We start from the raw sequence: 56,540 nt of genomic DNA on the forward strand, positions 1-56,540 counted from the left end.
GCCCTGCGCCGCGGCGCTGTGGGGGGGGGTGCCGCCCTTCTCGCTGGAGTGGTGCTGCCGGGGGCGGCCCGGTCCCCCCCCCCCCCCCCCCCCCCCCCGGACGGGGAGAGGACGCTCGGGGCGGCCCTCAGTGGTGGTGCTCGGGGGCCTTCTCGGTCTGCTCGGGGGCCTTCGCCGTCTGCTCGCCGCCCCCGTGGGCGTGCTCGTGCGGGTCGTACCCCGGGATGGTGCCGTCGGTCTTCTTCACCAGGAACAGCCCCACCATCCCCATGTCGGAGTGGCTCTGCACGTGGCAGTGGTACATCCACGCGCCGGCGCCCACCCCCTCCCCCGCGATGATCTGGAAGCCGAAGGAGTCCGCCGGGCCGGTGATCTTGTTGTCGATGACCTGGGTGGGGTCGTCGGGGCCGGTGAGCATGCCGGTGCGGTTGTCGGCCCAGCGGTGACCGTGCATGTGGAAGGTGTGGTAGTACTCGCCGTGCGTGATCATGACGATCTCGACGCGATCGCCCACGGTGGCCTCGAAGTCGGGGCCGGTGTGGGGCTTCTGGTTGTTGATGAGCATGTCGTTGAAGACGATGGTGTGCGTGGCGTCCGGCAGCACGTCGCCCTTGCGGCGCACGATCACCGGTCCGTAGAGGCCGTTGCGGATGCCGCCCGTGCCGTGCTCGGTGCCGACGACGTGGTCGTGGTAGTGCCAGTAGCCGGCGCTGCCCGAGCGCCAGGTGCCGTCCGCGCGGCGGCCCGGCTTGTGGGTGCGCCAGGTGTAGGTGCGGGTGCCGCCCGGCTCGACGTCGCTCTTGTTCATCGCGGTGCCGTCGCTGGAGATCTCGTAGTCCAGGCCGTGCACGTGGAGGCTGGCGCGGACGTCCATGGTGTTGGTGAACTCGATGTGCAGCGTGTCGCCCTCGTTCAGCTCGATCAGCGGTCCGGGGACGGACGCCTTGCCCTTCTCGAAGCCGTAGCCCATCTGACCGTCCGGCAGCTTCTCGGCGTACATCTTGATGTGTCTCACCTCGCCCCCGGCCGGCGCCGTCTTCGCGGCGACCGCCTTGGCCCGACCGGTGGCGCCCGCGGTCTCCGGGGCGATGGACAACGATGTCGCGACGGCCGCGCCGCCCAGCAGTACCCGTCGGTTGAAGCCTCGTCTGTCCATGCCGAACTCCCCACGCTGTTACGGAATTTGCGGAGCCGTAGTACTGATTGGCTGTGATGAGCCTGTGGGACCGTACCGGTTGACGCCGCGTTTATCCACACTCAGGACAAAGTTCGTTGGATCCCGGTCATACCTATTGGCGAACCACGCAAAGAGGTCTAGCTTCCTTGGCGCTGCTGCCGTGACCGAGGAGATGCCCATGCCCTTGAGAGGGTTGAGCGCGAGAAGAAGAGGATGGGCGGCGTTCGCCACCGCCGGCTTCGTCGCCGCGGGACTGCTGGCTGGCCCGACGGCCAGCGCACGTCCGGCGCCGGACCCGTCCCTGACAACGATGTCGATCAAGTCGCCCCCGGGTGGCTCCAACGTGCGTGTGCTGCTGTTCTACGGTTCCGCCGCGTCCGGCGACGAGTCGCCGGTCGTGAACGCGGGGATCGCGGCCATCGAGCGGATCGGGCAGTCCGGCCCGGCGAACGAGCGCTTCACGGTCGAGGCGACGGACAACGCCTCGGTCTTCACCAACGAGAAGAAGCTGGGCCGCTTCAACGCGATCGTGTTCCTGACCGGGGGCGGCGACGTCCTCGATCCGGCGCAGGAGGCGGGCCTGGAGGCGTACATGGAGGCCGGCGGCGGATTCGTCGGCGTCCACGACGCGGCCCGCGCGGAGCCGTACTCGGACTGGTTCACCGGTCTGGTCGGCGCCCGCCCGGCGGCCTCCAGCCCCACCAAGGTCCAGCGGGCCACCGTCGAGGTCGGCGACCGGCGTCATCCGGCCACCAAGGACCTGCCGGCGGAGTGGAAGCGGCCGGACGAGTGGCTCAACTGGCAGCAGAACCCGTCCGGTGACGTGCACACCGTCGCCCGGGTGCGCGAGTCGACGTACGCGCCCGGGGAGAGCGCCAACGGCTGGGACCACCCGGTCAGCTGGTGCCGGGACTACGACGGCGGCCGGTCCTTCTACACCGGCATGGGCGGCACGGTGTCGTCGTACGACGAGACGGAGTTCCGCGCGCACCTGCGCGGCGCCCTGCTGTGGACGTCGCGGCTGTCGCAGGCCGACTGCAAGGCCACCATCACCGGCAACTACAAGGCCGAGCGGCTGACCCAGCCCAACCAGCCGGGCCAGAACGACCAGATCGGCGAACCGCACGGCCTGGTCACCGCGCCCGACGGGCGGGTGTTCTACATCGGCCGCGGCGGTGCCGACTCCTCCCAGCCGGTGATCACCGACTGGAACAACCCCGACATCGGCAAGGGCAAGGGCGAGATCCACGTCTACGACCCGAAGACCAAGAAGGTCACCCTCGCCGGTGCCCTGACCGTCTTCGGCAACAAGGGCGGCGGCGACGAGCTGGTCAAGGTCGAGGAGGGCCTGCTCGGCATCGAGCTGGACCCCGCCTTCGCCGAGAACGGCTGGGTGTACCTGCACTACACGCCGCACTCCGAGATCAACCGCGACACCCACATGGCCGAGCGGCGCGTCTCGCGCTTCACCCTGGACCAGGCGACCAACAAGCTGGACCTGGGCAGCGAGAAGGTGCTGCTGAAGTGGCCGGTGCAGATCCACAGCTGCTGCCACGCGGGCGGCGGGATGGCCTGGGACTCCAAGGGGAACCTGTACATCGCCACCGGTGACAACAACTCCAGTGGCTTCAGCGACGGTTACTCCGGCAACAACCCGCAGCCCAACTTCAAGGGCGTCTCCTTCGCGGACGCGCGCCGCACCGCGGGCAACACCAACAACCTCAACGGCAAGATCCTGCGCATCCACCCGGAGCCGGACGGGACCTACACGCTCCCCGAGGGCAACCTGTTCACCGGCGAGGAGACCGCCGAGGGCGGCGGCAAGACGCGCGGCGAGATCTACGTGATGGGCGTCCGCAACCCGGCGCGCATCTCCGTCGACAAGGCCACCGACACCCTCTACGCCGGCTGGGTCGGCCCGGACGCCGGCGCCCCCTCGACGACGTGGGGCCCGGCGAAGTACGACACGTTCGCCACCATCACCAAGGCGAGCAACCGGGGCTGGCCGTACTGCATGGGCAACAAGCAGCCGTACCGGGACCGGAACCTGCCGGACCCGTCGAAGCCGCTGGGCTGGTACGACTGCGACGCCCCGAAGAACGAGTCGCCGAACAACGACGGCCTGGTCAACCTGCCGCCGGTGACCGGCAACAACATCTGGTACTCGCCGCAGGGCGGCGGCCCCGACTTCCCGCGCGACGAGAACGGCATCCCGTCGTACGAGCAGGACGAGGCCACCTACCGGCTGCCCTGGCTCAAGGGCGGCGGCCAGGCCGCGATGAACGGCCCGGTCTACCGCTACGACGCGGACAGCACCAGTGCCACCAAGTGGCCCGCGTACTGGGACGGCAAGTGGTTCGTCGGTGACTTCTACGACTCCGACCAGCCGCGCAACGCGGTGCTGATGGACCCGAAGACCCAGGGCGACGGCGGTCTGCCGGTGCACTCGGAGTCCCTGAAGAAGATCGTGCCGATCGGCAACGACGGCATCAAGAACCTGATGGGCTGGAAGTTCGGCCCCGACGGCGCGCTGTACGTCCTGGACTACGGGCGCGGCTTCTTCACCTCGGACGCCAAGTCGGCCCTGTGGCGCGTCACCTACGAGGGCGGCGGGCCGACGCCGGCCGCCGGACAACTGGCCAGGGGGACCGAGTGATACGCCAGCGAAGAATGTGGGCCGCGCTGCTGGCGGGCCTGCTGATGATGCTCGGACTGCAGACGGCGTCCGCCCAGGACGGGCGGCCGGCGCCGCGCGCCGAGGCGGCCGACCAGGTCCTGACCTGGACCGCCGGCAACGACATCGACAAGTACACGTCCGCGCCGGAGACGGCGGTGGCCGGACCGGCCACGATCGTCTTCGAGAACAGTGAGGCCACCGGCAACACCACCGGCATGCCGCACACGCTGACCTTCATCACCAGCGACCCGGAGTACAACAGCGACGTCCAGCTGAACATCCTCGCCAACCCGGGCGATGCCCAGGGCGGCAAGCACACGGCCGAGGTCACCCTGACCCCGGGCACGTACAAGTACCACTGCACGATCCCCGGGCACGGCCAGATGACGGGCGTGCTCACCGTGACCGAGGGAGGCGGTGGCGACGACACCACCGCGCCCGAGACCTCGGCCGAGGTGGGCGGCACGCAGAACGCCGACGGGGAGTACGTCGGTTCGGCGAGCGTGACCGTCGCCGCCACCGACGAGGCCGGCGGCTCGGGCGTCGACCGGGTCGAGTACGCGATCGGCGCCGACGGCGCCTGGCAGCCGTACACCACGCCGGTCGTGGTCGACCAGGTCGGCGACCACACGGTGCGCTACCGGGCGTTCGACAAGGCGGGCAACGCGGCCGCCGAGAAGAGCGTCGACTTCACGGTGGCCGCCCCCGACACCGACGACACGGCCCCGCCGGAGACCTCGGCGACGGTCAGCGGTGAGAAGAACCCCGACGGCGCCTACATCGACATGGCGACGGTGACCGTCACCGCCTCCGACACCGGTTCCGGCGTCAACACCATCGAGTACGCCGTCGGTGACGGCGCCTGGCAGGCGTACAGCGCGCCCGTCATGGTGCACGAGGCCGGCGAGCACACGGTCCGTTACCGGGCCACCGACAAGGCGGGCAACGTCGCCGCGGAGAAGAGCGTCGCCTTCACCGTGGTCGCCGCTCCCCCGCAGGACACCACCCCGCCGGTGACCGGCGCGACCGTGGACGGCACCAAGAACTCCGCCGGCGCGTACGTCGGCAGCGCGAAGGTGACCGTCAGCGCCACGGACGAGGGCGGCTCCGGCGTCGCCGGTGTCGAGTACTCGCTGGACGCCGGGCCCTACCTGGCGTACACCGACCCCGTGGTCGTCGACCGCGTCGGACGGCACACCGTGGCGTACCGGGCGAGCGACGAGGCCGGCAACACCTCCGAGCCGGTGACCGTGAGCTTCACGGTGGTGGCGGGCCAGGTTCCGGGGCCGCCCTGCCCGGAGTTCGACGAGCGCCAGACGGTGATCGTCGGCACGGTGGACACCGGGGTGCCGAACCGGGTCACCAACAACCGGTGCCGGATCAACGAGATGATCGAGGACGAGAGGGAGTGGTCGTCGCAGCAGCTCTTCCTCAAGCACGTGCGCGAGGTGCTGGACACCCTCCGGGACGAGGGGGTCGTCGACCGCCGCGAGGTCAAGGCGGTCAACAAGGCCGCGCGTCAGTCCGGGATCGGCAAGCCCGGCCAGACGGATGGCTACCGCACCATCCTCGACGGCACCCAGGCCTCCTTCGCCAAGTGGCAGCAGGTGGGCGGCGGTTCGTTCGGGCTGAACGCGGACGGGTCGATCACCTCCAGCACCACCACGCCCGGCATGGGCATGCTGTGGTTCCCCGAGCGCAAGTACGGTGACTTCTCGCTGAAGCTCCAGTGGCGGGACGACGCGGCGGGGACCGCCAACACCAACGGCGGCGTGTTCGTGCGCTTCCCGCAGGTGCACGACCACCCGGAGGAGTCCCGGCCGGAGTGGGTCGCCATCAAGTACGGCCACGAGGTGCAGGTCTTCGACGGCCCCACCGGCGACATGTACAAGACCGGCTCGCTCTACGGCTTCGACCGGGTGGGTCTGGCCGGCGCGGGGGTGACGGAGAAGGGCACCTGGAACGACTACGAGATCCGCGTGGTCGACCAGCACTACTCCGTCTTCCGCAACGGCGTGCTGATCAACGAGTTCGACAACACCGGCGGCCAGGACTTCACCCCGCCGCGCTCGGACGACCCGGGCACGGACGGACGGCGGTTCGCCTCCGGTTACGTCGGACTCCAGGTGCACGGCACGACGGACGTCGTCTCGTACCGGGACGTCCGGATCAAGGAGCTGTAGGCCCGTCCGGGCCGGGAGCGTGCTTCCTGGCCCGGCTCGGCTGTACCCGGCTGGGCTCCCCCGGCATCTTCGGATACTCGGGCGGGTACGGCAGGTCGCCGAGCCCGTGGTCGTGCTCGTCCTTCGTCGCCAGTTCCAGCAGGGCGTCGAGGGAGTACCGATGGTCGTCCATGCCCGCGTGCACGTCGCCGAGTTCGGCGAAGCGCGCGGGCATGGTCGTGATGTCGAAGTCCTGCGGGTGCGCGACGCCCACCTCGTCCCAGGTCAGCGGGGCGGAGACCGGGGCGTTCGGGCGGGGGCGCACCGAGTAGGCGGAGGCGATGGTGCGGTCGCGGGCGGTCTGGTTGTAGTCGATGAAGATACGCTCGCCGCGCTCCTCCTTCCACCACTTGATGGTCACCCGGTCCGGCATCCGCCTCTCCATCTCCCGGCCGACGGCGATGGCGGCGCGCCGCACCTGGGTGAAGGTCCAGCGCGGCTCGATCGGCACGAAGACGTGGATGCCGCGCCCGCCCGAGGTCTTGGGCCAGCCGCGCAGTCCGCCGAACTCCTCCAGTACCGCGCGCAGTTCGTGGGCGGCGCGGGCGGTGTCGTCGTAGTCGGTGCCGGGCTGCGGGTCGAGGTCGACGCGGAGTTCGTCGGGGTGGTCGACGTCGGCGCGCCGCACCGGCCAGGGGTGGAAGGTGAGGGTGCCGTACTGGGCGGCCCACAGGACCGCCGCCTCCTCGGTGGGGCACATCTCGTCGGCGCTGCGCCCGCTGGGGAAGGTGATGTGCGCGGTCGGGATCCAGTCGGGCATGCCCTTGGGCGCGCGCTTCTGGTAGAACCACTCGCCGCCGACCCCGTCCGGGTAGCGCTGCAGGGTCGTGGGGCGGTCGCGCAGGGCGCGCAGGATGCCGGGGGCCACCGCCTGGTAGTACCGGGCGACGTCGAGCTTGGTGTAGCCGCGTTCCGGGAAGAACACCTTGCCGGGGCTGGACAGCCGCACGGTCCGGCCACCCGCCTCCAGTTCCACCGCTTCCGCCATGCGAGCCACGGTAGGCGCAGGGGGTGCGCTTCGCATATCAGGCGGGGGCCGCGCGCCGCTCATAGAGTCGGAGCATGCATCTTCCCGTCATGCCTCCCGTGAAGCCGATGCTCGCCAAGTCCGTGGCGAAGATCCCGGCGGGGATGCACTACGAGGCCAAGTGGGACGGGTTCCGGGCGATCGTGTTCCGGGACGGGGACGAGGTGGAACTGGGGAGCCGTACCGGTAAGCCGTTGACCAGGTATTTCCCGGAGCTGGTGGCGGCGGTGCGGGAGCAATTGCCCCAGCGGTGCGTGGTGGACGGGGAGATCGTGATCGCGCGGGAGGGGCATCTGGACTTCGACGCGCTGACGGAGCGGATCCATCCGGCGGACTCGCGGGTGCGGACGCTGGCCGAGCGGACGCCCGCCTCCCTGGTCGCCTTCGACCTGCTGGCCCTGGACGACGAGTCACTGCTCGACGTGGGACTGGCCGACCGGCGGGCGCTGCTGGTCCGGGCGTTGGAGGGGGTCACGCCGCCCGTGCACGTGGCGCCGGCGACGGACGACATCGAGGTGGCCCGGCAGTGGTTCGAGCAGTACGAGGGCGCGGGGCTCGACGGGGTCGTCGCCAAGCCGCTGGACGGGCGCTACCGGCAGGACGAGCGGGCGATGTACAAGATCAAGCACGAGCGCACGGCGGACGTCGTCGTCGCCGGTTACCGGCTGCACAAGAGCGGACCCGTGGTCGGTTCGCTGCTCCTCGGTCTGTACGACGGCCGGGGTGTGCTCCAGCACGTCGGGGTGAGCGCGGCCTTCACCATGAAGCGCCGGGCCGAGCTGGTGGAGGAGCTGGAGCCGCTGCGCATGGACGACGCACAGGGCCATCCGTGGGCCGCCTGGGCCGAGGAGTCGGCGCACGAGGGGGCCCGGCTGCCGGGCGCACCGAGCCGGTGGTCGGGCAAGAAGGACCTGTCCTGGGTGCCGCTCAGGCCGGAGCGGGTCGTCGAGGTGGCGTACGACCACATGGAGAACGGGGCGCGCTTCCGGCACACGGCCCGCTTCCGCCGCTGGCGCCCGGACCGGACGCCCGAGAGCTGCACCTACACCCAGCTGGAGGAGCCGGTCCGCTACGACCTCGCGGAGATCCTCGGCGGACCGTGAGGGCTCCTCCTTGGCGACCTGGGCTCACGGCTTCATGAGCACCTTGACCGCGCCGTCCTGCTTCTTCTGGAACATCTCGTACGCGTGCGGTGCGTCCGCCAGCGGCACCCGGTGGGTGGCGAAGTCGTCGACGCCGAGCGGGTCCTCGTCGGTGAGGTGGGGGATGATCTCGTCGCTCCAGCGGCGGACGTTGGCCTGTCCCATGCGCAGCTGGATCTGCTTGTCGAACATGGTCAGCAGGGGCATCGGGTCGGCCATGCCGCCGTACACGCCGGACAGCGAGATGGTGCCGCCGCGGCGGACCAGGTCGATCGCGGTGTACAGGGCGCTGAGCCGGTCGACGCTGAACCGCTCCGCGAGCGGGCCGCTGAGGGACCGGGGCATCACCGCGGCGGCCTGCTGGACCAGCTTGGCCACGGTCCCGCCGTGCGCCTCGGTGCCGACCGCGTCGATCACGGCGTCGGGACCGCGGCCGCCGGTCTCCTCGTGCACCGCGGCGACCAGCTCCTTCTCGCTGTCGAAGGCCTGCAGGTCGAAGGTCTCCACGCCCCGCTCGCGGGCGCGCCGCAGCCGCTCCGGCACGAGGTCCACGCCGAACACCCGGCCGGCGCCCTTGAGCAGCGCGATCCGGCAGGCCATGTCGCCGATCGGGCCGAGGCCGAGCACGGCAATGCTGCCGCCCTTGGGTATGTCTGCGTACGCGACCGCCTGCCAGGCGGTGGGCAGCACGTCGGAGAGGTAGACGAAGCGGTCGTCGGCCGGGCCTTCGGGCACCTTGATCGGCCCGAACTGGGCCTGCGGTACGCGCAGGTACTCGGCCTGGCCGCCGGGCACCGCCCCGTACAGCCGGGTGTAGCCGAACAGCGGGGCGCCCATGCCCTCGCCGGTGACCTGGGTGGTCTCGCACTGGGTCGGCAGGCCGCTGCCGCACATGTAGCAGTGCCCGCACGCGATCTGGAACGGCACCACGACCCGGTCGCCCGGCTTCAGGCCGGTCACCTCGGGGCCGACCTCCTCGACGATGCCCATCGGCTCGTGGCCGAGGATGTCGCCCGGTGTCATGAACGGCGTGAGTACTTCGTAGAGGTGCAGGTCGGAGCCGCACAGCCCCGAGGAGGTGACGCGGATGACCGCGTCGGTCGGTTCCTCGATCCGCGGGTCGGGCACCTCCTCGACCCGGACGTCCCGCTTGCCCTGCCATGTCAGTGCCTTCATCGCCCGGGCTCCCTCCGTGGCCGTGCACTCGCGCTTCTGCGTCCCGGCCGGGTACCCGGAGCCCTCGTCGCTGAACCGGCCGCGGTTTCGGCCGAACAGCGGATTATCTGCCTCGTTCCGTGTGCCCTGTCGGATTCGATCAGGTATGGCACTAAATGCTGCAAGAGGCGCACAATCAATGACACGGGATGGGCGGACGGATGGTCGGGATGCGACGAGGGACGCACGGACGGAGCCCGCGCGGACGGGGCACGCGCGAGGGGCGCACGCACGGGGCACGCGGTGCCGCGCTGGTGACCGTGGCGGCGGCCGTCGCGCTGGCCGCGGGCTGCACGGCCGGGCCGGGCGGCAAGGACAACGGACGGGCGCCGGAGCCGGAGCGGTCGCACACCTCGGCGCCGGCGAGCACCGGCCCGGTGCTCGCCGTGAAGGTCGACAACGCGCCCGAGGCCCGGCCCCAGACCGGCCTGGACGCCGCGGACGTCGTCTACGCGGAGCCGGTGGAGGGCGGGCTGAGCCGCCTGATGGCGCTCTACGCGACCCGGCTGCCCGAGGAGGTCGGGCCGGTGCGCAGCGCCCGGGAGTCCGACCTGGAGCTGCTGCGCCAGTTCGACCGGCCGACGCTGGCGTTCTCCGGCGCCCAGAGCAAGCTGCTGCCGCTCATCGGGAAGGCTCCGCTGCGCGCCGTCACACCGGGCGACGCACCCGGCGCCTACGTCCGCGACGACGGCCGGCAGGCCCCGCACAACCTCTACCTGCACCCCGGCGAGCTGCCGGCCGAGCCCGCGGGCGCCAAAGCCCTCACCACGGGGTTCACCTTCGGCGAGGCACCCGAGGGCGGCCGGACGGAGTCGTCCCGCACGGTGCGCTACCCGGCCACGAGCTTCACCTTCACCTGGTCGGAGAGCCGGGACCGGTGGCTGGTCTCCCTGGACGGCTCACCGGCCGACGGGGCCGACGGCGAGCGCCCGGCGCCGGCCACGGTCGTCGTGCAGCACGTGACGGTGCGCGACTCCGCCTTCCGCGACTTCCGCGGCAGCAACTCCCCCTACGTCGAGTCGGTGGGCTCGGGCCGCGCGGAGGTGCTGCGCGACGGCCGGACGTACGACGCCACCTGGACGCGCGGCTCGGCCGCCGACGGCACGACGTTCACCACCCGCGACGGCGCCGCGCTGAACTTCGCCGCGGGCCAGGTGTGGGTGGTCTTCGCGGGCGGCTCCTGAGCCGTCGGCCCCGCGTCAGCCCGGCACCCCGGACGGCTCCGGGTTGCGCAGTCCCTCGGCGGCGTCCGCGACCCGGCGGACCAGGTCGAAGAACGCGGTCCGCTCGTCGGGCGAGAGCGGGGCGAGGAACACCTGGTTCATCCGGGCGACCCGCACGCTCAGCCTGCGGTGGACGCGCAGCCCCTCGTCGGTCAGCCGGAGCAGGAAGCGGCGGCCGTCCTGCTGGTCGCGGACCTTGTCGAGCAGCCCGCGGCGGCCCAGCCGGCTGATCACCTCGGCGATGGTGGAGCGGTCCAGGCCCACCCGCTCCCCCACCGTGCGCTGGTCCAGGCCGGGCTCGGCGACGAGGGCGTTCAGGACGGCGAACTGCGGCGAGGTGGTCTCCTCGGAGACCATCGTGTTCCAGAGCAGGTAGTGCGCCTGCTGGAGCCGCCGGGCCAGGTGTCCGGGATGGGTGGTCAGGTCGACCGCTGCCATGCGCTCTCCCGTAGTCATTTCGTCGGTGTACTGACGATACCCCGGCCTGCCGCGAACCGCCGGACACCTCAGCAAGCGGTCTACCGGGCACTTTTCCAGCTCTTGACGCCTCGGCCGGTCGATGGCAGCGTGTTGAGCACCTCGCTGAAATACTCAGTGCCCTGATTAATTTGCGTCAGAGATGGGGCTTCTCGGATGGACAAGGTGGTGGCCACGGCCGGTGGGGCGGTGGCCGACGTGCCCGACGGCGCGTCGCTCGCGGTGGGCGGCTTCGGGCTGAGCGGTGTGCCGAACGTACTGATCCAGGCGCTGTACGAGCGCGGCACCGACGGCCTGTCGGTGGTCTCCAACAACTGCGGGGCGATGGAGTCCGGTCTCGCGGTGCTGCTGGCCGCCGGCCGGATCGCCCGTGTGACGGGGTCCTACATCGGCGCGAACAAGGAGTTCGCGCGCCAGTACCTCGGCGGGGAGCTGGAGGTGGAGATGATCCCGCAGGGCACGCTGGCCGAGCGGCTGCGGGCCGGCGGCGCCGGGATCCCCGCGTTCTACACCCCCGCCGGCGTCGGCACCCAGGTGGCCGACGGCGGTCTGCCCTGGCGCTACGACGGCGACGGCGGGGTCGCGCTGGCCTCCCCGCCCAAGGAGGTCCGCGAGTTCGACGGGACCGAGTACGTGCTGGAGCGCGGCATCCGTACCGACTTCGCGCTGGTGCGGGCGGCCAGGGGCGACCGGCACGGGAACCTGGTGTTCGCCAAGTCGTCCCGGAACTTCAACCCGCTGGCCGCGATGGCCGGACGGGTGACGATCGCGGAGGTGGAGGAGCTGGTGGAGCCCGGCGGGATCGACCCGGACGAAGTGCATCTGCCCGGCATCTTCGTGCAGCGCGTGGTGGCGCTGACGGCGGAGCAGGCGGCGGAGAAGAAGATCGAGCGGCGGACGGTGAGTTCCTGATGGCCTGGACGCGTGAGGAGATGGCCGCGCGGGCGGCGCGGGAGCTGAAGGACGGCCAGTACGTCAATCTCGGCATCGGCCTGCCGACACTGATCCCCAACCACCTCCCCGAGGGCGTCGAGGTCACCTTGGAGTCGGAGAACGGCATCCTCGGCACCGGCCGCTACCCGACCGAGGCCGAGGTGGACCCCGATCTGATCAACGCGGGCAAGGAGACGGTGACGGTGCTGCCGGGCGCCGCCTTCTTCGACTCCGCGCTGTCCTTCGGCATGATCCGGGGCGGGCACATCGACGTCGCCGTGCTGGGGGCCATGCAGGTGTCGGCGGGCGGGGACCTGGCCAACTGGGCCGTCCCGGGCAAGATGATCACCGGGATAGGCGGGGCGATGGACCTGGTCCACGGGGCCCGCACCGTGATCGTGGTGATGACCCACACCGCCAAGGACGGCTCGCCCAAGATCCTCCAGGAGTGCGCGCTGCCCCTCACCGGGAAGGCGTGCGTGGACCGGATCATCACCGACCTCGGCGTCCTCGACGTCACCCCCGACGGTCTGGTCCTGGCCGAGACCGCGCCGGGCGTGAGCGTCGAGGAGATCACCGCCCGGACCGATGCCGCGCTCGTCGTCGCGGAGGAGGCGAAGTGAAGGACGTCTACGTCGTCGACGCGGTCCGCACCCCGTTCGGCAAGTACAACGGCGGGCTGGCGGGCGTGCGCCCCGACGATCTGGCCGCGCACGCGATCCGCGGACTCCTCGCCCGCACCCCGGCCCTGGACCCGTCCCGGATCGAGGACGTCTACCTGGGCAACGCCAACGGCGCCGGCGAGGAGAACCGCAACGTCGCGCGGATGGCCGCCCTCCTGGCCGGCCTGCCCACCAGCGTCCCCGGCGTCACCGTGAACCGGCTGTGCGCCTCCGGGCTCGAAGCCGTCGTCCAGGCCGCGCGCGCCATCGCCGTCGGCGACGCCTCGATCGCCCTCGCGGGCGGGGTGGAGTCGATGACCCGGGCGCCGTACGTCCTGCCCAAGTCGGACCGGCCCTTCCCCGCCGGGCACACCGAGCTGTACTCGACCACCCTGGGCTGGCGCATGGTCAACCCGAGGATGGACCCGCAGTGGACGATCCCGCTCGGGGAGTCGGCGGAGCTGATCGCCGACAAGCACGGGATCACGCGCGAGCGGCAGGACGCGTACGCGCTCGCCTCCCACCACAAGGCCGCCCGCGCCCAGGCGGACGGCCTGTTCGACGCCGAGCTCGCGCCCGTCCCGGTGGAGCGGCGCAAGGGCGGCCCCGTGGACTTCGCCGCCGACGAGTGCGTACGCCCGACCGCCTCGCTGGAGGCGATGGCCAAGCTCAAGCCGTCGTTCCGGAAGACCGACGGCAGGGTCACCGCGGGCAACGCCTCGCCGCTCAACGACGGCGCGGCGGCCCTGCTCCTCACCGACGCGGAGGGCCTGAGGGCCACCGGCCGCGAACCGCTCGCCCGGATCTCCGCCACCGGCGTCTCGGCGACCGACCCGCACTACTTCGGTCTCGCCCCCGTCGAAGCCGTGCACCGCGCCCTGGCCAAGGCCGGGCGCACCTTCGCCGACCTGGACGTCCTCGAACTCAACGAGGCCTTCGCCGCCCAGGTGCTCGGCTGCGCGGCCGAGTGGCCGGAGTTCGACCCCGCGATCCTCAACCCCCAGGGCGGAGCCATCGCGCTGGGCCACCCGCTGGGCGCCTCCGGTGCCCGCCTCGCCGGGACCGTCGCCCACCAGCTGGCCCGCAAGGGCGGCGGCACCGGCGTCGCCACCCTCTGCATCGGTGTCGGCCAGGGCCTGGCCCTCGTCCTCGACCGCTAAGCCCCTGTCACCCACGGGAATCCCCATGCCTCTCACCCAGCACGACATCGACGCGGAGATCGCGGCCGAACACGCCGCGTACGAGAAGCGGGTCGCCGACGGCGCGCCCGTCGAGCACCACCCGCGCCGCGACTACGCCCCGTACCGCTCCTCGGTGCTGCGCCACCCGAAGCAGCCGCCGATCGCGATCGACGTCCGCCAGGACCCGGAGCTGGTGGAGCTGTCCTCCCCGGCCTTCGGCCAGCGGGACCTCACCGGGATCGACAACGACCTGACCCGGCAGCACACCGGCGAGCCGGTCGGCGAGCGCATCACCGTCTCGGGCCGGCTCCTCGACCGCGACGGCAGGCCCGTGCGCGGCCAGCTCGTGGAGATCTGGCAGGCCAACTCGGCGGGACGGTACGCGCACCAGCGCGAGCAGCACGACGCGCCGCTGGACCCGAACTTCACCGGGGTGGGCCGCACCCTCTCCGACGACGACGGCCGCTACCGATTCACCACCGTGCAGCCCGGCCCCTACCCGTGGCGCAACCACGTCAACGCCTGGCGTCCGGCGCACATCCACTTCTCGGTGTTCGGGTCCGCGTTCACCCAGCGGCTCGTGACGCAGATGTACTTCCCGAACGACCCGCTGTTCCCGTACGACCCGATCCTCCAGTCCGTGACCGACGACGCCGCCCGGCAGCGGCTGATCGCGACGTACGACCACGACCTGTCCGTGCCCGAGTTCTCGCTCGGCTACCACTGGGACATCGTGCTCGACGGCCCGAACGCCACCTGGATCGAAGAAGGACGCTGACCCCCATGACGAAGATCGACACCAGCGAGCCGGGGCAGGTCCTGCCCACTCCGTCGCACACGGTCGGCCCGTTCTACGGGTACGCGCTGCCCTTCCCCGGCGGCGAGGACATCGCGCCGGCCGGCCATCCGGACACGATCACCGTGCACGGGTACGTGTACGACGGGGAGGGCGCCCCGCTGCCGGACGCGCTCGTGGAGCTGTGGGGTCCGGACACCGAGGGCAGGACACCGACCGCCGACGGCTCCATGCGGCGCGACCCCGCCTCCGGCGGCTTCCTGGGCCGCAACGGGGTGGAGTTCACCGGCTTCGGCCGGATCCAGACCGATGCGAACGGCCACTGGTACGCGCGGACACTGCGGCCCGGGGCACGCGGGCGGAGCGCGCCCTGCGTCAGCGTGTGCGTCTTCGCGCGCGGACTCCTCGTGCACCTGTACACCCGGATCTACCTGCCGGACGACCAGGCGCTGCTCGCCGCCGACCCGCTGCTGGCCCGGGTGCCGAAGGAGCGCCGCGACACGCTGGTCGCGGTGGACGAGGGCCGCGGGACGTACCGTTTCGACATCCGCCTTCAGGGCGAGGGCGAGACGGTCTTCCTGGAGTTCCAGTGACATCACCCGCGGATCCCGCAGACGTCGGCACGAGCCTGCTCGCCCCCGGCCGGGCGGGCTCGCCGGCCGGGGCGGCGACCGGCGACCACGCGTACCTGCGGGCCCTGCTGGACGCCGAGGCGGCCCTGACCCGCGCCCAGGCCGCGCTGGGCCTTGCACCCGCCGCGGCGGCGGCCGCGGTGACGGAGGCCGCCGGTGATCCGGCCCGGTTCGACGTGCGCTCCCTGGCCGAACGCGCCCGCGGCGGCGGAAACCCGGTCATCCCCCTGGTGGCCGACCTGACCGGGGCGGTCGGTGAGGAGTACGGGCCGTACGTCCACCGGGGTGCGACCAGCCAGGACATCATGGACACGGCGACGATGCTGGTCGCCGCCCGCACCCTGGACCTGCTGCTCCCGGACCTCACGCGTACGGAACGCGCGCTGGCCGTGCTGGCCGCCGAGCACCGGGACACGGCGATGCCGGGCCGGACGCTCACCCAGCACGCCGTACCGACGACCTTCGGGCTGAAGGCGGCCGGATGGCGCGCGTTGGTCCTGGACGCGCGCGACCGCGTCGCCGCCGTGCGCGACACCCTGCCCGCGCAGCTGGGCGGCGCGGCGGGCACCCTGGCCGCCTTCGGGGCGTACGGGGCGCCGGACCCGATGGCGCTCCCCGCCGCGTACGCCCGCGAACTGGGCCTGCGGGCACCGCTGCTGCCGTGGCACACGCTGCGCACCCCGGTCGCCGACCTGGCCGGTGCCCTCACCTTCACCGCGGGGGCCCTCGGAAAGATCGCCGCCGACGTGCTGACGCTCTCCCGCACCGAGATCGGCGAGGTCGCCGAGGGCGGGGGCGGCGGCTCCTCGGCGATGCCGCACAAGGCCAACCCCGTACGGTCCACGCTGATCACGGCGGCGGCCCGGCGCGCGCCGCAGCTCGCGGCGGTGCTGTACGGCTCGCTGACCGCCGGGGACGAGCGTCCGGCGGGCGCCTGGCACGCCGAGTGGGAGCCGCTGCGCGACCTGCTGCGGCTGGCGGGCGGCGCGGCCCGGGACACCGCCGAACTGGCCGAGGGGCTCCGGGTGCGGCCGGACGTGATGCGCGCGCACCTCGGCCTCACCCACGGGCTGATCGTGTCCGAGCGGCTCGCCGCCGAACTGACGCCGGTGCTCGGGCGGTCCCGCGCCAGGGCGCTGCTCACCGAGCTTGCGGCGCGCACGTATGCCGAGGACCGGACCCTGGGTGAACTGCTCGCCGAGGTGCCGGAGTTGCGGGACCTGGACCTCGACGCCCTCACCGATCCCGTCCGTTACACCGGCTCCGCGGGAGCCCTGACCGACCGTGCTCTGGAGCGACGTTGACCATGCTCGACCACCTGGCCGAAGGCCCTGCCTCCGCACCCCCGCTGCTGCTCGGGCCCTCGCTGGGCACCTCGTACGCCCTGTGGGACGCGGTGGCACCCGAGCTGTCCACGGGGCACCGGGTGATCCGCTGGGACCTGCCCGGGCACGGGGGTTCGGCGGCCGGCCTCATCGGGCCCGGCGCCACCGTCGGTGACCTCGCCGGGCTGGTGCTGGCCCTCGCCGACTCGCTCGGGGTGGAGCGGTTCGCCTACGCCGGGGTGTCGCTGGGCGGGGCGGTGGGCCTGCACCTGGCCGTGCACCATCCGGAGCGGGTGTCGTCGCTGGCGGTCGTCTGCTCGTCGGCGCACTTCAACGGTGCGAAGCCGTGGGAGGAGCGGGCCGCGCGGGTGCGCGCGGAGGGGCTGGCGCGGCTGGCGGACGGCGCGGACGCCCGGTGGTTCACCCCCGGGTTCACCGTGCCGCGACTGGTCCGGGACCACCGGGACGCCGACCCCGGTGCCTACGCCGCCTGCTGCGACGCGCTGGCCGCCTTCGACCTGCGGGACCGGCTCGGCGACATCACCGCGCCGACGCTGCTGATCGCCGGGCGCGAGGATCCGGCCACGCCGCCCGCGCATCTGCGGGAGATCGCCGACGCGGTGCCGGGCGCGACGCTGACGGAGATCCCCGGCGCCTCGCACCTGGCGCCCGCCGAACGTCCGGAGGCGGTGCTGACCGCCCTGCGGACGCACCTCGACGGCGACGCCCGGCGGGGCATGGCGGTACGGCGCGAGGTGCTGGGCGACGCGCACGTGGACCGGGCGCAGGCCCGCCAGTCCCCGTTCACCGCCCGCTTCCAGGACTTCATCTCGCGCTACGCGTGGGGCGAGATCTGGACCGACGAGACGCTGTCCCGGCGCGAGCGCAGCCTGGTCACGCTGACCGCGCTGGTCGCGCACGGCCACTACGAGGAGCTGGCCATGCACGTGCGGGCGGCCCGGCGCAACGGGCTGACGCCGGACGAGATCGGTGCGGTACTGCTCCAGACTGCGGTGTACTGCGGGGTGCCGGCGGCGAACTCGGCGTTCGCGACGGCCCAGCGGGTGCTGGCCGAGGAGGACGGCACCCCGGGCTGAGGCCCCCCGGCGGGGCGGGCCGTCAGCCCGCGTGCACCACCGCCAGCGCCTCGCGGGCCCGGGCCACCAGCCCGTCGGCGCCGCACGAGTCGGCCAGCGCCAGGCCCCGGTTCAGCTCGGCCGCCGAACGGGCCGCGATGCCGTACTCCACGCGGGCGGCGGCGTGTTCGTACTGGCAGGGCGAGGCCTCCAGGTAGGTGACGGCCTGGGCGGCGAGCCGGACCGCGCGCTGACCGGTCTCCAGCGCGGCGGCGCAGCGCAGGGCCTCTCCTATGGCAGTGTCCGTGCCGAAGCGCTCGGCCTGGCGGCGCGCGTCACTGGCCAGCCGGGCGGCGCGGCCGGGGTCCTCGGTGGCGAGGGCGCGGGCCAGTTCGGTCGCCCAGGGCACCACCACGGGGTTGTGCCGGCCGCGGGCGGCGGCGGCCTTCTCGGCGGCCTCCAGCTCTCCCACGCCCTCCTCGGTGCGGCCGGTCGCCAGCAGCAGCCGGCCGCGCACGGAGCGGGGGTCGGGCAGCACGATCGTCGACGGGTAGGGCGGGGCGAAGTCGTACTGGTCGGCGAGGGTGCGGGCCTCGGCGACATGGCCGCGGGCGAGCAGAGTGTCGATCAGGTTGCAGATCGCCGACCAGTACAACGGCAGTCCGCGGCCGACGCGTTCGGCGATGCGCAGGGATGCGCGCAGCGACGTCTCGGCCTCCCTGAGGCGTCCTCGCCTGCGGTGGCCGAGGCCGACGTAGGCGTGCGCGAGGGAGAGGTGACCGCCGCTCCAGCCCGCCGTCTCGTAGGCGCGCAGGGCCTCGGTGAACAGCGCCTCGGCGCGGTCGAGCCGGTCGGCGTATGCGTAGGAGCTGGCCAGCATCATGGGCAGTTCCAGGCCCCACTCGGTGTCGGTCCAGCCGAGCCCGGGTGCGAGGCGGCCGTTGACCAGGGCCCGGTCGCAGAGTTCGACGACCTCCTCGGCGCTCTCGCCGTGCGTCATGGCGTCGAAGCCGCGCAGGATGAGCAGGGCGCGTTCGGCGTTGTCGCGGCCGGTGCAGGTGGCGGCGAGTTCGGCCAGGCGGGCGGAGCGGCGGGGCGAGGACGTCTCGCCCGCGTGGATGCCCTCCCACATGTACTGGACGGCCTGGAGCCGCAGCCGCGCGGAGGGGTCCGGGTTGCGTGCGGCCTCCGCCTCGACGGTGCGGACGGCCTCCTCCAGCTGGTCGTTGTGGAGCAGCGCCTGGGAGAGCCGGAAGACGGCGTCGACGCGCTGCTCACCGTCGAGTCCCGGCATGGCGAGCGCGGTGCGCAGGTGGCCGATGGTGGTGGCGGGCGCGGTGAGGAGGGTGGCGCAGCCCAGCTCGAAGAGCACGCGCGCGTGGGTGTCGGGCAACGGCGGTTCCTGCAGCGCGCGTTCCAGGCAGCGGCGGGCCGCGTCCGGGGCGCCGACGGCCAGGTGTTCCCGGGCGGCTTCGCGCAGTTGCCCGACGACTTCCTGGTCGTCGTCGGGATAGACCTGGAGCAGGTGGCGGGAGGCGGCCGCGGCGCCGAGACCGGAGTCGGTGACCAGTTGGGCCGCTATGCCGTGCATCGCCGTGCGCAGCGCGTCGGGGATGGAGTTGTAGACGGCGGTGGCGATCAGCGGATGGACGAACTCCAGGTCCCCGTCGCCCGGTTGGCCGGGTGCGGGGTCGGCCGCGGCGAGGATGCGGGCGTCGGACAGCAGCTCGGCGCAGCGGGCGGCGTCGGCGCGGTCGAGGGTGGCGAGGCGGGCCACCATGTCGACGGTGATACCGCCGCCGAGGATGGCCGCGGCCCAGGCGAACCGGGTGGAGTCGACGCCGAGTTGTTCCAGGCGGGCGACGAGTCCGCCGCCCCGCGCGGAGCGGTTCAGGGCGCGCAGCTCGGCGGCCTCCGCCTCGACCGGCTGCAGCTCGCTGTCCTGGACCTTGGCGAGGAGTTCGACGGTCTCGTAGGGGTTGCCGCCGGTGACGGCCCACACCTCGCGGCAGAACGCGGCGTCGGCGTGGGCTCCCAGCGTGGCGCGGGTCAGTCCGGCCGTCGCGTCGGGGGTGAGGGCGTTCAGCGGGGCGAGGGGCCGGCCCACCGCGGCGGCCTCGTCGAGGTGGCGGGCGCTGTCGCCGCTCACGTCGCCGGGGCGGCGGGCGAGGACGATCAGCACCGAGGTCTCGTCGAGCCGGCCGGCGAGCGCGGCGAGCCAGCGCAGGGTCTCCTGGTCGGCCCAGTGGGCGTCGTCGATCAGCAGCACCAGCGGCCACTCCCGGCGGGCGAGGCGGCGCACCGCGGCGACCAGGCCGTCGCACACGCCCTGCGGGTCGGCCTGCCGCTCGCCGGGGTCCGCTATGCCGAGGGCGGGGCCCGCGATGTCGTACCAGTCGCCGAGGTACTCGCGGGCCTCCTCGGGCAGCATCGACACCAGCGCGGGCTGGAGGAGTTGGCGTACGACGTTGAAGGGGACGGACCTGAGGGTCTCGCCGCCGCGCGCCGACCAGACGGTGCAGCCGAGCCCCTCGGCGATGCGGCGGGTCTCGGCGAGCAGCGCGCTCTTGCCCACTCCGGCCTCGCCGCGCGCCTCCAGCAGCAGGCCGGGGGACGAGCGGTCGGCGCGCAGGGTGTGGACCGCCCGCGTGATGGTGGCGACTTCCTCGTCGCGCTCCCAGAGGGAGGCCGAGGCGGCGACCGCCCGCCGTACCTCCGTCATCCCGCTACCTCCCCAAGTCGCCCGAATGACGTACGAGCACTGAGCCTAGCCCTACGGCCGGGCACGTGGTGCGTGGTCCGGCGAGCAGTTGCCGTGACGGGTGACTTGGGGTAAAGCCCGGACGACGTGCCGGGCCCGTCATCTGCGGCGGCACCCGGCGGGCGGCGTCAACTCGTCGCCGCCGCGGGGCGGTGACGGGTCGGCGGACGGCCGGCGGCGGACCTCTCCGCCGGGCCTCTCATCCGGCTTTCACCGACGCCTCATACGGTGGGCACATGACGCAGGTGACTCCTCCCGGGTGGTACCCGGACCCCGGACAGAAGCAGGACGGTCCCGCCACCGAACGCTGGTGGGACGGCAAGGCGTGGACGGACCAGGTCCGCCCCGCCGGGCAGGAGGCCGCGTGGGCCCCTCCCGCGCAGCCGCCGGCGCCGGGCGCGGCGCCGTACCCCGTGCACCAGGGTTATCCGGGCATGCCCGTGCGGTCCCCCTCCGCGCGGCGGCGCCGGATGACCACCGGCATAGCCGTCGCGGCGGCGGTGGCGGTGCTGGCCGGTATCGGGTTCGGTGTGTACGCGCTGGCCGGTGACGGCTCGGAAAGCGACAGCGCGGGATCCTCGCAGCAGGACCGGCGCGGCCCCGGCGGCGAGGACGCCCCCTTCGGCGACCCGCGCGGGGGCGACGGCGGAGGTGACGGCGGGGGCGGCGAGTCGCCCGCGCCGGACTCGCCGGGCGGGTCGGAGCCGCCGACGATCGACAGCGGGTCGGTGCCGGACCGGCTGAGCGGCATCACCCTGCCCATCCCGGACGGCTGGTCCGGGCAGCAGCTGGAGGTCGGCGCGTCGGTGACGTCCGACGACAGCTACAAGTGCCCCGGCGACTCCTCCGCGACCTGCACCAAGGGCGGCGCCTACTCGGCCCCGGCGCTGGTGCTGCGCACCGAGGGCGACACCGCGGAGGAGGTCGCGAAGGCCGACATCGAGGCGAACGCCGAGCAATCCTACGGCAAGGCCTACGGCGGGATCACCTCGCACAAGGAACTGGCGTCCAAGGCGGTCACCGTCGCCGGACAGAAGGGCTACCTGGTCCGTTGGCAGGCGGTCACGGCCAAGGGCGCCGACGGGTACGTCCAGTCGCTCGCCTTCCCCTCGCCGGCCGATCCCGAGCGCCTCGTCGTCGTCCGCTTCGGTGTCGACGTCGGGGAGAAGCAGGCGGTACTCGACGAGATCACCAAGGGCATCGAGGCGGGCGCCGCCGGGGGCGGCAACGGGCAGGACGTCTGACCGGCCCCGCCGGCACGGTGATCGGCCGGGCGGGGCGCCCCTCCGCTCAGAGGGCGCCCCGGCCCGGCCGGGGGTGCGCGCCGCCCCCGTCCCCACGGTGCGGCGCGGGCAGACCACCGTCCAGTCATCCCGTGGACGGCGGCCTGGGTCTCAGGGGAGGCCGAGCGCCGGGAGCACGACGGCCTCCACGAACCGGACGAGGTACTCCGCGTCGGCGTACTCGCCCTCGACGACGGGCCGCATCCGCAGCACGCCGAACATCTGCGCCGGCACGTACTCCAGGGCCGGATGGTCCGCGTCGACCTCGCCGCGCTCGACCCCGCGCCGCAGGATCTCCCGGAGCGCGGCGATCTCGGGTTCCACCAGCGCCTCGCGCAGCGCGCGCTGGAGCTCCGGGTCCTGCATGACCGCGTGCCCGAGCGCCTGGAGCAGGGTGTCCTTGCCGGACCACTCCCCCGCGATGCGGGCCGCCTGGCGCAGGTCCTCGGCGAGCGATCCGCTGTCGATGCCGGCGAAGCGCACCCGCCGGTGGGAGCGCAGGGCGGCGGCCACGAACTGGGGCTTGGTCTTCCACTGCCGGTAGAGCGTGGACTTGCTGCACCTGGTGCTGGCGGCGATGCCCTCCATGGTGACGGCGTCGTACCCGCAGGCCCGGATCTGTTCGAGCACGGCGTCGAAGAACTCCTGCTCACGCTCGGGCGTGATCTTGGAGCGGCGCGAGACGCCGACCGGTTCCGGTCGGTGCGCGGCCTGCGACGTCATGGTCCCTGCTCCTCGTCCGGTGCGTCTCGAGTGCGCCTCGAGTGTCTATCGATACGCCAGTGTACCGGTACACGAGCGTATCGGTACACTGTCGTATCGGAACGAGGTCGTATCGATGAGAGGCCGGGGATGAACGCCCGCAGCGAGCCCGCCGGAGCGGAGCCTCCACAGGCGGGGCCGGGCACGCCCGCGCGCCCGCCGCTCGTCCGTGAGCTGCTGCTCGTGGCCGGGCTCTTCCTCGTGTACAAGTTCGGCCGGCAGCTGGCGACGGGGCACACGGCGGACGCCTTCCGCAACGCCCGCCGGGTGTGGGACGGGGAACGCGCGCTGCGGCTGCCCGACGAGGGCGTGGTGCAGTCCCTGCTCCTGCACGGCGACGCGCTGGTCCACTCGGCGAACACCTACTACGCCGCCGTGCACTTCCCGGCCACCGTGGCCTTCCTGGTCTGGCTCTACCTGCGACGGCCCGCGCACTACGTGTGGGCGCGCCGGGTGCTGGCCGCCGTGACCGGCGCGGCGCTGGTGCTGCACCTGCTCTTCCCGCTCGCGCCCCCGCGCATGCTGGGCGCCGCCGGAATGATCGACACGGCCCGGGTGTACGGCCCCTCGGTGTACGGGCCGCCCGCCACGGACGAGTTGTCGAACCAGTTCGCGGCGATGCCGTCGCTGCATTTCGGCTGGGCGCTGATGGTGGCGGTCGGCCTGGCCGTCGCGACCCGGTCCCGGCTGCGGTGGCTGTGGCTGCTGCATCCGCTGCTGACCCTGCTGGTGATCGTGGGCACCGCGAACCACTACTGGCTGGACGTGGTCGCCGCCACGGCGCTGCTCGGTCTGGCGCTCGCGGTACTGCGCCCGCCGCACCGGCGGCGGTGCGCGCCGCCGCCGCGCCGGGCGCTGTCGCGGCGCCGGGCGGCGGCCGGGCCCGAGCTGGTCGGGGCGGCCCGGTGAACGCCGCTCTCGTCGCCGTCCTGCTGTCCCTGGTCTCCGCGTGCGCCTACGCCGCCGCGGCCGTCGCCCAGGAACGGCTGGCCAAGCGCGGTGCCGGGGCGGGGGCGCTGCGGCTGCTGGCGTCCGGTGCCTGGTGGTGGTCGGTCGCGCTCAACGCGTCGGCCGCCCTGCTGCACGTCGTGGCCCTGCGGTACGGGCCACTGACCGTGGTGCAACCGCTCGGGGCGCTCACCCTGGTCGCGGCGGTGCCCCTCGGGGCGCGGCTGGCGGGCCGGCGGGTGAGCGCCGTCGAGTGGCGGGGCACCGGGCTGACCCTGCTGGGGCTGGGCGCGCTGCTGCTCACCGCGTCGGGGCCCGCGCCGGACGACTCCCTGAGCGTGGCCGAGGCGCTGGCGGTGTCCGGCGCGACGGCCGCGCTGATCGGCGTACTGGCCTGGCCCGGCACCCGGCCGGGGCTGCGGCACGCGACGGCGTCCGGCGTCGCCTCCGGGGTCGCCTCGGCGCTCACCCAGACGGTCACGGTCGCCGTCACGGACCGCTCGGACCCACTGCTCAGCGCGCAGGTCATCGGGGTGGCGGTGCTGGTGGCGGCCTTCGCGGCGGGCGGCCTGCTGCTGTCGCAGACCGCCTACCGGGGCGGCCTGGGCGCCCCCCTCGCCGTGGTGACGCTGGCCAATCCCGTGGCCGCCGCGGTGATCGGACTCTCCCTGCTCGGCGAGCGGCTGCGCGGCGGCCCGGGCGGCGTACTCCTCGCCCTGACCGGTGCGGCGCTGGCCGCCCGGGGTGTGATCCACCTGAGCCGCGCGACCCCGCACCCGCCCGACACCCCTGCCGCACCCCCCGTACCGGACGCGGCGGCGACACTGGTGCCCCGGCAGCCGGGGCCGGGGCACCTCACGCGGCTCTGAGGCCGAGTCAGGTCAGTCGGCGACGGGCGCCGGACTGCCCACGGGCACCCGTGGCATCTCCCGCCCCCACCCCCGCCATCCGCCGAGCCGGACGCGGGATGGACGCCAGGGCCCCGGCACCGGGGCCGGGGCACCTCGGCCGGCTCTGAGGCCGGTCGTCGTCAGTCCGTGACGAGGGCCGGGTCGCTCACGCCGGGCCGGCCGTTCTCCACGTGGCCGCAGAAGCGGCGCAGGTACGCCGGGTCGGAGTCGGAGGTGACGGTCAGGTCGTACCAGCGCCCGCTCCGCTCCAGGTCGACGGTGTGGCGCACGGTGGTGCCGGGACGCACGGTGAGGGTCTTGCTCCGGCCGCCGTACGCGTTCTCCACCTTCAGCCGGACCACCGAGGTCCCGCCGTTGGTGAGGGTCAGCCGGACGTCGTCGCCGGTGTGCCGGGCGGTGACCTCGGGTCCCGCGCTCTTGTTGGGGCCCTTGAAGACGCGCAGGAAGCCGTTGGGGCCGTGCACGGTCAGGTCGTACGAGCCCTTCGAGTACGCCGAGTTCCAGGTGTCCGCGACGGACTTGCCGGCCTCGGTGGTGTACGTCCAGGGGCCGTCGGTGCGATTGCCGGAGGTGATGAGGAAGGCGGCGCCGGCCGCCGCTCCGGAGGCGAAGGTGAGCGTGAACTTGCCGGCCGCGGCGTCCACGGCGCCGTCCACGTGCGGGGCGTAGCGCAGCGGCCGGGTGGGGCGCCGGCCGCGCTCCTGCCGGGGCATGTCCGGGTCCGCGGGCGGCGTCGGGCGGTAGTCGGGGTGGCGTTCGCGGTCCGGCGGCTCGTAGGCGTCGGTGTCCGGCAGGGCGGCCGGGCGGCTGTCCTTGCGGGAGAAGTCGAAGGCGCTGGTCAGGTCGCCGCAGATGGCGCGCCGCCACGGCGAGATCTGGGGTTCGCGCACACCGAAGCGGCGTTCCATGAACCGGATGACCGAGGTGTGGTCGAAGGTCTCGGAGCAGACATATCCGCCCTTGCTCCAGGGCGAGACGACCAGCATGGGCACGCGCGGGCCGAGCCCGTAGAAGCCCTCGCGGTGACTGGCGCTGCCCTGGAAGACGTCGAGGGAGACGTCGACGGTGGACCGGCCCTGCGCGGCGGACTTCGGCGGCAGCGGCGGCACCAGGTGATCGAAGAAGCCGTCGTTCTCGTCGTACGTGATGAACAGCGCGGTCTTCGCCCAGACCGCCGGGTTGGCGGTGAGCGCGTCCAGGACCTGGGAGATGTACCAGGCGCCGTAGTTCGACGGCCAGTTGGAGTGCTCGGAGAACGCCTCGGGCGCGGCGATCCAGGAGACCTTCGGCAGCCGGTCCGCCTTGACGTCGGCGCGGAGTTGGTCGAAGTACCCCTCGCCGCTCTTCGCGTCGGTGCCGGTGCGCGCCTTGTCGTACAGGGGGTCGCCGGGCTTCGCGTTGCGGTACGTGTTGAAGTACAGCAGCGAGTTGTCGCCGTAGTTGCCGCGGTAGGCGTCGTCGATCCAGCCCCAGTGGCCGGCGGCGTCCAGGCCGTCGCCGATGTCCTGGTAGATCTTCCAGGAGATCCCGGCCGCCTCCAGCCGCTCGGGGTACGTGGTCCAGTCGTAGCCCAGTTCGTCGTTGCCGAGGACCGGCCCGCCGCCGGTGCCGTCGTTGCCCGTGTGACCCGACCACAGGTAGTAGCGGTTGGGGTCGGTGGAGCCGATGAAGGAGCAGTGGTAGGCGTCGCAGACGGTGAAGGTGTCGGCGAGCGCGTAGTGGAAGGGGATGTCCTCGCGGGTCAGGTACGCCATGGTGGTGGTGCCCTTGGCCGGCAGCCACCGGTCGTACTTCGCGTCGTGGTAGGCGTCCTGGCCGTCGGACCAGCCGTGCGGGAGCCCTTCGAGGAACTGCATGCCGAGGTCGTCGGCCTCGGGGTGGAAGGGCAGCACCTCCTTGCCGTCGCTGCCCGGCTGGTGCCACACCGACCGGCCGCTGCCCAGCGTCACCGGGTGCGGGTCGCCGAAGCCGCGCACACCGCGCAGCTTGCCGAAGTAGTGGTCGAAGGAACGGTTCTCCTGCATCAGGACGACGATGTGCTCGACATCCTCGATCGTCCCCGAACGGTGGTTCGCCGGGAGCGCCGCGGCCCGCTCGATGCTCGCGGACAGCGCGCTGAACGCGGAGGTGGCGCCGGCGAGTTGGAGGAACCTGCGGCGGTTGACGTCTGGCATGGGGGTGGGAGACCTCTCGCCTCGGGGGGTTCAACCGGCCGGGACGGTGCCGGATGATGACGGATTGCGCGCGAAAGGAGTGTTCCAGGAGCAGCAAACGTCAGGGAAGGGTCCGGTGGCGCTGGTGTGAAAGTCGCCGGTACGCCAGGTGTGCCGGGCCGGTCGCCCGGGGATGGTCGCGATCATGACAGGCATGCACACGGAAGCACCCCCGGCCCGACGACCCGTCCGCCAGCTCCTCGCCGCCTCGGTGGGCAACGCCGTGGAGTGGTACGACTGGTACGCGTACACCTTCCTGGCCACCTACATCGCCGACCAGGTCTTCCCCGAGAGCGCGGACAACTCGCTGGTACCGCTGCTGTCGACGTTCGCGGTGTTCGCCGTGGGCTTCTTCATGCGGCCCGTGGGCGGGCTGCTGATGGGCGCGATCGCCGACCGGCGCGGACGGCGCGCCGCGCTGACGGTCACCATCCTGCTGATGGGCGGCAGCAGCCTGCTGGTCGGCCTGACCCCGACCTACGCGGCGGCCGGGGTGCTCGCCCCGGTGGTGCTGGTGGCCGCACGGCTGCTCCAGGGGCTCTCGGTGGGCGGCGAGTTCGCGGCCTCGACCACCTTCCTGGTGGAGTCGGCGGGGCCGGGGCGACGCGGCCTGTTCTCCAGCTTCCAGTACGTCTCGACGACGGCCGGGCAGCTCGTCGCCTCCGGTGTCGCGACGGTGCTGGTGAACACGCTGAGCGAGGAGCGGATGAACGGCTGGGGCTGGCGCGTCCCCTTCGTCCTCGGGGCGGTGCTCAGCCTGGTCGGCTTCTGGATCCGGCAGGGCGCGCAGGAGACCCGCAGCGAGGAGCAGCGGCAGGCCCCACGACCCGGACTGTTCGAGGCGCTGCGCCGCCATCCGCGCGAGTCGCTGCTGATCTGCGGCATCACGGCGGGCGGCACCATCGCCTACTACACCTGGACGTCGTACCTGCCGACCTACGCCGAACTCAACACGGGCCTCGCCAAGTCGGACGCGCTGCTCGCGGGCACCCTCTCGCTGGCCTTCTTCGCGCTGCTCCAGCCGGTGGGCGGCATGCTCTCCGACCGCTTCGGGCGCCGCCCCCCGCTGCTCTTCTTCGGCGTGGGTTTCGCCCTGCTGAGCGTGCCGCTGCTGCACTCCCTGCGGGACTCCTTCGCCGTCCTGCTGCTGGTGCAGTGCGCCGGGATGATCCTGCTGACCGGCTTCACCTCCATCAGCGCCGCGGTCAACGCCGAGATCTTCCCGCCCCGGGTGCGGGCGGCCGGGATCGGCTTCCCCTACTCGCTCACGGTCGCCCTCTTCGGCGGGACGGCGCCCTACGTGGGCACGCTCTTCAAGGACCTGGGCCATTCCGGGCTGTTCCCCTGGTACGTCGCCGTCCTGTGCCTGCTGTCCTCGCTGGTGTACCTGCGGCTGCCGGAGACGGCGCACAAGGAGCTGGAGCGCTGACGCCGGTGGGCGGCAGCGCCCCGCCAGGGCGCACCTCAGCGCCGGCGCCCGCGCGGTCGCGGCACCTCCATGTCCTCCGGCCGCGGCCCCTCACCCGCCACGACCCGCCGCCACGCCTCGCGGTACACGTCGGCCACGGGCCGGGCGGGGACGACGACGCCGAGGACGGGCGACTCGCCGTCGAGCAGACCGTAGAGCGGCAGCTTCCACCGCTCCAGCGGGAGGTGCGGGTTCGCGAGCCTGGTCCACCCACCGGGCAGGAACAGCGAGCGTCCGGCCTTGGCCCGGCTGCCCTCCAGTACGAGGCCGGTGGCCGCGAGTTCGGCTCGGGCGGCCCGCAGCCGGGCGGTGCCGCCGCGCTGTTCCCCCCAGCCGGTCCAGCGCGCGGTGTTGCGGTCGGTGGGGTCCGGCATGGCGAGCAGCATCAGGTAGAGAGCGGCGGCGTCCTCGCCGATGCCGTGCCGTGCGGCCACCTCGGCGACCAGGCCGGGCACGGACCGGGCCGGGTCCTGCGGCCACCAGAGGCCGTCCTGGTCGCGCTCGCCGGCCACCGGGTTCCCGGGGCCGGCGAGCAGCTCGGCGAAGGGGCCGTCGTGGACCAGACGCAGGGCGGTCCGCTGCGCGTTCGGCCGCTGCCCGGCGAACAGCGCCGCCAGGTACGGGTCGTGACCGGCCGCGTCCAGCAGGACCGGACGGACGGCGGGGACGGGGTCGGACTCCGACCGCTCGGTGCCCAGCACGACCGCGCCGTAGCGGACGAAATCGTCACCGGTCTCGGTCGGTTCGCCCGCGGCCTGCCGGAACGCCTCCCAGTCGGTCTTGCCGTCCAGGCCGATCAGCAGCCCGGGATGGGCCAGCCGGGCGCGCAGCGCGGTCAGTACGCCGGGCAGGACGGCACGGACCGGGTCGCCGGACGGGAGCCGGTGGGCGAGCCACGCGGCCATCGCCACCGCGCCCTTGAGGACGTGGCCGTCGAAGCCGGGCGTCCGCTCGGCGGACGTCAGGTAATAACGGCCGATGGTCCAGGTCAGGTCCTGGGTGAGGCGGGGCTCCGTGGCGAGGTCGACGAAGCCGCGCAGGGCGGCGGCCGGTGCCCAGCCCACGGGCTCCACGGTGCGGGCCGCGTCGTGCACCACCTCCTCGGGGACGGGGGTGCGCCGGCCCAGCCGCTCGTTCCAGACTCCGGCCGCGCGGGCGGCGTCGGGGCCGTGGGTCCACAGCCGGGACGGGTCGGCGGGCAGCAGCGCCGTCACGACGGCCTGCCGGGCGCCCGCGTCGAGGGCCCTCAGCTCGTCCTTGGCCACCCGGGCGTCGGCCGACTTCACGCCGATCGCCTTCAGTGTCGCGGAGGGTACGGCCTGCCGTACGTCGTCGATCAGGGGCAGGCCGGCGACCACCAGCCGGGCCATGGTCGGGGTGACGCCGGTGAGCCGGGCGAACTCCTCGGCGGCCGCCGGGTACCAGGGTGCGGGACCGCGTTCCGCGAGCGTGGCGCGGAAGGCGGCGGCCCAGCCGGGCGCCCGGGTCGGCTCCGGCACGAAGGGCTCCTGGGAGACCGGGGTGTACGGGGCCGGTGTCTCGAATCTGCCGGTCGGGTCGTGGTGGAGGGCGCCGTAGTGCCGGCCGGGGATCTCGTGCGCGCCGTGCTCCTGGACGAACTGGTACCAGCGGTCGGGGAAGACGAGGAACGCGCCGTCGGCCAGGTCGAGCACGGTGGCCCTGGTGTAGCCCTTCACGGCGTCGGGCCCGGTGAACAGGCCGCCGTCGAGGCACAGGCGGACGCGGCGCCAGTGGTCCGGGGCCAGTTCCGTGAGGTGCCGCGCGTCCAGTTCCGCGAGGAACGCCTCCAGTGCCTGCCGGTGCTCCGGCACGATGACCTCGGTGCCGGCCCGCAGCGCGACGACGGCCGGGAGGTGGGGCAGGGCCAGGGCGTTGAGGCGCCCCAGCGACGGCTGCCCGGCCAGGTCGGCATGGACCCGGCCCTCGGGTGCCGGTTCGGCCTGGCCCCGCGCGGACGGGCTGAGCAGGCCCGGCAGTCCGAAAAGGTGGTGGTCGAAGTCGTAGTACCAGCGTCGCTCGCCGTCGGTGAGGCCGACGCCGTTCAACGCGGCGGCCAGCAGGAGGTCACCGACGGCGGCCGGCTCCTTCCGGGGGGCTTCGCCCGCCACGGCGGCGTCGAGCCGGGCGCGCGCGGCGTCGAGGACGCGCTGCAGCTCGGCGGCGTACCGCGTCACACCGGCGATGCCCGCGCGCAGCGCCTCGTGGCCGACCCGCGGCAGCAGGCCGCGAATCAGGCCGGGCAGCTCGTCCCGGCCGGCGGGTCCGTCCGCGGGCCCTTCCGCCACGGCCGCCGCGAGCAGGGCCGCCGCGGTCTCCTCGCCGACCTGGCGCAGTGCCGCGGAGCCCTCCGGGTCGCGGGGCCGGAGCAGGTGCCAGTGGCGCAGGGGCGGCAGCAGGGCGGTGCCCGCGCTGAACGGGCCGGCCGTGTGGCCGCGCGTGACCTCGGCGAGGACCTTGCCGTCGCCGTCGAGCAGCCGGATGTCGGTGCCCGACCACCGCAGCACGGTCACCGGCCGGTCGGTGCCGGGGAAGACCAGCGCGTGCTCCGGGTCCTTGCCCACGCCGGGCGGTACGACGACCGACCGCCCGGCGAGGTCGTCGCCCCGCCGCGAACCGTCGGGCAGCCTGATCACCCGCCAGCCGAGCACCCCGTCGACCGGCGCGCCCACCGGGCCGGGCACCGCGGCCGGGTCGGGCAGCAGCCAGGCGGTGCCGAGGGTGCTGCCCTCCGGCGCGGCACCCAGCCCCTCGCCGAACCAGTCCGGCACGGCGCGCTCACCCACCGCGCGGCCGTACGGGTCGTACGCGTGCCAGGCGCTGTTCGTCTCGTCGGACCAGTCCTTGATCCACACCCAGTACGAGGTGCCGTCGCCGATCACCAGCCGCCTGGACGGGACGTGGGTGTCGCCCCGCCGCAGGATGCCCTGGCCGGTGGTCCGGCCGCCCTCCGGGAGCGGGAGGGTGGCGGGCGGCATGCCGTTGCCCCCTCCGCTCCCGCCGCTCCCGTCGGCCTGGCACACGTGGGGGTAGCGCACGTCGCCGTCCACCGGCGTCGGTGCCGAGGGGTCGCCGTCGTGCCAGTAGCCGTGGGAGCTGGACGTGGAGAAGCTGTACCAGGTGACGAGCAGGGCGCCGTCCACGTGGCGGACGTCGGGACGCCAGCGGTCCGCCCCGTCCGGGAGGCGCAGTTCGTGGCTGAGTACCGTGCCCTCCGCGTCGATCACCCGGGCGTGGGTGCCCTTGAGGACGATCAGCTGGGGCCATGCCTCACCCACCTGTGTCTTGCGCACCTCCTCGGGGGATCCGTCGGAACCGACCGCCTCGTCCCAGGCGGGCCAGCCCAGTTCGTCCAGGATGCCGGTGCTCAGGGTGCGGGCCAGCGCCGGGGCCATGCCGGGGGCCAGCGCTTCGCGTACCGCCTGCCCGGCGGTGGCCAGGACCTCGCCGGGCAGCCACCTCAGTGTGGTGAGGGGCTCCAGGTATCCGGTGAAGCCGCCCAGTTCGGCGGTGAGATACCGGCGGCTCACCTGGGCCACCCACTCGGCGAGCAGGGGGCGCCCGCCGGGCGACTCGGCGAGGACCGTGACGGTTCGCCGGTCGTCGTCGCTGTACTCATGGGCGGGGCAGCCCTCCCGGAAGGCCGCGTGGAACCGCGGGTCCGCCGCCAGGGCGAGCAGGTCGCGCCGCTCGTCGCGGGCGGCCCATGCCTTCAGTCCGAGCCCGGGGCGGCTCTCGGGGTCCGCGACGGGTATCCGCAGGGCCAGGAGCTGGTCGAGGAGGTCGACGTCGCCCACCGGAGGCGGCAACGCGGCGCCGGATGACTTGAGTTCGGCGCGGAGTGGACCGGCCATGCGGTCCACGAGCGGGTACAGCTCCGCCGGGGCCAGGGACCGGCTGTCGGCGCCGCACAGTGCGAGGAACCTGCGCGCCCAGCCGGCCGTGCCGTCGGGGGAACGCTCCTCGGCGGGCCGTGCGGCGTCGCAGAGCCCGGCGGTGGCGCCGGACTTCTCCAGCAGCTCCAGCCACTGGGGCAGGTCCTCCTGCCCCCACTCCGCGGGCAGCAGTCCCAGCAGGGTGCCGCGGACGGCGGGCTCCCGCCCGGCCAGTTCGAGGAGCGCGGCCCGGTGGGCCTTCCACCAGCCGGGCGGTGCCTTGACGGTGCCGGGCAGCGACAGCATCTCGCGCAGGTAGGCGATCTCCTCCGCCCGCGCGTTCCGGCCCGCGGCGGCCTTCGCGAGCCGGCGCAGGTCGGCCGCGCCCGGGCTGGACGGCGGCAGTCCGTGCGCCGCGAGCCGGGTGAACAGACCGCGCAGGTGCCGGAACGCGGTCGCGGCCGGCACCCGGGAGGACAGACCCTTGGCGTATCCGGACAGGACTTTGGTCGGCACGGCGTCGGCCAGGGCGAACTCCAGGAACACCGCGTCCATGCGCGCCTCGTCGAACGGCAGCGCGTGCGCCGTCTCGGCCTTGCGAGCGTTGACGAACATCTGGGCGGCGTACGACCGCTCTCCGGCGGCCAGGAACACCCGGCCGGCCTCCTCGTAGAAGGTCGGCAGGAAGTGCGGCACGGAACCGGCGAGGCGCTCGCCGATCGACTCGTACGTGGCGCGCGCCTTCTTGGCGCGGGAGCGCACCGTCCGCGCGACCTTGTTCATCTCCTCGACCAGGGACAGGGCCAGATGGCCGTCCGAGGGATGCCGGACCAGGACCCATTCGGGGAAGCCCATGGCCCGGTGCTGTCCGATGCCGACCTCCACCGGTCCGCCCTCGGGCCTGAGGCCGAGGAAGGGGGCGCCGGTGTCCCCGGAGGGGTCCTCGGCGATCAGCCGCACGACGGTCCGGCCGTCGAGGCCCGGGTGCCGGTAGGCCCGCGTGAACACGGGCACCGCCCGGTCGCCGCCCCCGGTGGTGCCCGGCGGCAGGACGGCGCCGGCCCGGAGCAGTTCCGCCATCTCCGCCGTCGTCCCGCCCTCAGTGGTGCCGTCGCTCATGCTCTCGGGCCTTTCGTCGAGGTGCGTACCGCCGTGCCGTTCACCGGGCGCCGTCCGTGGGCGCGGTGCGGCCGGCGTGCAGGGCGGCGGCCATGCGCATGCCTTCGGACCAGGCCACGGGGCCGATCTCGGCGAGGGGGAGGTGCCGTCGGCCGTCCTCGGCGCTCCAGGCCAGGCCGCCGGTCCAGGCCTTCTCCTCGGTGAAGGGGTCGCTCATGCCGACGGAGGCGGTGACGACCCGTCCGGCGTCCCGGATCCGGTCCACGACACTGCTGCCGGAGATCTGGTAGCCGAGGGAGGTGGCGCGGGAGGAGAGGTGGAACCAGGAGCGGTACTCGGCGCCGGCGAACTCGGTCACGGTGTGGGCCGTGGTACCGCTCCCGCCGGGCCTGCGCCAGGTGCGGCGGTGGATCTGCTCGACGCCCTGGACCACGCCCGACTCGGCCGCGAACCGGCGCAGTTCCTCCAGCCGGGGCAGGAGGACGGGGTGGGGCATGGTCACCGTGCGCGGTTTCAGGCGGACGGTCGCGCCGTCCGGGCCGACCAGCCGCAGTTCGCCCGACTCGGCCGCGTCGCGCAGGAAACCGGTCTCGTCGGGGTGGTCGCCGACGACAACGATGTCCTGAAGTGCCGCCCGCCACGCCTCGTCGGGCCAGACCCGTCCCAGCAGCCCCGTCGGTACCGGCAGCGAGGACACCATCCACCGGTCGACCTGGGCGGCGCACTCGGCGGCGTGCCGGTCGAGCCACTCGGCGAAACGCTGGAGTTCGAGCACCTCGGGCCGGTCCCGTATCTCCTCCGGCAGGGACCTCTCCCGCTTCCCCTCCCGCCCCTCCGGGGGCTCCGTCACCGCGGACCGGGCCACCACCCGGCCCTCCACCAGGGCGACTTCGTACGCGTCGCCCGCTGCCAGCCACCCCATGGGTCCTTCGCCTCTCCGCTGCCGGGAACACGGCACAGCGCGTCCGACGGCCCCGATCGGCGCGCCCCGCTGTGACGTTGGCGAAAGACTAGGGGCACCCACCGACAGTCCCCCGCGCGCACCGCCCCGTCCGATCGGTCAAGGGAACCGCCCGCGCGGGGCGGTGGATTTCGCGCCAGATTGAACGACGATGCTTTCCAGCCGATTCCCGGCCGAACGGACGTCCGTTCGACCCGGCCGGTTTCGCGGGCGGGGCGGCCCCGTGGGTGCGGTGTGCCACCGTGGCCAGGATGCGAGGCCCGACGGCGTGCGTACGAGGGCGGACGGCCGGATTCCCTACGGAGTGGGGCCGGGTGCGGATGGGTGTGTTCTCCGCCTTGTTCGCCCGGACGGAGGCCCTTGTTCCGCCCCTGACGGGCGGCCCACAACGGCGGATTGACTCGGGTGTGCTTCGCACGTGCGTACGCTCCGTGTTCCACCCGCACAGATCAGGGCAGATGGCCTCGTGGCGCGGGGACGAGTGACTATCGGCTGTCCGAACCGGACGGGCCGAGACAAGGGGTGGGGGAGATGGTCCGTACGGTCGTGGTGCACGACGAGGCACTACTGCGGTCGGCGTTGGCGCAACTGCTCAGATCCGACGACACGCTGGAGGTCTCGGCGCTGTGTCCGGACAACGAGGCACCGGACATCGAGGCGTTACCGGCGGACGTGTGCGTCGTGGACGGCGAGTGCCTCCAGGGACCGGACGAAGCCCGGGGAGAGCGCCTGCGGGGCCGGTACGGGGATCGGCTCGTCGTCCTGGCCACCGCCAAGCGGCCGGGGGTGCTGCGCCGGGCGTTCGAAGGGGGCGCGCTCGGGCTGGTGGACAAGAACGCCCCGGCGCACCGGCTGATCACGGCGGTGCACACGGTGGCCAAGGGGGAGCGCTTCCTGGACGAGACCCTCACCGTGGCCCTGCTGAAGGGCGCGGAGATGCCGCTGACCACCCGCGAACTGGGCGTGCTCTCCCTGGCCTCCCAGGGGGCGCCGATCGCCGAGATCGCCGCGCGGCTGCACCTGTCACGGGGAACGGTCCGCAACTACATGGCGACGGCGATCCGGAAGGTCGGCGCCCGCAACCGGGTCGACGCGATACGCATCGTCCAGAGCGCCGGCTGGACGTGACGCGTCCGCACCGTACGCCGACCCTGTCCCGCGCGGACGTCGGCGGTCACGGCCGCCGCAGCGGCTGTCCGTGCCAGTGGCCCGTCAGGTCGCGGTAGAGCGGCGACCGGTCCAGCACCTCCTCGTGGGTGCCGCAGACCGCGGCCACGCCGTCCAGCACCAGCACCCGGTCGGCCCGGACCGCCGACGACAGACGGTGCGCCACCACCACCAGCGTGCCCGGCCGCCGGGCCAGGGCCTCCTCCGCGAGGGCCTCCGCGGCCGGGTCGAGGTGGCAGGTGGCCTCGTCGAGCAGCAGCAGCGGGGCGGGCGAGAGGTACGCGCGGGCCAGCGCGACCAGTTGCCGCTCCGCGTGGGTCAGTTCGGCGGGCCGCACCGGACCGTCGAGCCCGCCCAGGCGCTCGACCAGCGGCCGCAGCCCGAGTTCCCGGACGGCGGCGTCGAGGTCCGCCCGGTCCGCGTCCGGGCGGAGATAGGCGAGGTTGTCGCCGACGGTGCCGGTGAAGACGTACGCCTCCTGCGGGACCAGCGTGCGCAGGGCGGCGAGTTCGGCGGCGGCGCGTCCGGTCACCGCGTGGCCGGCCACCCGGACCTCGCCGCCGCTCGGCGCGAGTGTTCCGGCGACGAGGCGGGTGAGGGTCGACTTGCCGATGCCGCTCGGTCCGACGACGGCGAGGTGTTCGCCCCGGGCGACGCGCAGGTCGAGCGAGTCGAGCACCGGCTCCGCGCCGACGCCGTAGGAGAGGGTGACGGACCGCAGTTCCACCGCCGGGGCCGGCCGGGCGCCGGGCGCCGAAGGCCCGCCGGGTGCGGGTGCGCGGGCGGCGGGCGCGGGTGCGGTCTCCGGCACCGGCGCGGGGCCGAGGATCCGGTCGAGGACGACGAGCAGCCGGGCGCCCGCCGCGCCCAGGGCGGTCATCAGCGTGTGCAGGGCGGGCAGCAGGGACTGCGCGAGATAGGTGAACGCGCCGAGCAGCGCTCCCGCCGTCACGCCCCGCCCGCGCAGCCACGGCACCGCCACGAGCAGCGCGAGCAGGGGCAGGTTGCCCGCGACGCCGAGCGCCGTCGTGCGCACCGCCGCCCAGCGGGCCAGGACCCGGGCCGTCGCGGCGGCCTCGGCGACCAGTTCCGCGCCGCGCCGCTCCGTCTCGGGCCCGGTCCCGCAGGCGGTGAGGTCCCGCAGGGCGGCACGTGAGCGGGTCGCGTGGTCGCCGAGCGCCTCGTCGGCGGCCAGGGCGCGGCGTTGGGCCGCCGCCATGGGCCGCAGGGTCGCCAGAAACAGCGCGAGGCCGGCCGCCAGCGGCGGCAGGACCACCACGAGCAGCGCCGGATGCAGGGACAGCAGGCCGATCAGGGCTCCGGCCGCGGTGAAGACGAACGAGCGCAGGGTGAGGACGAGACCGGCGAAGCTGTCCCGGGCGATCTCGACCTGGTTGGTCAGCCGGGAGACGGCCGCCCGGTCCGTCCCGCCGGGCCCGCCGAGGGCCGCCAGGGCCATGGACCGGTCGACCGCACGCCGCACCAGACCGTCCCGCAGCGGCTCCGTCAACCCGGCGAGCTGCGCGAACACCCCTCGTACGACCGGAGCGCCGGAGAGTACGGCGACCAGGGCGGCCGCGAGCCACAGCAGCGCCCGGCGCGTGTCACCGGCGAGAAAGCCCTCGTCGACGGCGTGGGCGACCGCGAACCCGACCAGGAACGCCTGTGCCGACTCCACCAGCGACCAGAGCCCGAGCCGGGCCAGCACGCCCTTGCGCCGGGCGAGGAAGCGACGCGCCGGCGGGACGACGCGGCGCAGCGCCCCCGACCCGTCGTCGGCCGGTGCGGGCGTGCGGGTGTCCCCGGCGGACGCGGACGTCACGGCCGTGCCTCCTCGGGCTCAGTGGCGGGCTCGGAGGCGAGTTCGGAGGCGCGTTCGCAGGTGGGCTCGGAGGCGAGTTCGGCGCCGAGTTCGGACCCGGGCTTCGACACGGGCTCCGACGCGTGCTCCGGCCCGGGTCGCCGGGCGGACCCCACGCGCGGCGCCGCGGCCGTGGTGCCGGTGGCGCCGAAGACGGCCCGGTAGTCCTCCGTCCGCCACAGGTCGTGGTGCGTCCCGACGGCCCGCACGCTCCCCTCCTCCAGCCACAGCACCAGATCGGCCCGGGCCGCCACCGACGGGCGGTGCGCGATCACGAGCCTGGTCCCGGGCCGCACCGAGCGGCGCAGGGCGAGGTTCACCTCGTGTTCCGTCGCGGTGTCCAGACTTGACGTCGCGTCGTCCATCACCAGAAGCCGTCCGGCCTGCGCGAACGCCCGTGCCAGGCCGAGCCGCTGGTGCTCGCCGCCGGAGAGCGGCGCCCTCGGCAGCGGGGTGTCGTAGCCGTGCGGCAGCCGGCGTACGAAGCCGTCGGCTCCCGCCGCCCGGGTCGCTCGCCGTACCTGCTCGGGGGAGGCCAGCCGCGCCCCGGAGGCGACCGCTTCGGCGACGGTGCCCTCCCCCAGCGCCGGGCGTTCGAAGGCGAACGCCACCTCGGTGCGCAGCGCCTCGCGCGCCAGCCGGTCGAGGCGGACACCGTCCAGCAGCACCTGACCCTCGTCGGGGTCGATCAGCCGCCCCGCCACGGCCGCCAGGACGGTCTTGCCCGCGCCGCTGCGGCCGACCACCGCGACCGTGGAGCCGCCCGGCACGCGCACGTGGTCGGCGCGCAGCACCTCCCTGCCGTCGCGCACCACGCGCACACCGCGCAGTTCGAGCTCGCCGGTGCCGGTCGGGGGCAGGTGCCCCGTCCCGTGGGACAGCGCGGGCAACCCTTCCAGCTCCAGGGTCCGTTTGCGTGCCTCGCGGCCCCGCACGATCGCGCCCAGCAGGGACGCGGCCGCGCCGACACCGGCCGTGAGCTGTGCGTACCGGCCGACGGCGAGCAGCTCCCCCACGCTCAGGTCCCCCGAGGCCAGGCGCACTCCGCCGACGCCCGTGGCCGCCAGGACCAGCAGCGGAACCAGGACACCGCTCCTGGCCAGTGCCCGTCCGTGCAGGGCCCACATGTCCCGGCCCTGGGCGGCGAGTTCCGTCAACGGCGCCAGTACCCGGGCGCGTTCGCGGTCGCCGGTCCCCGCGGCGCCGATCGTCGCCGTGCCCTCCAGGGCCTCGAGGAGCCGCGAGGCGATCGCGGACTGGGTGCGCTGGTAGGCGGCGACCGAGGCGCCGGTGTCGCGGGCGAAGGTCCGCAGCACCAGGGCCAGGGCGGGCAGACCCGCGCACACGCAGGCCGCCACCCACACGTCGACGAAGGCCAGCGCCACGAGGGCGCCCAGCGGGGTGACCAGCGAGGCCGCCAGCGCCGCCCGGGCCGCGGGGGCGCCGCCCGCGTCGGCGGCGTTGAGGGTCAGGCGGGTGCCGACGTCCCCGGGCGGAAAGGGGCGGACGCGGTCCGGTACGGCGCCCAGCAGGCCGGTGAGGGCCCGGGAGCGGACGGAGGCCGTCCATGCGGCGTTGCAGCCGCCGGTGAACAGCGCGGTCAGGCTGTCGAGGAGCAGTTCTCCCAGGAGGAGCCCGGCGCTCAGCGCGAGCCAGGGGCCGGCGTCGTCGGCGCCGTCGCGCAGCATCAAGTCGAGGGTGCGGCCGAGGACGACCGGCTGGGCCACCGCCGTCAGGGCAGCCGCCACCGAGCACAGCAGCACCAGTACCTCCGGCGCGCGCCCGGGACCCGCGGCGTCGGTCCCGTCCCGCGCCTCGGGCGCCCGCCGCGCCCGGGACCTGCTCGTTCGCACCAGCCAAGACCTTCCGTCCGTCCCACCGTGCCGGGACGCCGGTCGCGCACCCCGGGGGCCGTACGGCCGCGGGGTGCGCGGAGCAGGCGTCGGCGCCCCGGGAGAGACCCGGGGCGCCAGTGCCGGGCGACACGGCTCACCATGTCGCCGCGGCGGTCAACTCCGGCGTCAGTTGCAGGTCGTGACGCTCAGGCTGCTGTCGCCGCAGAGCAGCAGGCTGGCGCGGCTGCCGCCGGTCTCGACGTCGCCCATGGCCTCGTCCTTGGGGGTCTCCATCGACTGCAGGTCAAAAAGGTTCATGACATTTTCCCTTCGTACGGCAACGGGTGTGCTTTTTCACGACCCCGGGCGGGGCCGAGTCGGTGGGCCGCTGCTCGTGCGCAGCGGCGGCAGGAACGGCAGCCCGGCGGGCTCGTCGCCGAGGACGGAGGCGACGGCCAGCAGGCATCCGGCCGTTCCGGTGGAGAGGTCCATGGACAGCCGCATCATCTGCTCACCGGGGAAGGCGAGCCGGTCGCGGTAGGACATGGCGTGCCAGGACAGCGCGTCGAGCTGGCGCCGGAGGGCCTCGGGGCCGGTGCCGGGTGCCGGGGCCGTGGTGCGGCCGAGATACAGCACCATTCCGGCGACGCCCCGGTAGAGGCCCGGCTGGGCGTAGAACATGGCCTGTGCGGCGGCCACGATCTCGCCGCGCGCCCGCTCGAACTCCTCGTCCTCTCGGTGCGCCAGGTAGTCGTCGAGGACCATGCCGATGCCCACGCTGCCCGCGCCCAGGTAGGGCATGGTGCGCCAGCCCTCGTCGACCTGGAGCGCGCCGCCCGCGCCGCGGACGCATTGGGCCAGGTCCTGGCGCAGCGCGTCACGGGCCAGGTCGAGCAGGCCGCCGTCCCGGGTGCGTTCGTGGAGCCGCAGGAAGAGCAGGGCGCGTCCCGAGGCGCCGTACAGCAGCCCGGCGCGGGTCCGGCCGGACCTCTCCGCCGTGGTCCGCGTGCCGCCGGCGGCCAGGTCGGCGCAGCGCAGGGCGAGTGTGCGCAGCGCGGACTCCCCGGTGGCGGCGGCGAGCGAGTCCAGGGCCAGGCCCAGTCCGGCGGTGCCGCTGTGCAGGTCGGGGGCCAGGTCGTCGAGGGGCTGGTCGACGAGGAGTTCGGCGAGGTCGAGCGCGCGGTCGCGGTGACCGAGCCGGTCGAGGGTCCAGGCGATTCCGGCGAGCCCGTCGTGGAAGCCGAGCGGCATGCCCGAGGGCGGTTGCTTGGTCCGCTCCAGCAGCCACTGCTCCCCCTCCTCGTCCCTGCCCGCCCCGCTCTCCGCCAGGGCGTACAGCACCCCCGCCGCTCCGTGGCCGAAGGCGAGGCCGCCGCCGGCGGTGGCGAACTGCGCGATGTCGCCGGGGTAGAGGCGGTCCGTGCGGGACGGCGTCGCGGACGCGCGGACGGCCTCGGCCATCGAGTCCCGGCTGCGGGGCCAGTCGTCCGGGCGGACCGGTGCCACCGGCCCGGCCGGCCGTGGTGCGGCGGTGAGGCCGTCGGCGCCGGCCGTGATCTCGTCGACGGCCGCGTCCAGGAAGGCCCGGTCCACGGGAAACTGTTCGGCCACCACGTCGGCGAGGTGGGCCGCCTTGCGCCGGTCGAGCGCCAGCAGGCTGGTGAGCGGGAGGAACAGCGCGAGCCGCAGACACGCCAGCGCGTACCGGTCGACGGCCACGCCCCGCCGGTCGGCGGGGGCCACGAACCCCGGGTTCGCCACGATCTGGCGGCCCGGTTCACCGACGTGGTGGGCGGCCTCGAAGTCGAGCAGGGCGATGCTGTCGTCCTCGCGGATCATGATGTTGAACAGGTGCAGGTCGTTGAAGACCACGCCCCGGGCGTGCACGTCCTGGACGGCGCGTTCCACCCGCGCGTGGACGTCCAGGGCCCAGGCGGTGTACTCGGCCAGTCTTCGCTCGTCCGGGTCGGCCTCGATGAGCGGGTGGCGGCGGGCGAAGAACGTGTTGAGCGGCTTCCCGTCGAGGTACTCCAGGACGAGGAAGTGGTGTTCCCCGATCGTGAGGTGGTCGCGCACCTCGGGGGTGCAGCCGAGGCCCGACAGCATCTCCAGCGCCCGGCGTTCGCGGTGCAGGCGGGTCACCGCGTCCGCCCCGTCGGCCGCGAGACCGGCGTGCGGACGGGCCTCCTTGAGGACGACCTGCTCGCCGGTGCGGCTGTCCCGGGCGAGGTAGACACCGCCGCCGTTGGAGAAGTGCAGCGCCGACTCGACGGTGTAGGGCAGTTCGGCCAGGGTCACCGCGGAGCGGGCTTCGAGGTGCGGGGCCAGGAAGGCGGGCGGGGTGACCCAGTCCGGCACCCGGAAGACCGGGCCGCGCAGGTCGGGCACCAGGACGCCGTCGGGCCCTGTGACGGCCGGCCGCAGCTCGCCGTCCGCGTCGTAGCAGTTGCGACGGGTGAAGCCGCCGTACCGGACGTGCACGGGGCCGTCGCCGATCCGCAGGTCGCTGAGGATGTGCGGTCCGGGTTCGCCGGCCAGCAGGACGGACAGCTCCCCCACAAGCCGTTCGAAGTCCGCCTCGTTGGCCGGGTACACGGTGATGAACTTGCCGCTGCCCGCGCGGTCCGCGTACTTCGCGTTGCGCTGGTGCAGCAGGTAGCGGCTGGGCACGAACTTGAAGGCGGTGCCGCCGTCGACGCAGTGCCGCAGGACGCGCTCCAGCACGGACTCGGCGTTGTCGAGACAGGCGGAGACGTGGATCTTCCAGCCCTGGTCGGGCAGGTCGGTCTCGACGGGGCGCAGGGCGAGCCAGTCCCCGCTCTCGTTGCGCTGCCACCCGTCCGGCACGGGGGCCGAGGCCGCGGCGTACCGGGCGTGCCGGGTGCCGCCGCGCAGGGCCGTGCGGTGCGGAGCGTCGTAGAAGGACGGATCCGCGTCGCAGTAGACGGCATAGCCCTTGTTCACGCCTTCTCCCTCCGCCGGTCGCTGACGGGGACGACGCTGTCACGCGGCGTACCGCTCCGGACAGTTACCGCTGTCATCACTCCGACGTGCGGAACGCACGGGTAACTTCGCGGGGCGGGCGGTCCGGCGGAAGGTTTCCGCTGGACGGAAGGGCTCCTTGCCGGGGTGGGGGCGCGCCGCCATGGTGTGAGCCACACGACGTCGACGACGACGGGAGCGCCCATGCCGCACACGACCGCCTTCGCCAGGAACCAGTGGTACGTCGCCGCCTACCGCCACGAGGTGGGACGGGAGTTGCTGGGACGCACGGTCCTCGGTGAGCCGCTGGTCCTCTTCCGCACGCGGGACGGCGCGCCGGTCGCCCTGCACGACCGCTGTGTGCACCGCCGCTTTCCGCTCTCCGAGGCGCCGACACGGCTGGACGGGGACAGGATCGTGTGCGGGTACCACGGCTTCACCTACGACCCGACCGGCACCTGCGTGTACGTGCCGGGCCAGAAACGCGTCCCGCGCACGGCCCGTGTCGCCTCCTACCCGGTGGCCGAGCGGGACTCCCTGGTGTGGGTGTGGATCGGCGACCCCGCCGCCGCCGACCCGGAGGCGATACCGCGCGCCCGGCACCTCGACTCCCCCGGCTGGGTCACGGTCCGCGGCATGGAGCCGATCGACGCCGACTACGGCCTGCTGGTCGACAACCTGCTCGACCTCTCGCACGAGACGTATCTGCACGGCGGCTACATCGGTACGCCCGAGGTCGCCGAGACGCCGATCACCACGGAGGTCGACGAGGGCGCCGGGATCGTCCGGGTGAGCCGGCACATGGACGACGCCGAGTGCCCGCCGTTCTACGCGAAGTCCACGGGTGTCCGGGGCCGCATCGACCGCTGGCAGGACATCGAGTACCACGCGCCCTGCCTGTACCTGCTGCACAGCAGGGTCGCCCCGACCGGTGTGCCGCCCGCCCCCGACGGCGGCGACCCGGACGGCTTCCACACCGAGATCACCTACGCGATCACACCGTCCGCCGAGGGGAAGGTGTACGACTTCTGGGCGGTCTCCCGGGACTGGGCGACGGACGACGCCGAGGTCACCGAGTTCCTGCGGAAGAACAACCACACGGTCGTCATGCAGGACGTGGACGCGCTCAACCTGCTCCAGCGCTCGCTCGGCACCGAGCGCAGCGGCTACCAGGAGCTGAGCATCAACATCGACACCGGCGGCCTCGCCGCCCGCCGCATCCTGGCCCGGCTGGCCGACGAGGGCGGGCGGCCGGCGGAGCGGGCGGCCCGGTGAGCGCGCGCCCCGGCGAGGTCTACCGCGTCGACTGGCTGCCCGGCACCGACGTCCTGCACGGCACCTGTCACTGCGGCGCCGAGCACACGGCCGAGGATCCGGTCGCGATGTGGGAGTGGATGCTCGCGCACCCGCGCGGGCACCGGCCCACGGGCAGCGGCTCATGACCTCGCACGAGACCGAACTCGTCGTCGGGCAGCGGCAGGTGGCGGCGGAGGACGTGCTCGCCCTGACCCTGTGCCACCCCCGGGGCGAGGAGCTGCCCCACTGGCAGCCGGGCGCCCATGTCGACATCGCCCTCGGCCCGGGCCTGGAGCGGCAGTACTCGCTGTGCGGCGATCCGGCCGACCGGGCGGTGTGGCGGATCGCGGTACTGCGCGAGCGTGCCGGCCGGGGTGGATCGGCGTACGTGCACCAGGAATTGAAGCTGGGTGACCGGGTGCGGGTGCGCGGGCCGCGCAATCACTTCCGCCTGGAGGCCGCCCGCCGCTACCGCTTCGTCGCCGGAGGCATCGGCATCACCCCGATCCTGCCGATGCTGGCCGCCGCCGAGGAGGCGGGCGCCGAGTGGAGCCTGCTGTACGGCGGACGCACCCGGGCCGGCATGGCGTTCACCGGTGAGCTGGAGCGGTACGGCGACCGGGTCACGCTCGTTCCCGAGGACGAGTCGGGGCGGCTGGACCTCTCACCCGTGGTCGACGGCCTGACCGACGACACCCTCGTCTACTGCTGCGGGCCCGGTGCGCTGCTGGATGCGATCGGGGAGCGCTGCCCGGCGGAAAGGCTGCGCGTGGAGCGGTTCTCCCCCGCGCAGGCGCAACCGGCCGACCCCGGCCCGGGGTTCGAGGTGGTGCTCGCCCGCAGTGGCCGCACGGTCGCCGTGGAGCCGGACGTGTCGGTCCTGGACGCGGTGCGCTCAGCCGGCGTCGAGGTGCTGTTCTCCTGTACGGAGGGCACCTGCGGCACCTGTGAGACCGAGGTCGTGTCGGGCGAGCCCGAGCACCGGGACTCGGTGCTCACCGAGGAGGAGCGGGCGGCCGGGGAGACGATGCTCATCTGCGTGTCCCGCTGTCGTGGCCGGCGGCTCGTGCTGGACCTGTGATCCGCAGGTCGGCGTCGATCCGGGCGACGGCCGCCAGGAGGTGCGGCAGCAGGTCGCGGCGGACCGACTCCAGGGAGTTGCGGCCGGCGTGCACCGCGATGTTCACCCCGGCCAGCACCTCGCCGTCCCGGTCGCGCACCGGTGCGGCGACGGATCTGAGGCCGTCCTCCAGCTCCTGGTCGACCAGCGCGTAGCCCTGGCGGCGCACCCGGCGCAGTTCGGCGCGCAGGGCGTCCACGGAGGCGAGGGTGCGGGCGGTGTGCGGGCGCAGGTCGGCGCGGGCCAGCCGGGTCTCGATCTCGGCGTCCGGCAGATCGGCGAGCATCACCCGGCCCACGGAGGTCAGGTGCGCCGGGAAGCGGGTGCCCACCGTGATCGACGCGGTCATGATGCGGCTGGTCGGGACCCGCGCGACGTACACGACGTCGTCGCCGTCCAGGACGCACAGCGAGGACGACTCCCGTACCTGTGCCACCAGTTGTTCCAGGTACGGCTCGGCGAGCTGCGCCAGCGTGAAGCCCGCCAGATAGGAGTAGCCCAGCTCCAGCACCCGCGGGGTGAGGCGGAAGCGCCGGCCGTCGGTGTGGACGTAGCCGAGGTCGGCCAGGGTGAGCAGGAAGCGGCGGGCGGCGGCGCGGGTCAGGTCGCAGGCGCGGGCGACCTCGCTCAGGGTGAGGGCCGGATGGTCGGCGTCGAAGGCCCGGATGACGGCCAGGCCGCGTTCGAAGGACTTCACGAAGTGCGGGGCGCGGGGCGCGTCTTCGGACATCTGGCCTCCGGCGAAGGCCGCACGGCGAGCCGCGCGGCGGGACGGGCTGCACGAACGACCGTACGCGCTGCGCACGCTATGAGTGCGCCGCGCGCGGTGTCAACGAGCCACGGTTGAATCAGCAACGGCCCATCGTGCCAAGCCCATTGACCCGGACTCCCCGGCGGCCCTACGTTCCCGCTGAGCACGTTCGTGCTGTCTGCGCACAACCTGTCGGAGTACCCGGTCCGGTCCCACAGGAGGAGCCATGCGTCGTCTGTTCGTCGGCCTCACGGCCGTGTCCGTCCTAGCCGCCGCGACGGCGTGCGGATCGTCCGACGGCTCCGGGGGGCCGGACGGGGCCGGCTCGTCCGGCTCCACCACCTCGGTCGAGGTGGGCCTCATCCCGATCGTCGATGTCGCGCCCCTGTACCTGGGGCAGAAGAAGGGCTTCTTCGAGGAGCGGGGGCTGCAGCTGTCGTTCGCCAGTGCGCAGGGCGGCGCGGCGATCGTGCCCGGCGTGGTCAGCGGTCAGTTCCAGTTCGGCTTCAGCAACATGACGTCCCTGATGATCGCCCAGTCCAACGGCGTGCCCGTGAAGGCGGTGGCCAACGGCATCGCCTCCACCGGAGAGGTGGGCAAGGACTTCGAGGCGCTGACCGTCAAGGGCGACAGCCCGGTCAAGTCGCCGAAGGACCTGGAGGGCAAGAAGGTCGCCATCAACACGCTGAAGAACATCAACGAGACCGCGGTGCGGGCCTCGGTGCGCGAGGCGGGCGGCGACCCGGACGAGGTGGAGCTGGTGGAGCTGGCCTTCGACCAGATGCCCGCCGCGCTCGACGCCGGCCGGATCGACGCGGCGATGGTGGTGGAACCGGCGCTGGCCACCGTCAAGAGCCAGGGCGGCCGGGAGATCGCCTCCCCCATGATCGACATCGCTCCGAAGCTCACCGTCGCCATGTACTTCACCTCCACGCGGTACGCGCAGGAGAACCCGGAGGTGGTGAAGAGCTTCCAGGAGGCCACCGCCGAGTCCCTCGCCTACGCCGACGCCCACCCGGACGAGGTGCGCGAGATCGTCACCACCTACACCAAGATCCCGGCGGACGTGCTGGCGAAGGTGACCCTGCCGAAGTGGCCGGCCGAGCCGAACCGCGCCGCCATCGAGGAACTGGCGCGGCTCGGCGAGGCGGACGGCCTCTTCAAGGAGTCGCCCGACCTGGACGAGCTGCTGCCGTGAGGGGTGGCAACGCCGCACTCGGTGCGGCCGGGCTCACGGCCTTCCTCGCGCTGGGCGAGGCGGTGCCGAGGCTCGGCCTGGTGAAGGAGGAGTACTTCCCGCCCACCAGCCGGATCGCCGACGCGCTCGGCACCGAGGTCGCGGACGGCGCCTTCTGGACGGCGCTCGGCGACACCCTCACCGGCTGGGCGCTGGGCCTGGCGATCGCGGCCGTCGCCGGGAGCGTCACCGGCGTGGTCCTCTCCGTGGTGCCGTACCTGCGCGAGGCCACGGCGTCCACGATCGAGTTCCTGCGCCCGATCCCGTCGGTCGCGCTGATCCCGCTGGCGGTCCTGCTGTACGGCACCGGACTGCGGTCGGTGCTGCTCCTGGTCGTGTACGCGGCGTTCTGGCAGGTGCTGATCCAGGTCCTGTACGGCGTCCGGGACGTGGACCCGGTCGCCGAGGAGACGGCGCGGTCCTACGGTCTGGGCACCTGGGCGCGGATCCGGCACGTGCTGTGGCCGACCGCGCTGCCGTACGTGATGACCGGGGTGCGGCTGGCGGCCGCGGTCGCGCTGATCCTCGCCATCACCGCCGAACTCGTCATCGGCGCGCCGGGGCTCGGGGCCCGGATCGCCGTCGCGCAGACCTCGCAGGCGGTGCCCGAGATGTACGCGCTGATCGTCGTGGCCGGTCTGCTGGGGCTGCTGATCAACGTGGGGGCCCGCTCGGTGGAGCGGCGGGCGCTGGCCTGGCACCAGTCGGTGCGCGGGGAGGTGGCGGTGTGAGGCGGGTGCTGTCGCGGCTGGTCCTCGCGCTCGCGCTGCCGCTGGTGCTGGTGGCCGTCTGGTGGGTGTCGTCGGCCGGCAGCCAGGACGTGTACTGGCCGCCGCTGCGCACCATCCTGGAGTCCTTCCCCGAGGTGTGGACCGGCGAGCGCTGGCGCGGTGACGTACTGCCCAGCGTCCTCAGGCTCGCGGCGGGCTACGCGCTCGCGGCCGTCGCGGGCGTGGCGGCCGGCACCCTGGTCGGCTCCCACCGGCGGGTGCGGGCGGTGTGCGAGCCGGTGCTGGAGTTCCTGCGGGCGGTGCCGCCGCCCGTGCTGGTGCCGGTGATCATGCTGTTCGCGGGCATCGGCGACACCATGAAGATCGTCGTCATCGCGGCCGGCTGCGTCTGGCCGGTCCTGCTCAACACGGTGGAGGGCGTCCGGGCGGTCGACGCGGTGATGGCGGAGACGGCCCGGTGCTACGGCGTCACGGGCGTCGCGCGGTTGCGGCACGTGGTGCTGCGCGCGGCGAGTCCGCAGATCTTCGCGGGGCTGCGGCAGGCGCTGTCGATCGGCATCATCCTGATGGTGATCAGCGAGATGTTCGCGGCGAGCAACGGGCTCGGCTTCACCATCGTGCAGTTCCAGCGGTCCTTCGCGATCCCCGGCATGTGGACCGGCATCCTGCTGCTCGGTCTGCTCGGCTTCGTGCTCTCGGTCCTCTTCCAGCTGGTCGAACGGCGGGCGCTGGGCTGGTACCACGGCCTGCGCGCCGCCGCCCGGCGGTCCCCGTGACGTCTGTCGAAAGGACGGTCCATGCTCGACGTACGCGGCCTGAAGAAGGTGTACGAGGGGTCGGGGCGGCGTGTGGAGGCGGTGCGCGACCTGACCTTCACCGTGGCGGCGGGGGAACTGGTCTGTCTGGTCGGCCCGTCGGGCTGCGGCAAGACGACGCTGCTGAAGTGTGTGGGCGGGCTGCTCGAACCGACGGCCGGGGAGGTGTTCCTGGCGGGCCGGAGGGTGGACGGCCCGCCGCCCGGAATGGCGTTCGTCTTCCAGGAGTACGGGCGCAGCCTCTTCCCGTGGATGCGGGTCGGCGAGAACGTCGAACTGCCCCTGAGACAGAAGGACCTGGGCAGGGCGCGGCGCCGGGAACTGGTCGCGGACGCGCTGGCCTCGGTCGGCCTCGCGGACGCCGCCGGGGCCTACCCCTGGCAGCTCTCCGGCGGCATGCAGCAGCGGGTGGCCATCGCGCGGGCGCTGGCGTACGAGCCCGGGGTGCTGCTGATGGACGAGCCGTTCGCGGCGGTCGACGCGCAGACCCGCGCCGACCTGGAGGACCTGGTGCGAGGGCTGTGGCGGGAGCGCGGGATCACCGTCCTGTTCGTCACCCACGACATCGACGAGGCCGTCTACCTGGGCGAACGGGTGGTGGTGCTGTCCGCCTCGCCCACGGTCGTGCGCGAGCAGCTGAAGGTCGACCTGCCGGCCGAGCGGGACCAGGTGCACACCCGGGTGTCCCCGCGCTTCGCCGAGCTGCGCACCCATGTGTACGAGCAGATCCAGGCGGCGAAACGGGGGACGCCCTCTCCCGTGAAGAGCGACGCGCCGCCGTCTCACTGACCCGGGGCCGCCCACAGCCCTCGTACGTGTCCCAGGTGCCGTGTCATCACCGCGCGCACGGCCTCCTCGTCGCGGGCGAGCAGCGCGTCGAGGATCTCCAGGTGCTCCTCCGCCGACGCCTGGAGCCGCCCCTGCTCCACCAGCGCCGTCAGCCCGTAGAGCCGGGAGCGGCGGCGCAGGTCCCGTACGACCTCCACCAGGTGGGCGTTGCCCGCGAGTTCCAGCAGGCCCAGGTGGAAGCGGAGGTCGGCGTCGACGTACGCGATGAGGTCACCGGCCAGTGCGGAGGTGACGATCTCCTCGGCGACGGGGCGCAGCGCCTGGAGGGTGACGGTGTCGGCGGTGGTGGCGAGCCCGGTCGTGGTCGGGATCTCGATGAGCGAGCGGATGTGGGTGTACTCGTCCAGCTGCCGTTCCGAGACGGCGGTGACGCGGAACCCCTTGTTGGGCACGGTGTCGACCAGGCCCTCCCTGACCAGGTCGAGCATCGCCTCGCGGACGGGGGTGGCGGAGACACCGAAGCGGGCGGCGAGGCCGGGCGCCGAGTAGACCTCGCCGGGGCGCAGTTCGCCCGCGATCAGGGCGGCGCGCAGCGCCTCGACGACCCGCTCGCGGTGGCTGGGCTTGCGGCCGCCGAGGACGGGCAGCGCGGGACCGGAGGCGGTCACAGCACGAACCCCGCCGGGAAGGGGTCCTCGGGGTCCAGCAGGTACTGGGCGGTTCCGGTGATCCAGGCGCGGCCGGTGAAGCTGGGCAGGACGGCCGGGTGCCCGGCGACCTCGGTGGTGCCGAGCAGCCGTCCGGTGAACCGGGTGCCGATGAAGGACTCGTTCACGAACTCGGTGTGCGGCGGGAGTTCGCCCCGGGCGTGCAGCTGTGCCATGCGGGCGCTGGTGCCGGTGCCGCAGGGCGAGCGGTCGAACCAGCCGGGGTGGATCACCATGGCGTGCCGGGAGTGGCGGGCGGTGGAGTCGGGTGCGGTCACCTGGACATGGTGGCAGCCGTGGATGGACGGGTCGTCGGGGTGTACGGGTTCGCCCCCGGCGTTGATCGCCGCCATCAGGGACACACCGGCGGCGAGGATGTCGTCCTTGCGGGACCGGTCGAAGGGCAGCCCGAGCCGCTCCACCGGCAGGATCGCGTAGAAGTTCCCGCCGTAGGCGAGGTCGTACGTCACCGTCCGGCCGTCGGGCAGGGTGACCTCGCGGTCGAGGCCGACGGCGAAGGACGGAACGTTCCGCAGGGTCACCGCCCTGGCCGCGCCGCCCTCCACCGCGACCTCGGCGACGACGACCCCGGCGGGGGTGTCGAGGCGGATCGTGGTGAGAGGTTCGACGACCTCCACCATGCCGGTCTCCACCAGGACGGTCGCCACACCGATGGTGCCGTGGCCGCACATGGGGAGGTAGCCGGAGACCTCGATGTAGACGACGCCCCAGTCGCAGTCGCTCCGGGTGGGTGGCTGGAGGATCGCACCGCTCATGGCGGCATGCCCTCGCGGCTCGTTCATCAGCAACCGCTTGACGTCGTCCCGGTGTGCGCGGAAGTACAGCCGCCGTTCGTTCATGGTCGCGCCGGGGATGGTGCCGATGCCGCCGGTGATCACCCGGGTGGGCATGCCCTCGGTGTGCGAGTCGACGGCGTGCAGGACGAGCTTGCTGCGCATGGTGCTCCCTTCCTCGCGCTTTCGCTACGCCAGTCCGGCCGCGAGGGCCTTCTCGGTGGCGGCGCGGACGGCGGCCTCCTGCGCGGGCAGCAGGGGCACGCGGGGTGGCCGGCAGGGGCCGCCGCGTCGCCCGGCGAGGTCCATGGACAACTTGATGGCCTGGACGAACTCGACCTTGGAGTCCCAGCGCAGCAGGGGGTGCAGCTCCCGGTAGAGCGGCTCGGCCGTGGCCAGGTCGCCGGCGACGGCCGCGCGGTACAGCTCGACGCTGGCGGCGGGCAGGGCGTTGGGGTATCCGGCGATCCAGCCCTTCGCCCCGGCGATCGCCAGCTCCAGCAGGACGTCGTCGGCGCCGGCCAGCAGGTCGAGGTCGGGGGCGAGTTCGGCGATGCGGTAGGCCCGGCGGACGTCGCCGGAGAACTCCTTCACCCCTTGGACGTGTCCCTCGCCGTGCAGTCGGGCCAGCAGCTCGGGCACCAGGTCGACCTTGGTGTCGACGGGGTTGTTGTAGGCGACCACGGGCAGCCCGGTCCGGGCGACCTCGGCGTAGTGCGCGAGGACGGAACGCTCGTCGGCCCGGTAGGCGTTGGGCGGCAGCAGCATCACCGCCCCGCAGCCCGCCTCGCCCGCCTGCTCGGCCCAGCGGCGGGCCTCGGCGGACCCGTAGGCGGCGACGCCGGGCATGACGCGCTGCCCGCCGACCGCGGCGACCGCGGTCTCGACGACCCGGGCGCGCTCCTCGGGGGTGAGCACCTGGTACTCGCCGAGGGAGCCGTTGGGGACCACGCCGTCGCAGCCGCTCGCGACGAGCCAGGCGCAGTGCTCGGCGTAGGCGTCGTGGTCGACGGAGAGGTCGTCGTGGAGCGGGAGCGCGGTGGCGACGAGGACGCCGCGCCAGGGACGGTGGTCGGTCATGAGGGTCCTCTCCCGGAATGTTGGGGGCCTTCTTCTCGCGGTTCGGGGTTCTCTTCTCGCGGTTCGGCGTTCTCTCCTCGCGGTTCGGGGCTCTCTGCTCGCGGTTCGGGGTTCTCTGCTCGCGGTTCGGGGTTCTCTGCTCGTGGTTCGGGGTTCTCGTCTCGTGGTTCGGGGTTCTCTGCTCGCAATCCGGGTTCCGGGCGGGCGAGGACGCCCAGCGGTACGGGGCGGGCGAACAGCCGCCGGGAGGGCGCGGTTTCGCATCCGGCGATGCCCGCGACGGCGGCACCGCACATCCGGCCCTGGCACCAGCCCATCCCGGCCCGGGTCAGCAGCTTCACGGTGCGGACGTCGCCCGCGCCCAGCTCGTCGACGGCCTCGCGGACGGCACCGGCGGTGACCTCCTCGCACCGGCAGACGAGGGTGTCGTCGGTGATCCGCCCGGTCCAGGCGGCGGGTGGGGTGAAGGCGGCGGCGAGGGCGTCCGCGGACCGCCGCAGCCGGGCGCGGGTCCTGGCGGCCGGTGCCCATCCGGCGGGGTCGGGCTCGGTGCCGCGCAGCCGGGCGGCGACCGAACGTCCGGCGATGTGCCCCTCGGCGAGCGCGAGCCCGGCGCCGCCGACACCGGTCGCCTCCCCCGCCGCCCACACGCCGGGGACGCTGGTGCGCTGCTCGGCGTCGACGGCCACCGTCGGTCCGTCCGGGCGGCAGCCGAGCCCGTCGGCGAGGTCGGTGTGCGGGAGCATGCCGTGGCCGACGGCCAGGGTGTCGCAGGGCAGGTACCGTCCGGTGCCGCGCCGCACGCGTCCCTCGGTGTCGAGGGCGGCGACGGTGACACCGGTGAGGCGGTCGTCGCCGTGGGCGCGGACGACGGTGTGCCGGGTGCGGGGGCGGACGCGGTGGCGCAGCAGCCGGGCCGCGTATCCGGCGGCCTCGGGGAACTTGCCGGCCAGGTCGCGGGCCTGCCGGGCGACGTCGCGCGGGCCGGCCGACTCCACGAGCGCCGCGACCCGCACCCCGGCTGCCGCGAGGCCGGTTGCCACGGGCAGCAGCAGCGGCCCGGTCCCGGCGACGACGCCGGTCCGTCCGGGTACCACGAGGCCGCCCTTGAGCATGGCCTGGGCGCCGCCGGCCGTGACGACGCCGGGAAGTGTCCAGCCGGGGAAGGGCAGGACGTGTTCGTAGCCGCCGGTGGCGAGCAGCACCGCGTCGGCGCGCACGGCGACCGGCTCCTCCTGCTCGGGGCCGAGCAACGCGTGCACGGTGAAGGCACCGGACCTCGCCTCCACGTACCAGACATGATGGTCCGGCAGGACGCGCACGCCGCCGGCGGCGAGTCCGTCCCGGAGCCGCTCCCAGGTGCGCCACTGGTGGTGCAGCGCACGTGGCCGACGGGCGTCCAGCGCGGCGGCGGGCTGCCGGAAGTACTGCCCGCCCGGCCCGTCCGCGCCGTCCAGGACGGTGACCCGCACCCCTCGCGCGTCCGCCGCCAGCGCCGCCGCGAGCCCGGCCGGACCCGCACCGACCACCACGAGTTCAGTCCGCATGGCCCGTGCCCTCCTGGGTGCGGATCACGTCGCCGGGCCGCACCGGCACCAGGCAGGCGCGCTGGTTCGGGCGGTCGTTGACGGTGACCAGGCAGTCGAAGCACACCCCGATCCCGCAGAACACCCCGCGCGGGCGGCCCGACCCCCGCGTGGTGCGCCAGGAGCTGACGCCGGCCGCCCAGAGCACGGCGGCGACCGTCCGGCCGGGCAGCGCCTCGGTCCGCCGGCCGTCGACGGTGACCGTGAAGGGGGGCGCGGGCCGCGCCCGGACCAGCCGCAGCGGATTCACCGGACCTCCTCGGGAAAGCGGTCGGGGCGGAACGGGGCCGGGTCGAGGGCGGGCCGCGCGCCGGTCAGCAGCCCGGCGATCAGGTGCCCGGTGCCGGTGGACAGGCCGATGCCGGCGCCCTCGTGCCCGCACGCGTGGTAGAGGCCGGGCACCCTGGGGTCCGCGCCGATGGCCGGCAGGTGGTCGGGCAGGTACGGGCGGAACCCGGCGTACGCGCGCAGGGCCCGGACCCGTGCGAGGAAGGGGAAGAGCCGGGTCGCGCCGGAGGCCAGGGCCCGCAGCGCCGGGAGGGAGACGGAGCGGTCGAAGCCGACCCGTTCCCGGCTGGCGCCGATGAGCACCGGCCCCGCGGCGGTCCCCTCGACCACCGGTGAGGTCTGCAGGGCCGCCGAGTCGCTGGCCACGTCGGCGACGTAGTCCGCCGCGTACACCTTGTGCCGCACCCGGGGCGGCAGGGGTTCGGTGACGAGCACGTAGCCGCGCCGGGGCAGGACCGGCAGCCGTACGCCCGCCAGCGCGGCCACTTCGCCGCCCCACGGCCCCGCCGCGTTCACGACCGCCGGGGCGTGCAGTACGCCCCGGTCGGTGCGCACCCCGCGCACCGCGCCGTCCGGGGCGTGCAGGAAGCCGGTCACCGTGCGGCCGGTGAGCAGCCGGGCGCCGGACGCCCGCAGCAGGTGGGCGGCGGCCAGGGCGGGCATGACCTGGGCGTCCTGCGGATAGTGCACGGCGCCCGCCAGGCCGGGGGCGAGGTGGGGTTCGAGGTCGGGCAGCCGGTCTGCGGGCACGGACACCGCCTCCACCCCGGCCGCCCGCTGCCCCGCGGCGAACGTCTCCAGGCCGGTCAGTGCCTCGGGGATGGCGGCGACGACGACTCCGCCCTTGGGCTCGTACTCGACCTCCCGGCCCAGTTCCCCGGCGAGCGCGGTCCACAGGCGGGCGGAGAGCAGGGCGAGGTCCAGTTCGGGGCCGGGCTCCTTGTCCGAGACGAGGAGGTTGCCCTCCCCCGCTCCGGTGGTGCCGCCGGCCACGTGGCCACGGTCCACCACGATCACGTCGAGCCCCTCGCGGGCGGCGTACAAGGCACAGGCCGCGCCCACCATCCCGGCTCCGACCACTACGACATCGCAGGTCAGCGACTCCGTCACGCCAGTACTATGTCACACACCACAGTGTCTGGGAACAGTGCCGCGGGCGGCCGTACCGCCGTTCACTCGGCTACCGGGACGACCCTCAGGTGGGAGGCGGTGGTGCGGCGGGCGCGCTGCGGGCGGTGCGGGGTGCGGCGCGGCTCGCGCAGCACGAGCGTCAGCCGGGTGTACCCCAACTCCGCCAGCGCCGCGGGCGTTTCGACCACGATCCGGCACTCGGTGGTGCCGCGGCGCGGGTCGGGGTGGTGCAGCGGCCGTACGGCTCCGTCGTGTTCGACGGCCCGGGCGCCGACGGCGCGGACCCAGTGGGGCAGACCCTGGCGGTAGGCGGCCTCCATGATCGGATCCTGGGCGATGTCGCGGCGCACCGCCTGGAGGCCGGGGTCGTGGCCGTACCGCTCCAGGGTGGCGGCGAAGTGCGCCAGCATGGGCAGGCACCAGCTCGACTCGTGCTCGCCGAGCACCTCGGCGGCGTCCGGGTGGAAGAGCACGAAGCGCAGGAAGTTGTCGTCCGGCATGGCCGTCGGGTGCGGTCCGGCACCCCGGAAGAGTGTCCGGAAGGCGCCGTTGGCCAGCACCACGTCCCAGCGGTGGTCGACGACGAGAGAAGGGAAGGGCACGGCGTCCAGGAGGGCGGTGTAGTCCTGGAGATACGCCTGGGTCTCGGGGGTCGTGGGGCCGGGCGGCGGCGCCGGCCGCTGCCCTCCTGCCTGAAATGCCATCGGGAGGTCACCCCTCTTGCCTATGCGGCCTTCTCGCGGCGTCCCGATCCTGGTGCCCCGACGCGAGGCGTGTCAACTATCGTGGCATTTCGTGCCTGTTGACGACTGAAATAGGCCACAGTTGTGGCGAGACCTGGATGTGAGTTCGAGCGGCAGGCTACTCTCCGGGAGTTCACGGCAACCGCTTGTGAGAAGCCTGTGAGGCCTGTGAGAGACATAGGGGAGCTGTCGGTGACGGGTGGCTTCGAGGATCCGGGCGCCATGCCGGCCACCGCGCCGGCCGCCGTAGTCGCCCGGGTCGCCGCGCTCGCGGACCGGCTCGGTGTGCCGCACGCCGAGGTCTTCGACGTCGGCCGGCTGTCCGCGGCCTCCGGCGTCCCCGAGCCCGTGGTCGGCGCCCTGCTCGGCGGACGGCCCGCGGGGGAGCCCGATGTGCAGACGCGCTTCCTGCAGCGGCTCGATCTGCTGCGCCGCACCCGGCTGAAGCCGAACGGCCGCAAGTACACCCAGCAGGAGATCGCCGACGGCGCCGGCATGTCGCGGCAGCAGGCGGGCGCGCTCATCAACGGCGACCGGCGGCCGACCATGGAGCACTGCGACGCCCTGCAGCGCTTCTTCCGGGTGCACGCCGGGTTCCTCACGGCCGAGGACCCCGAGGCGCTCGTGGGCGCCCTCCAGCACACCGAGCAGGAGTTGCTCCAGCAGCTCGCCGACCGGGAGCGGAGGGCGGCGGCCGTCGCCGACGACCCGCTGGAGCGGCTGCTGCAGGACCACGGGGTGCGCGGCATCGCCTGGCGCGCCGCCCAACTGCCCACCGACCAGCACCGCGACAAGGTCGCCGAGTGGCTGGACATGCTCCTGGAGAGCGTCAAGCGGCCCGAGTCGTGAGCCCGTCGTGAGCGTGGGGAGAACCGTGGGCATCGGCAAGGAGATGCGCCGCCTGTGCGGCGAGCTGGTCGAGGAGCTGGCCCTGACCGCACCGGCGCGGCCCACCGAGCTGTACGCGGCCCTGTGCGAGGCGATGAGCCGGCGGCGGGGCCGTCCCGTGGTGTTCCGCATGGCCGCCTTTCCTCCCGGGACCGCCAGCGGACTGTGGCTCGACATGGCCGACCGGGACCTGGTCGTCGTCGAGGAACGCACCGCGCCGGAACACCAGTTGGTGATCCTCGGGCATGAGCTGTGGCACATGAAGGCCGGGCACCGCGGCCACCACGTCGAGGGCGCCACGGTGGCGGCGCGGCTGCTGGACGGGGACGGCGCGGACCGGGACGAGGAGGCACTGCGGGCCACCGTGCGCGCGGTCGCCGCCCGCTCCCACTTCGACCTCGCCGAGGAGAAGGAGGCGGAGGCCTTCGGTCTGCTGCTCGCCAGCAAGTGCCGGACGTGGCTCGCGGGTTCGGCGCGGCGCGGTCCGGTGCAGCGGGACCATCTGGCGGGGCGGATCGGCGCGTCGCTCGGCTACCTGGGCTGACGGCCCCCGGCGGGCGGTACCGGCCGGTGCGCGGGGCGCGGTCCGGCGGGATTGTCAGTGGTGGACGGCAAGCTGGAAGGGTGCCACCGCCGTGCGGGGGCACGTGACCGC

General features: G+C 73.8%; 46 protein-coding genes. 25 read left to right on the forward strand and 21 right to left on the reverse strand.

Annotation, left to right across the window (positions count from 1 at the left end):
• Window positions 1-127: 127 nt before the first annotated feature.
• Window positions 128-1,156: a multicopper oxidase domain-containing protein gene (locus tag ACFW01_RS03840; protein ID WP_234956921.1), complete on the reverse strand. Its 1,029-nt coding sequence runs from the start codon at window positions 1,154-1,156 to the stop codon at window positions 128-130.
• Between the two features lie 199 nt (window positions 1,157-1,355).
• Here ACFW01_RS03840 and ACFW01_RS03845 point away from each other — a divergent pair, with 199 nt between their 5' ends.
• A complete protein-coding gene (locus ACFW01_RS03845; protein ID WP_384502297.1) occupies window positions 1,356-3,833 on the forward strand; it encodes a ThuA domain-containing protein in 2,478 nt (825 codons plus the stop codon).
• Window positions 3,834-3,847: 14 nt separating this feature from the next.
• A complete protein-coding gene (locus ACFW01_RS03850) occupies window positions 3,848-6,037 on the forward strand; it encodes an OmpL47-type beta-barrel domain-containing protein (RefSeq protein WP_384502298.1) in 2,190 nt (729 codons plus the stop codon).
• Here ACFW01_RS03850 and ligD read toward each other — a convergent pair.
• Window positions 6,024-7,064 (reverse strand): non-homologous end-joining DNA ligase, encoded by a 1,041-nt coding sequence (ligD, locus tag ACFW01_RS03855; protein WP_384502299.1) that lies wholly within the window; start codon window positions 7,062-7,064, stop codon window positions 6,024-6,026. The two genes, ACFW01_RS03850 and ligD, sit on opposite strands and share 14 nt — an antisense overlap.
• A gap of 74 nt (window positions 7,065-7,138) precedes the next feature.
• Here ligD and ACFW01_RS03860 point away from each other — a divergent pair, with 74 nt between their 5' ends.
• Complete coding sequence (locus ACFW01_RS03860) at window positions 7,139-8,206, forward strand: ATP-dependent DNA ligase (protein ID WP_384502300.1); 1,068 nt, start codon at window positions 7,139-7,141, stop codon at window positions 8,204-8,206.
• Window positions 8,207-8,230: 24 nt separating this feature from the next.
• Here ACFW01_RS03860 and ACFW01_RS03865 read toward each other — a convergent pair whose 3' ends face one another.
• Window positions 8,231-9,421, reverse strand: a complete 1,191-nt coding sequence (locus ACFW01_RS03865; protein WP_384502301.1) for a zinc-dependent alcohol dehydrogenase — start codon at window positions 9,419-9,421, stop codon at window positions 8,231-8,233.
• Window positions 9,422-9,621: 200 nt separating this feature from the next.
• Here ACFW01_RS03865 and ACFW01_RS03870 point away from each other — a divergent pair, with 200 nt between their 5' ends.
• Complete coding sequence (locus ACFW01_RS03870) at window positions 9,622-10,644, forward strand: DUF3048 domain-containing protein (protein WP_384502345.1); 1,023 nt, start codon at window positions 9,622-9,624, stop codon at window positions 10,642-10,644.
• Between the two features lie 15 nt (window positions 10,645-10,659).
• Here the strand turns inward: ACFW01_RS03870 and ACFW01_RS03875 are convergent, their stop codons facing one another.
• Window positions 10,660-11,121, reverse strand: a complete 462-nt coding sequence (locus tag ACFW01_RS03875; RefSeq protein ID WP_234956914.1) for a MarR family transcriptional regulator — start codon at window positions 11,119-11,121, stop codon at window positions 10,660-10,662.
• Between the two features lie 195 nt (window positions 11,122-11,316).
• Here ACFW01_RS03875 and ACFW01_RS03880 point away from each other — a divergent pair, with 195 nt between their 5' ends.
• Genes ACFW01_RS03880 through pcaD form a run of 7 tightly spaced genes read left to right on the forward strand, consistent with a single transcriptional unit; the run spans window position 11,317 to window position 17,786 of the window.
• Complete coding sequence (locus tag ACFW01_RS03880; protein ID WP_234956913.1) at window positions 11,317-12,072, forward strand: CoA transferase subunit A; 756 nt, start codon at window positions 11,317-11,319, stop codon at window positions 12,070-12,072.
• Window positions 12,072-12,716, forward strand: coding sequence for a CoA transferase subunit B (locus ACFW01_RS03885; protein WP_234956912.1), 645 nt, complete (start codon window positions 12,072-12,074; stop codon window positions 12,714-12,716). Before ACFW01_RS03880 ends, ACFW01_RS03885 begins: the two co-directional genes overlap by 1 nt.
• Window positions 12,713-13,915, forward strand: coding sequence for a thiolase family protein (locus ACFW01_RS03890; RefSeq protein WP_384502302.1), 1,203 nt, complete (start codon window positions 12,713-12,715; stop codon window positions 13,913-13,915). Before ACFW01_RS03885 ends, ACFW01_RS03890 begins: the two co-directional genes overlap by 4 nt.
• A gap of 25 nt (window positions 13,916-13,940) precedes the next feature.
• Entirely contained in the window at window positions 13,941-14,714 is a 774-nt protein-coding gene (gene pcaH / locus ACFW01_RS03895) for a protocatechuate 3,4-dioxygenase subunit beta (protein ID WP_234956910.1), read from the forward strand.
• Between the two features lie 5 nt (window positions 14,715-14,719).
• Window positions 14,720-15,325, forward strand: a complete 606-nt coding sequence (gene pcaG / locus ACFW01_RS03900; protein ID WP_234956909.1) for a protocatechuate 3,4-dioxygenase subunit alpha — start codon at window positions 14,720-14,722, stop codon at window positions 15,323-15,325.
• Window positions 15,322-16,668: a 3-carboxy-cis,cis-muconate cycloisomerase gene (pcaB, locus tag ACFW01_RS03905; protein WP_384502303.1), complete on the forward strand. Its 1,347-nt coding sequence runs from the start codon at window positions 15,322-15,324 to the stop codon at window positions 16,666-16,668. The genes pcaG and pcaB overlap by 4 nt, the downstream gene beginning before the upstream one ends.
• Window positions 16,669-16,670: 2 nt before the next feature.
• The gene (pcaD, locus tag ACFW01_RS03910) at window positions 16,671-17,786 is read left to right on the forward strand and encodes a 3-oxoadipate enol-lactonase (protein ID WP_384502304.1); all 1,116 of its coding nucleotides are present in this window, start codon (window positions 16,671-16,673) and stop codon (window positions 17,784-17,786) included.
• A 22-nt stretch (window positions 17,787-17,808) separates the two neighbouring features.
• Here pcaD and ACFW01_RS03915 read toward each other — a convergent pair whose 3' ends face one another.
• Window positions 17,809-20,487, reverse strand: a complete 2,679-nt coding sequence (locus ACFW01_RS03915) for an AAA family ATPase (protein ID WP_234956907.1) — start codon at window positions 20,485-20,487, stop codon at window positions 17,809-17,811.
• Window positions 20,488-20,762: 275 nt separating this feature from the next.
• On the opposite strand from ACFW01_RS03915, the gene ACFW01_RS03920 reads away from it, so the two are divergent.
• The gene (locus tag ACFW01_RS03920) at window positions 20,763-21,770 is read left to right on the forward strand and encodes a DUF2510 domain-containing protein (protein WP_384502305.1); all 1,008 of its coding nucleotides are present in this window, start codon (window positions 20,763-20,765) and stop codon (window positions 21,768-21,770) included.
• Between the two features lie 150 nt (window positions 21,771-21,920).
• Here ACFW01_RS03920 and ACFW01_RS03925 read toward each other — a convergent pair whose 3' ends face one another.
• Window positions 21,921-22,532: a TetR/AcrR family transcriptional regulator gene (locus tag ACFW01_RS03925; protein WP_384502306.1), complete on the reverse strand. Its 612-nt coding sequence runs from the start codon at window positions 22,530-22,532 to the stop codon at window positions 21,921-21,923.
• 129 nt (window positions 22,533-22,661) lie between these two features.
• On the opposite strand from ACFW01_RS03925, the gene ACFW01_RS03930 reads away from it, so the two are divergent.
• Window positions 22,662-23,480, forward strand: coding sequence for a phosphatase PAP2 family protein (locus ACFW01_RS03930; protein ID WP_384502307.1), 819 nt, complete (start codon window positions 22,662-22,664; stop codon window positions 23,478-23,480).
• Entirely contained in the window at window positions 23,477-24,388 is a 912-nt protein-coding gene (locus ACFW01_RS03935; protein WP_384502308.1) for a hypothetical protein, read from the forward strand. Before ACFW01_RS03930 ends, ACFW01_RS03935 begins: the two co-directional genes overlap by 4 nt.
• Window positions 24,389-24,549: 161 nt before the next feature.
• Here ACFW01_RS03935 and ACFW01_RS03940 read toward each other — a convergent pair whose 3' ends face one another.
• Complete coding sequence (locus tag ACFW01_RS03940; RefSeq protein ID WP_384502309.1) at window positions 24,550-26,604, reverse strand: phosphocholine-specific phospholipase C; 2,055 nt, start codon at window positions 26,602-26,604, stop codon at window positions 24,550-24,552.
• Between the two features lie 172 nt (window positions 26,605-26,776).
• Here ACFW01_RS03940 and ACFW01_RS03945 point away from each other — a divergent pair, with 172 nt between their 5' ends.
• Window positions 26,777-28,072, forward strand: a complete 1,296-nt coding sequence (locus tag ACFW01_RS03945) for an MFS transporter (RefSeq protein ID WP_234956901.1) — start codon at window positions 26,777-26,779, stop codon at window positions 28,070-28,072.
• Between the two features lie 35 nt (window positions 28,073-28,107).
• Here ACFW01_RS03945 and ACFW01_RS03950 read toward each other — a convergent pair whose 3' ends face one another.
• Window positions 28,108-33,123 carry a DNA-binding protein gene (locus tag ACFW01_RS03950; protein ID WP_384502310.1) on the reverse strand — a complete coding sequence of 1,672 codons (5,016 nt, stop codon included), beginning with the start codon at window positions 33,121-33,123 and terminating at the stop codon, window positions 28,108-28,110.
• A 40-nt stretch (window positions 33,124-33,163) separates the two neighbouring features.
• Window positions 33,164-34,045, reverse strand: coding sequence for a DUF4132 domain-containing protein (locus ACFW01_RS03955; RefSeq protein ID WP_234956899.1), 882 nt, complete (start codon window positions 34,043-34,045; stop codon window positions 33,164-33,166).
• Window positions 34,046-34,606: 561 nt separating this feature from the next.
• Between ACFW01_RS03955 and ACFW01_RS03960 the strand changes: the two genes are divergently transcribed.
• Window positions 34,607-35,212 (forward strand): response regulator transcription factor, encoded by a 606-nt coding sequence (locus tag ACFW01_RS03960; protein ID WP_234956898.1) that lies wholly within the window; start codon window positions 34,607-34,609, stop codon window positions 35,210-35,212.
• 46 nt (window positions 35,213-35,258) lie between these two features.
• On the opposite strand, the gene ACFW01_RS03965 is transcribed toward ACFW01_RS03960, so the two are convergent.
• The 4 genes from ACFW01_RS03965 to lanKC all read right to left on the reverse strand — a co-directional run bounded on the left by ACFW01_RS03965 (window position 35,259) and on the right by lanKC (window position 41,911).
• Entirely contained in the window at window positions 35,259-37,073 is a 1,815-nt protein-coding gene (locus tag ACFW01_RS03965) for an ABC transporter ATP-binding protein (protein WP_234956897.1), read from the reverse strand.
• Entirely contained in the window at window positions 37,070-38,965 is a 1,896-nt protein-coding gene (locus ACFW01_RS03970; RefSeq protein ID WP_384502311.1) for an ABC transporter ATP-binding protein, read from the reverse strand. The genes ACFW01_RS03965 and ACFW01_RS03970 overlap by 4 nt, the downstream gene beginning before the upstream one ends.
• A gap of 168 nt (window positions 38,966-39,133) precedes the next feature.
• On the reverse strand, window positions 39,134-39,265 hold the full coding sequence (locus tag ACFW01_RS03975; protein ID WP_122620605.1) for a SapB/AmfS family lanthipeptide: 132 nt from the start codon (window positions 39,263-39,265) through the stop codon (window positions 39,134-39,136).
• Window positions 39,266-39,301: 36 nt separating this feature from the next.
• Window positions 39,302-41,911, reverse strand: coding sequence for a class III lanthionine synthetase LanKC (gene lanKC, locus ACFW01_RS03980; protein ID WP_384502312.1), 2,610 nt, complete (start codon window positions 41,909-41,911; stop codon window positions 39,302-39,304).
• A 222-nt stretch (window positions 41,912-42,133) separates the two neighbouring features.
• On the opposite strand from lanKC, the gene ACFW01_RS03985 reads away from it, so the two are divergent.
• From ACFW01_RS03985 to ACFW01_RS03995, 3 genes are read left to right on the forward strand one after another with little or no spacing between them, the layout of a single operon-like run.
• Entirely contained in the window at window positions 42,134-43,204 is a 1,071-nt protein-coding gene (locus ACFW01_RS03985; RefSeq protein ID WP_234956894.1) for an aromatic ring-hydroxylating dioxygenase subunit alpha, read from the forward strand.
• Window positions 43,201-43,371, forward strand: a complete 171-nt coding sequence (locus ACFW01_RS03990; protein WP_234956893.1) for a hypothetical protein — start codon at window positions 43,201-43,203, stop codon at window positions 43,369-43,371. Before ACFW01_RS03985 ends, ACFW01_RS03990 begins: the two co-directional genes overlap by 4 nt.
• Complete coding sequence (locus ACFW01_RS03995) at window positions 43,368-44,306, forward strand: PDR/VanB family oxidoreductase (protein WP_234956892.1); 939 nt, start codon at window positions 43,368-43,370, stop codon at window positions 44,304-44,306. The genes ACFW01_RS03990 and ACFW01_RS03995 overlap by 4 nt, the downstream gene beginning before the upstream one ends.
• On the opposite strand, the gene ACFW01_RS04000 is transcribed toward ACFW01_RS03995, so the two are convergent.
• The gene (locus ACFW01_RS04000; protein ID WP_234956891.1) at window positions 44,257-45,075 is read right to left on the reverse strand and encodes an IclR family transcriptional regulator C-terminal domain-containing protein; all 819 of its coding nucleotides are present in this window, start codon (window positions 45,073-45,075) and stop codon (window positions 44,257-44,259) included. The genes ACFW01_RS03995 and ACFW01_RS04000 overlap by 50 nt on opposite strands.
• Before the next feature lie 247 nt (window positions 45,076-45,322).
• Between ACFW01_RS04000 and ACFW01_RS04005 the strand changes: the two genes are divergently transcribed.
• From ACFW01_RS04005 to ACFW01_RS04020, 4 genes are read left to right on the forward strand one after another with little or no spacing between them, the layout of a single operon-like run.
• Window positions 45,323-46,294 carry an ABC transporter substrate-binding protein gene (locus ACFW01_RS04005; protein ID WP_234956890.1) on the forward strand — a complete coding sequence of 324 codons (972 nt, stop codon included), beginning with the start codon at window positions 45,323-45,325 and terminating at the stop codon, window positions 46,292-46,294.
• The gene (locus tag ACFW01_RS04010) at window positions 46,291-47,064 is read left to right on the forward strand and encodes an ABC transporter permease (RefSeq protein WP_234956889.1); all 774 of its coding nucleotides are present in this window, start codon (window positions 46,291-46,293) and stop codon (window positions 47,062-47,064) included. Before ACFW01_RS04005 ends, ACFW01_RS04010 begins: the two co-directional genes overlap by 4 nt.
• The gene (locus ACFW01_RS04015) at window positions 47,061-47,840 is read left to right on the forward strand and encodes an ABC transporter permease subunit (protein WP_234956888.1); all 780 of its coding nucleotides are present in this window, start codon (window positions 47,061-47,063) and stop codon (window positions 47,838-47,840) included. The genes ACFW01_RS04010 and ACFW01_RS04015 overlap by 4 nt, the downstream gene beginning before the upstream one ends.
• A gap of 21 nt (window positions 47,841-47,861) precedes the next feature.
• A complete protein-coding gene (locus tag ACFW01_RS04020; protein WP_234956887.1) occupies window positions 47,862-48,668 on the forward strand; it encodes an ABC transporter ATP-binding protein in 807 nt (268 codons plus the stop codon).
• On the opposite strand, the gene ACFW01_RS04025 is transcribed toward ACFW01_RS04020, so the two are convergent.
• The 7 genes from ACFW01_RS04025 to ACFW01_RS04055 all read right to left on the reverse strand — a co-directional run bounded on the left by ACFW01_RS04025 (window position 48,662) and on the right by ACFW01_RS04055 (window position 54,958).
• Window positions 48,662-49,336, reverse strand: a complete 675-nt coding sequence (locus tag ACFW01_RS04025) for a GntR family transcriptional regulator (protein WP_234956886.1) — start codon at window positions 49,334-49,336, stop codon at window positions 48,662-48,664. The two genes, ACFW01_RS04020 and ACFW01_RS04025, sit on opposite strands and share 7 nt — an antisense overlap.
• Window positions 49,333-50,334, reverse strand: a complete 1,002-nt coding sequence (locus tag ACFW01_RS04030; protein ID WP_234956885.1) for a proline racemase family protein — start codon at window positions 50,332-50,334, stop codon at window positions 49,333-49,335. The genes ACFW01_RS04025 and ACFW01_RS04030 overlap by 4 nt, the downstream gene beginning before the upstream one ends.
• A 24-nt stretch (window positions 50,335-50,358) precedes the next feature.
• Window positions 50,359-51,249 (reverse strand): dihydrodipicolinate synthase family protein, encoded by an 891-nt coding sequence (locus ACFW01_RS04035; protein WP_234956884.1) that lies wholly within the window; start codon window positions 51,247-51,249, stop codon window positions 50,359-50,361.
• Window positions 51,246-52,796 (reverse strand): NAD(P)/FAD-dependent oxidoreductase, encoded by a 1,551-nt coding sequence (locus ACFW01_RS04040; protein ID WP_234956883.1) that lies wholly within the window; start codon window positions 52,794-52,796, stop codon window positions 51,246-51,248. Before ACFW01_RS04040 ends, ACFW01_RS04035 begins: the two co-directional genes overlap by 4 nt.
• Window positions 52,786-53,085 (reverse strand): (2Fe-2S)-binding protein, encoded by a 300-nt coding sequence (locus ACFW01_RS04045; RefSeq protein WP_234956882.1) that lies wholly within the window; start codon window positions 53,083-53,085, stop codon window positions 52,786-52,788. The genes ACFW01_RS04040 and ACFW01_RS04045 overlap by 11 nt, the downstream gene beginning before the upstream one ends.
• The gene (locus ACFW01_RS04050) at window positions 53,082-54,233 is read right to left on the reverse strand and encodes an FAD-binding oxidoreductase (protein WP_234956881.1); all 1,152 of its coding nucleotides are present in this window, start codon (window positions 54,231-54,233) and stop codon (window positions 53,082-53,084) included. Before ACFW01_RS04050 ends, ACFW01_RS04045 begins: the two co-directional genes overlap by 4 nt.
• A gap of 62 nt (window positions 54,234-54,295) precedes the next feature.
• The gene (locus ACFW01_RS04055) at window positions 54,296-54,958 is read right to left on the reverse strand and encodes a hypothetical protein (RefSeq protein WP_234956880.1); all 663 of its coding nucleotides are present in this window, start codon (window positions 54,956-54,958) and stop codon (window positions 54,296-54,298) included.
• Between the two features lie 231 nt (window positions 54,959-55,189).
• Here ACFW01_RS04055 and ACFW01_RS04060 point away from each other — a divergent pair, with 231 nt between their 5' ends.
• Together ACFW01_RS04060 and ACFW01_RS04065 are read left to right on the forward strand one after the other, a co-directional pair.
• Window positions 55,190-55,846, forward strand: a complete 657-nt coding sequence (locus tag ACFW01_RS04060; protein WP_125489821.1) for a helix-turn-helix transcriptional regulator — start codon at window positions 55,190-55,192, stop codon at window positions 55,844-55,846.
• 43 nt (window positions 55,847-55,889) lie between these two features.
• Window positions 55,890-56,429, forward strand: a complete 540-nt coding sequence (locus tag ACFW01_RS04065; RefSeq protein WP_234956984.1) for a toxin-antitoxin system, toxin component — start codon at window positions 55,890-55,892, stop codon at window positions 56,427-56,429.
• The last annotated feature ends 111 nt before the right edge of the window (window positions 56,430-56,540 follow it).

The sequence above is a fragment of the Streptomyces sp. NPDC058985 genome (genome assembly GCF_042740985.1).
GTDB lineage: Bacteria > Actinomycetota > Actinomycetes > Streptomycetales > Streptomycetaceae > Streptomyces.

Excerpts from the sequence above, each read along its gene's own strand:
- ACFW01_RS03955 (WP_234956899.1), bottom strand. The coding sequence starts at position 34,045 with ATGGGGTGGCTGGCAGCGGGCGACGCGTACGAAGTCGCCCTGGTGGAG.
- ACFW01_RS03860 (WP_384502300.1), top strand. The coding sequence starts at position 7,139 with ATGCATCTTCCCGTCATGCCTCCCGTGAAGCCGATGCTCGCCAAGTCC.
- ACFW01_RS03885 (WP_234956912.1), top strand. The coding sequence starts at position 12,072 with ATGGCCTGGACGCGTGAGGAGATGGCCGCGCGGGCGGCGCGGGAGCTG.
- ACFW01_RS04040 (WP_234956883.1), bottom strand. The coding sequence starts at position 52,796 with ATGCGGACTGAACTCGTGGTGGTCGGTGCGGGTCCGGCCGGGCTCGCG.
- ACFW01_RS03880 (WP_234956913.1), top strand. The coding sequence starts at position 11,317 with ATGGACAAGGTGGTGGCCACGGCCGGTGGGGCGGTGGCCGACGTGCCC.
- ACFW01_RS03985 (WP_234956894.1), top strand. The coding sequence starts at position 42,134 with ATGCCGCACACGACCGCCTTCGCCAGGAACCAGTGGTACGTCGCCGCC.
- ACFW01_RS03865 (WP_384502301.1), bottom strand. The coding sequence starts at position 9,421 with ATGAAGGCACTGACATGGCAGGGCAAGCGGGACGTCCGGGTCGAGGAG.
- ACFW01_RS03840 (WP_234956921.1), bottom strand. The coding sequence starts at position 1,156 with ATGGACAGACGAGGCTTCAACCGACGGGTACTGCTGGGCGGCGCGGCC.
- ACFW01_RS04005 (WP_234956890.1), top strand. The coding sequence starts at position 45,323 with ATGCGTCGTCTGTTCGTCGGCCTCACGGCCGTGTCCGTCCTAGCCGCC.
- ACFW01_RS04020 (WP_234956887.1), top strand. The coding sequence starts at position 47,862 with ATGCTCGACGTACGCGGCCTGAAGAAGGTGTACGAGGGGTCGGGGCGG.
- ACFW01_RS03870 (WP_384502345.1), top strand. The coding sequence starts at position 9,622 with ATGGTCGGGATGCGACGAGGGACGCACGGACGGAGCCCGCGCGGACGG.
- ACFW01_RS03995 (WP_234956892.1), top strand. The coding sequence starts at position 43,368 with ATGACCTCGCACGAGACCGAACTCGTCGTCGGGCAGCGGCAGGTGGCG.
- ACFW01_RS03950 (WP_384502310.1), bottom strand. The coding sequence starts at position 33,123 with ATGAGCGACGGCACCACTGAGGGCGGGACGACGGCGGAGATGGCGGAA.
- ACFW01_RS04030 (WP_234956885.1), bottom strand. The coding sequence starts at position 50,334 with ATGCGCAGCAAGCTCGTCCTGCACGCCGTCGACTCGCACACCGAGGGC.
- ACFW01_RS04035 (WP_234956884.1), bottom strand. The coding sequence starts at position 51,249 with ATGACCGACCACCGTCCCTGGCGCGGCGTCCTCGTCGCCACCGCGCTC.
- ACFW01_RS03920 (WP_384502305.1), top strand. The coding sequence starts at position 20,763 with ATGACGCAGGTGACTCCTCCCGGGTGGTACCCGGACCCCGGACAGAAG.
- pcaG (WP_234956909.1), top strand. The coding sequence starts at position 14,720 with ATGACGAAGATCGACACCAGCGAGCCGGGGCAGGTCCTGCCCACTCCG.
- ACFW01_RS03940 (WP_384502309.1), bottom strand. The coding sequence starts at position 26,604 with ATGCCAGACGTCAACCGCCGCAGGTTCCTCCAACTCGCCGGCGCCACC.
- ACFW01_RS03975 (WP_122620605.1), bottom strand. The coding sequence starts at position 39,265 with ATGAACCTTTTTGACCTGCAGTCGATGGAGACCCCCAAGGACGAGGCC.
- ACFW01_RS03945 (WP_234956901.1), top strand. The coding sequence starts at position 26,777 with ATGGTCGCGATCATGACAGGCATGCACACGGAAGCACCCCCGGCCCGA.
- ACFW01_RS03930 (WP_384502307.1), top strand. The coding sequence starts at position 22,662 with ATGAACGCCCGCAGCGAGCCCGCCGGAGCGGAGCCTCCACAGGCGGGG.
- ACFW01_RS04065 (WP_234956984.1), top strand. The coding sequence starts at position 55,890 with ATGCGCCGCCTGTGCGGCGAGCTGGTCGAGGAGCTGGCCCTGACCGCA.
- ACFW01_RS03925 (WP_384502306.1), bottom strand. The coding sequence starts at position 22,532 with ATGACGTCGCAGGCCGCGCACCGACCGGAACCGGTCGGCGTCTCGCGC.
- ACFW01_RS03915 (WP_234956907.1), bottom strand. The coding sequence starts at position 20,487 with ATGACGGAGGTACGGCGGGCGGTCGCCGCCTCGGCCTCCCTCTGGGAG.
- pcaD (WP_384502304.1), top strand. The coding sequence starts at position 16,671 with ATGCTCGACCACCTGGCCGAAGGCCCTGCCTCCGCACCCCCGCTGCTG.
- ligD (WP_384502299.1), bottom strand. The coding sequence starts at position 7,064 with ATGGCGGAAGCGGTGGAACTGGAGGCGGGTGGCCGGACCGTGCGGCTG.
- ACFW01_RS04000 (WP_234956891.1), bottom strand. The coding sequence starts at position 45,075 with ATGTCCGAAGACGCGCCCCGCGCCCCGCACTTCGTGAAGTCCTTCGAA.
- pcaH (WP_234956910.1), top strand. The coding sequence starts at position 13,941 with ATGCCTCTCACCCAGCACGACATCGACGCGGAGATCGCGGCCGAACAC.
- ACFW01_RS03845 (WP_384502297.1), top strand. The coding sequence starts at position 1,356 with ATGCCCTTGAGAGGGTTGAGCGCGAGAAGAAGAGGATGGGCGGCGTTC.
- ACFW01_RS03875 (WP_234956914.1), bottom strand. The coding sequence starts at position 11,121 with ATGGCAGCGGTCGACCTGACCACCCATCCCGGACACCTGGCCCGGCGG.
- ACFW01_RS04055 (WP_234956880.1), bottom strand. The coding sequence starts at position 54,958 with ATGGCATTTCAGGCAGGAGGGCAGCGGCCGGCGCCGCCGCCCGGCCCC.
- ACFW01_RS03850 (WP_384502298.1), top strand. The coding sequence starts at position 3,848 with ATGTGGGCCGCGCTGCTGGCGGGCCTGCTGATGATGCTCGGACTGCAG.